Origin of the sequence: Synechococcus sp. UW140 (assembly GCF_900474295.1) — a bacterium.
Taxonomy (GTDB): Bacteria; Cyanobacteriota; Cyanobacteriia; order PCC-6307; family Cyanobiaceae; genus Synechococcus_C.
In genome coordinates, this window is the sequence record NZ_UCOB01000026.1 from 1 (window position 1) to 54690 (window position 54690).

Sequence of the window (54690 nt, forward strand, 5' to 3'; positions counted from 1 at the left end):
TGCGGGCTGGTGTGCCGCTTGAAACTCAAAGTGAGCTGATCACGCTCATGAGCCAAAACCCTCAGTTGATGTTTGAGCGGATTGTGGAGCTTGCGGCAGAGAAGGGCATGACCACCAGCGTTGAGGAAGTCAAAGGGTTCCTGGCGCAAATGGATGAAGAGGAAGAATTTGATGACATCGAACTCGATGCCATCGCTCTGGTCGCCATTGCTGGTGGTGGTGGCGGTGGTCGTCGCGGTTGCGGCTGCCAAGAGGAAGCACACGACGAACCTTGGGGGCGTTGCCCTGGCATGCGGCCGATGCGTAAGTGGTTGTTCGGGAGGAACGCCTGATGGACAAACTGGAACGGTTTAAGCAGCTTTCTGACGCCATGCCGATGGCGACAAAGCTGGAGCTCTATCAGCAGTTTGTTTCCAATCCAGAAGCAGGCATCAACAGCATCATTGCTCTAGCCGCCAAGGAAGGGCTGGAGCTCAATCAAGCTGAGGTCTCGGAACTGATTAAAACCATTGACGTCGATGAAGAGTTTGATGACGTTGAACTGGATGCCATCGCTCTGGTCGCCATTGCTGGTAGGAAAATGAGGAATAGTCGCTGCTGAACAATGACTAGGCCTGGCATGACAGGTGAATAGAAATAATGAGCGCCAGGTAGAGGTTGGTGAAACGCCAAGACAACGGCAGCCTGCTATGGCGCGTGGCGGTGGAAACAGAGGCGTTTTCCCAGGATGCCACTCGCCTACAAAGGTGTTGTGCATTTTGTGAAAATTACCTGTTGCCGAGATTTTTTGGGTTATCAGTGAATGGTCTTAGATGCTTGCCGGAGTTATGACTGAATTAGAAAAGTCTCAAAAGGACGCCAAAACAGCACGTGTCAACCTCGTGCTAATGGGGATTCTTCACTTCTTCTTCGCATTTTTCGCTTCCCTTGGGTACGCGATTTATCTTGATTACTGGAAGCCATTTTTGGTGGCTACGCTGACCGCGATCGCCTCTATTGTCGCTGCCGGCATTGTTGGTGGGATTCTTGGGGCTGTTATTGGTGCGGCTGGTGGCACGGATGAAGCCGCAGGAGTGATTGGAATTATGGTGGGTGTTCTGTTCGGCTTCATCGCCCCTTTGGTTTCTTTTCTGATGTTTAGAGCCAGAGTTTTAGCCCTACGTGATCGCGTAAGGAGTGTGTGACTAGAAGTGATTCGAGTCTTGGCTTTTGGATTAAGAGGCTCAAGGCTTCCGCCTTGTGAGAGCCTGCAACCAGCAGGGCTTGGGAAAGGCGGTTCTACCTACCAACATTCCCAGCATTCTCGATGCTCACAACATCCAGACAATTTATCAACTTGAAGCCTGGGCATCGAGACTGATGGATGAAATTGATATCAGCATCGGCTTAACATTGACAGAAGGGCAGATATGAGCACAAGGCTTAGATGACTAGAACGTGACTTCAATAAAGGCCACTATTGAAGGGATAACTTACACCTCTACATCTTCAATCATCAAGAAGGAGATAAACTAGTGCAGAGCTGGTGGTCTGCTCCTCTCAACTATTCGCCAAGCAACAAACGCAAGACCAAGTCATCAACCCCGCAAAGGATCGCTGTTCAAGCTGCCTCCTATCAGTTTCTCAATACTGGTGACTGTGATAGCCCTAGAGAGCATGACCACTCCTGCAATGGGATCTACCATTGGCCTGGTCATTTAGATCTTGAGACGTGGGAGACAGAGAAACCAGTCAAAGATTGAACTATCACCAACTAGATAGGCCTTCCCTTGAGGCTTGGCTTCACCTGTGTTCGCCTCTTTTGCGCAATTACGCCAAGAAAGCCATCAGCTCCGACAACGCGAAGCCTTCTACATTAATTGCATTGGGGGTTGAATGGATTGATGCTGAACTGGGCTCTCAGAAACCAGCGGCTCTCTTGCTAGCTGAGGCAAGCAGTGTCTCCACTGACAATCAAACCGACTCCAAAGAACTCTGCGTCCTTAGCCTTGTGGTGGCGAAGCCGTTACGACATCAGGGTATAGCGCGGGCCTTGTTAGCTCATGCTGTCCAGCGGGCCCAGAACGAAGGGTTCACCGTGGTGCGTTTCCCTATTCCGCTTCAATCCAAACATTCAACGGCTCTGCATAAGTTGACGCCACCGAGCCAAGGTTGGTCAACCACGCCCGGAGAAGTCATAGTCAATCTGTCGATAGGTGAGCCAGTAGAAACTCTTCTGCAGCGCCTAGAAAAAGTCGTTGCTCATCAAGCGCGCTCTGCAAGCTGGGAGATGAAACCATTTCCTGAGCAGCAAACCAGCTCTCTACGGCAGCGCATCAGCCTGGCGGAAGCAAGCCAGGGGGCTGGCCCATTGCAGACAGATCGTCAGAATGATCAATGGGCTCCAGCTGCTGATTACAGCCGATTATTAACAGATCAAAACGAAATCATTGGCTGGTTGATCACTCACTTTGTTTCGCCTAATTGCCTGCGATATGCCAGGTTTTGGGTGAATCCAGGCTGGGAAAAAACAAGCGCACCATTGGCCATGCTTGCCGATGTAATCAGATCAGCACACTTCAACCAACAGACTGCGGCGATACCCAAGGGTTGCTTCATCTCTCACCCCTCCAATCAGCTACTTCACCATTTAGTTGTGAAGCAATTTAAGCCAGTCTCTGACAGCTGGATGCAACTCGAACATCGAGTCTTAATGATCACATAATTCAGGCACTTTCTCGCAACAGCTGGGCATAAGGGCTCTCTTGATCAGCAATCATATCTTGATGTCGACCTCTTTGAACAACCTGACCTTTGTCCATCACTAGAATCAAATCAGAATCGCGGATTGTGCTAAGCCGATGAGCAACAACAATTTGAGTACAACCACGTCGACTCAGATTTTCAATCACAAGGCGCTCAGTTTCAGCATCAAGGGCCGAGGTTGCTTCATCCATGATCAAGATGCTTGGATCACGCACCAAAGCCCGTGCCAACTCAAGGCGCTGACGTTGTCCGCCCGAAAGATTATGGGCTCCTTCACTCAAGACTGACTCAATTCCTTCTGGCAATCCCTGAATGACATCTTCAATTTCAGCATCACGACAAGCCTTCTGAAGATCTAGGGGTGTAATCAAGGGATTCCAGAGCGTGAGATTCTCTCTCACAGAGCATCCATACAGCTGAATCTCTTGCTGAACCATGGCTAGGGAGTTTGTGGCGACAGCACGAGGTATGGCAACCAAAGGAAATCCGTCGAACAGAATTTCTCCAGACGTGGACTGATAGAGGCCAGCAATTAATTTTGCAAGCGTACTTTTACCACTTCCGCTCCCCCCAACCAAAGCAATGCGTTGGCCAGGATAGATTGTCAGCGACAGTTCATTGATTAACGGATCCTTAATAGCAACAAAGCCAAAGCTTACATTCTCAAGCCGAATGGAACCAGTGAGCCGGCGATTCGCATTAGCGAAGGGAACAGCACGGTCTGCACTATTGAGCAAAGGGTCGCGCGACTGTTCGAGTACGTCCTCCAAACGCAACACCTCGGCTTCAAAAGTAGGCAGTTGCTGGACAAATATGATGATGTTGTCGATCTGGGTCTTAAGCGAAAGTGCGATTGTTTGGGATGCAAGAAGCATGCCCAGAGTGAGTTGACCTTTAATAACAAGGAAGAAACCCAACACGAAGATCACCACTTCGTTAAGTGTGGTCATGGCATTGGGAATGACTCGAATCCGAGCATTTCTCAATTGCAAGTCCTGCAGAGTGTTGAGTAGACGACTTTGAAAACCTGAAAAGCGCCTAAACACATCCTGCTCAATCGCCGCAGCTTTGACAGTTTCAATATCGCGCATAGCGCTAACCACCACAGCATCGGCTTTGGCACCATCCTTCTGCAGGATCAGATTGGCATCTTTTTGAATGCGCAGATTAGCTTGAACAACAACCGCATTGACTCCTGTCGTCGCCATCACCAAAAAGCCCAGCCAAGGGCTATACAACATTGTCAAGACGAGATAAAAGAGCAACAACACCAGTCCGGTTGCCATTGGGATCAGGCGGCTACCGATGAACTCGCCAATACTGGAATTCGCTTCCATTCGGCTAGCAATATCAGAGGCGTAGCGCTGGCTATAGAAACGCTCTGGGAGCGCAAGCATCTGATGTTCAAAGCCAACAGCAAAACGACGGGTCAATCGTTTTTCAAGCTTACGACTACCGAGTAGCTGGAAGTATTGAAGGATTGCCTGCAAGCTAATGGTTAAAGCCATCGCCCAAAGCATCGGCTTAAGCCACTGATCCATACCATTACCAATCACTTCATCGAGATAAATCTGCGCATAGATCGGCATGACGAGCTGAGGCAAAACCAGTAACAAGCCGCTGATCAAAATAAACAATGATCCCCATGGTTCACTGAATAAGCGTCGCCAAACAATGGGCCAAACGGAGGGAGATTTACCGTCACGCACAAAGCTTTCATCAGGCGTGAGCGTGAGAACGATTCCTGTATAACTCGTTTCAAATTCTTCACGGCTAACGGTACGTGGGCCAAGCGCCGGATCGTTGAGGGCAACACGGTCGCCGATGAATCCCTCAAAGACCAGAAAGTGATTAAATTCCCAGAAAAGAATTGCTGGTGGAGTCATTGCCTCAAGGGCTCTGATACCTTTCTTAAAGCCCCTTGCTTTCAGCCCAAATTGAGCAGCAGCCAAAACAAGATTGGCTGCATCACTACCATCCCTGGAGACTCCGCAACTCTCACGCAGTTGAGTAAGCGGCACATATTTTCCATAGTATTGAAGGATAATTCCTAATGATGCCGCGCCGCATTCGGTATATTCCATTTGCAGCCGAGTTGGAGTTCGAACCCATCGTCCACGAGTCTTAGCTTGAAGTTCACGAAAACGTTGTTGAATAAGTTGAATGAGCATCGACATTGCAGTGACTTCAGTAAATCCCTGTGAGATCTCGCAAGATCGGAATCACATAACTGATGGGTCGTCGTTCTTCTACCAACACACGAACCTTGGTCGGCGTTCCTGCCGAAAGCTCTAGTGTTGGACCTGTTCCACCGCCCCAGTTGTACCCACTGGGTGTGTCTGAATCACGCTCCAATGTAGTGGTAACTTCAATCAGTGGCTCATGAGGCTTGGCTCGAACAGACTCCAGTAGGGACTTGACACCAAGACGTTTGATCACGGCTGAATCGCGAACAGGCAACTGCCGAATGTTAATGATTTCACCCTGGATTCCCCCATGCCGCTGTTGTTTGGTGGTAGTGGGGCTGATGCGGACCCTTTGCCCTGTTCGCAGGCGTTTGCCATCTTTAGCGGGAAAAAAGACAAGACTTTCCAGGCCAGCGCGACCATCTCCAGCCTGAAGAGTATATAAAGTAGTGCCCGACTGAACAACCTCTCCTTGATGCACTCCCCGGTCAACCACACAACCACTAATCGGAGCACGAATTAAACTCGTACGTTCTATTTCTTCTAGACGTGAATGAATTTGGCTTTGTTCCGCCTTGATCTGTTGCTCACGTTGACTATTCTCAGACTCTATTAAATATTTCAACGCAGTGAGCTGACGTTGCCTTTTGTTCAGATCGTCTGTAGAGATGGCTCCAACACTTGCCAAGTGCCTGACGCGATGAATATCTTTCTGCAACTGTTCCATACGCATAGCTCCAAGAAGATCTTGATTCTTGTCTTGCAATAACATTTGCTCTAATCGTGACTGAGCTGCTTTCATCTCTACCTCCTGAGTCACCGGATCAATACGACCCATAAGAGATCCACTGGCTAGGCAATCACCAACTTTTGCCTGAAGCTCTGTGACGCGACCCGCCATTTCGCTCTGCACAACGGTGAGGCTGTTTGGCTTGATCAACACGCCACGTCCGCTGACGCGAACAGGGATACGGCCGACAATCGACCAGGCCAAAATAGTAATGCTGAAAAAGCTCAGCGAAGCCAATAGGATCCATTGACTTGGCCGAAGCAGCTGTAGAGGTTGGTCGAGTTGTTCAGGACTGGAGAGTGCATCCAGTGCAGTCTTACGGAAAAGGCTCATTGGATTTGACGCTCCATCAATCGAGCAAACACTCCTTTGCTATTGATCAGGGCGTCGTAATTACCTTGTTCCTGAACCTGTCCTTGATCTAAAACGACGATACGGTCTGCATGACGTATCGTGCTCAGACGGTGCGCAATCACCAAGCGAGTGATGGATAGTTTCTCAAGGCTATTGCTAACGATTGCTTGAGTATGGTTGTCGAGTGCACTGGTGGCCTCGTCAAAAATCAGTAAGCGAGGCTTTCTTACGAGTGCACGGGCAATACCGACACGCTGGCGCTGACCACCTGAAAGAGTGCCACCGCCATCAGGAATGACAGTTTGCATCCCCATTGGCATTTCGCGAATCTCATCGGCCAAGCCCGCCAATTCGGCTGCATGCCATGCCTCTTCTTCCTGGATCACAGCACCACCCGCAATAACCTCGATCAGAGAACCACTAAACAGTGAGTTGGTTTGAAGCACAGTACCAATTTGGCGGCGAACACTACGCAATTCAAGGCCACTAAGAGGTTGGCCATCCAATCGAATCACGCCATCTTCTGGAGCAGCAAATCCAAGCAAGAGACGGACCAAGGTCGATTTACCTGAGCCTGAAGGACCGACAATTGCAACATATTCACCAGCCTTAGCCTCAAAGCTGACGCTATCGAGCACCAGAGGTCGGTCTTCAGAATAACGGTAACTAACGCGATCAATTTGAATATCACCACGCAGGATACCGGCCTCTTGATGGTCATCATCAGATTCAACATTTGCATCAAGCATTGGCCTGAAACGTTCATAGATGATTGGCAAGTCAAAGGCGCCTGACAGCAAGCCAGCCAAACCAGCGATGCCACCAATAAAAGTTCCAAATGCTGCCAAGAAACCAAGCTGTTGCCCTACATTTGGAGCATTCAAAATTGCAGAATTAGAAGCCTCTGAGATCAACTTAGTGATCATTATATAAACAAGTAATGTGCCAAGGTTGGGCATTACTGCTTGCAATAGCTTTACAGTTGCCTGCTTGGCATCGAGAGAATTTTCAAGGGCAATCACTTGCTTAAATCGTCCCGCCCACCATTGGGCTGCAGCTGCTTCAGCACCCGCTATTCGAAGTTTGCTCACAGAGCTGATTAACTCAAGATTACGACTTTGAGCCGCAGCCTTAGCCGTCTCTTGGCGGCGTTGAAGAGATCGAGATTGTACTGCCATGATGGCGGTAGGTAGCACAATCAGACCTGACAGAACCACAGCCAACACTGTTAGCTTGACGCTGATGCGTAGCATGAAGAGGAGATAAAGACTGGTGAGCAGAAACTTCACCAAGCCTCCCTCCATGAGCACTCTGATCTCTTTTCGAAGTTCCTCAAGCGCACCAAAGCGCAACTGCAACTCACCCACAGTACGTTGACGAAAAAAGTCAATTGGAAGACTTAAAACCCGTTGCATCCCTGCCAATTGGATGCGTGCTGCACCGCTTTGCTGAGTTAGTAACACATCCCTGCTTTGCACCCACTCCAAACCAACTCTGGTGATGCCTCCGACAAACAACAACATGCTGATCTGCAATAGAAGCGAGAGGTCTCGATCTGGGAGCGCTTGATTGGCAATCGCGGTGTTGAATGCCGGCGTCAACATTGCTAAAAATGTTGCCAACACCATGACGGCAACACCACTGCGAAAACCGCCACTCAAAAGGCCAAGGCAAGTGCCTAAGCCAGCACCGGATGCCGCCATACAGAAAACCCATCGAGCTGCCCCAACCTCACGGCCGATAGAGAGCAAAAAACCAAGTGCCAAGCCGAGAAGAAGGCCAATCACAATGAATTGAGTGATCTCTCTGGGCTTTCCAAATGCAAAGCGCAACAAACCAGGCGTAGTGAGATCTTGGCGCATTAAACCTGGGCTAATGGCCACCATGCGTGGGCTGAGCTTGCTCAGAATCGTCCGGCAATCAGCCACGGGGATTGGATGGGGCATGCTCTCAGGAGCCCAGAGCATATAACCATTTTTTTTAGATTGAAGCAGAGCAGGGGAATCGCGATCCTCTTCGAAAAAAGCAATGAGATCACCACAGTTTTGTTGTAATTGATGTTCGTTCATCACGACATCACGTCCAATCAATCCATTGCTCTCAAGTAAATGCTGCAAGTATCGACGTGAATTTAAGCTATCACTCCCTACTGAGATAGCAGCATGAGCAGTTCGCCCCCTGATGAGGGCAATGCAACGCATTAATGCATCATCCTGATGCGATACCCCAATCAAGCTGGAATTCAAAGTGTCATCAGATTCAAGGTGGCGAAATAATTCAGTTGCCGTCGATTGATCAAGCGCCAAATGGCTGGCCAACCTCTCATCATGTCTATGAATTAGTTCAAAACTGAGCGCCTCAAATAGACCACAAATATTTCCAGATTGATCGTGCACAAGATTGGGATTTAGCTGCTTCAGAAGTGTGCATAGCTGGTCCTCTAACCATGCATTTCCACGTGATGCATCTGGAATTTCCTCTCCAAGGAAAGTAACATCTTGTGCAGTTCTGAGTTGAAGCGGTAGTGCAGTGACCGTCTCACGAGGCAAACCTGGCAGCACAATACCCACAGGTACTCGCAAAATCGTAAAGCCACTGATCACGACCATCAGACCATGACCATCTGCCTTGAATGGATGGTCAGGCCATGAAATCAACTCACCAGCAAAAACCTTCATCACGGGCGCCCAGATGAACCTTGAAAATGTTCACATAGATTGCTAAATCTCTGGCCAGCACGATTAATGATACCAAGCTGATTGAGATCGAGCTGATCATCATCATTGCCTTGCTCAGCGGCTCCACTTCGTGTTGCCAATTGCCGGCTTAGCAGTTGATCCCGACTACGTTGAGACAGCATACAACTCAAACTACGATAAAATCTTGCGGCAAAATCAGGTCGTTGATGAAATGCCAACTTCAGCTGTTGCTTATTGATCTCAAGAAGTTCCATTCCGTTGGAACTGATGACACTCGCCGTTGCGCCTTGAGAATCTGCAATGAGCAATGTAAGTTCTCCAAGTAGCTCACCACGGCGAGAGCTTCCCACCTGCTTATTGCCACCATTCAAGCTCACAAAAATCTCTGCCTCACCGGACAAGATTAGATAAATTGAAGACACTTTTTCTCCTTGCATTAAAAGCCGATCACCAGGCTTGATCCTTCGCAGCGAACCAAGTGTTGCAAGCAAGTTGATATCTCGATCATTGAGCTTAGAAAAAAGAACAAAGACCTTTCGCAATGGTTCTATCTCGACACCAGCTTCACTATTCCGATGAATCCAAGCATTTTGCCGATTGATCTGGCTGGCAAGTTTCCTGGCAATGATCCAATGCAAGTCCGCCGAAAGCTTGGGATCATCTTCAGCCAAGCGTTCCAAAACAGAGGGCTTTAGTGCAAGTAATTTGCATGGGCTCAGCGCAAGCACAGTTGCCACTGCTGGACGATTTTCAAGCCAGCTCATTTCTCCTACAATCGCACCATGGCCTAAGATCGCCAATTGCTTTTGATTACCACTTGGATCGGTCGTTTGAACGGATAACTCACCATCCACTAGGACATACACAGAACTACTGAGATTTCCCTCGACGATCAAGGGCTGACTAGCATCAATTCTTGTCATTTGACCAGATGCTTCCAGCCAGGCGATCAAATCATCGCCGGCTTGCTCGAATAAATTAAACTCGCCAGCGCTGCGCATGCTGATGCTGATGCCGCGGACCCATGTATTTAATCCTAGTTGAGTTTAGCCATTGCGGCAACAAATACACCACAGCCCAAGACAACTTTTTCAGCTCAAAAGCATATGATCTCGGCTCGCTTTTGCAACAGATCAGAAATCAAAAAAGCAAGCTAGAGAACAAGCCTTGATGGATGCATATTAGCAAGACGAGAGGAATACAGAAAGAGGTTTCTAGGGGGCGTTAGCGTAAATCCTTGAATTGATAATTTTCACTATCAGCAAAACATATTCAGCCAGGAAGTCTTTAGGTGGCACGATGCACGAGAATGATTAGTATTGGCAAGAGCCTATTGAAGCAATAGGCAGAGGCACAAATCAGGGAGATGCTGCCACGGCACTGATTCAATGCTTAATTAAAACTCCTGGTTTTTCACTTTAACTTGGTCATTGCTGATGAAGGTTTCAAGGCGAACAGCATTGCGCGCAGCTGTGTACTTGGCGACACCATGGCTTTTGTTTGGGCCAAGCCAGTTACGTGCTCGTAATTCACGAGACGCACAGAATAGCGAGAAGCATGTTGTTGTTATTGGTGCAGGAATGGCTGGGATTAGCGCCGCCAAGCAGTTACTGGTCAATGGTTATAGGGTGACGGTGCTCGAGGCTCGAGATCGACCAGGAGGACGAATCTGGACGACTCAACGCTTAGGTGTACCAGTTGATTTAGGAGCAGCCTGGATTCATGGTGACTCTAGAAACAACCCTTTAATGAAGTTAGCTAGGGAGCACAGCTTAAGAACTCGAGCAACCGACTGGGATGAGACTTGGCTTTACAAAAAAGGGCAGGGCGTGATCGAAAATGATAGTGATTACGAGCTAATTGAAGAAAAAGCCCAGCAGATCATCAACCGCATCCATGACTTGCAGCGCACAGCATCAGACAACGAATCAATGGGGAATGCAATCAATTTACTGCTGGAATCCACCAGTGGTTCTTCTATTATTAAAGATGGAGTGAGATGGTGGCTATCAAGCGAGATCGAAGCTGTCATGGGAGTCAACTACAAGGACTTATCACTTAAATATTGGGATGAAGATGAAGAATTTGACGGTAGTGACTTACTGCTAGAGAAGGGGTACGGCAATTTGATCGAAAAAATGGCTACAGGACTAGATATTCGCTACCAACACATTGTGGATAAAATACAATATTCTGAAGGTGGTACAAAAGTCTCTGGAGGATGGGGGTCAATGGAAGCAGATAGTGTCCTTATTACAGTGCCACTTGGGGTGCTAAAAGAAAGCTTCATTCAATTCACGCCTAAACTTCCCCGAGGCAAGCTAGATAGTATTGAAAGACTAGGCATGGGGCTACTAAATAAAATCGTAATGCGCTTTAGAGAGCCATTTTGGCCATCAGATGCTCATCGCCTCGGATTACTGAGCAGCACAACATTAGAACGAGTGGAATTCTTTCCGATCCCCCCATTAGCAGACAGTACAGTTCTACTTGCACTGGTTTATGGAGACTTTGCTCGGAGGATAGAGGATTTACCGAAGCAACAAATTGTTCAACTTTTACTCTCGCAATTGAGGGATATGTTTGGTGAGACTGTTCCTTCAGATGTCTTAGACATTATGATTACCGGTTGGGGAAATGATGAATTTGCTATGGGCTCTTATTCACATATTCCACCAGGCGCTTCACTGCAAGATTGTGAGGATCTCTCTAAACCGGTTGGCGCAAGTTTGTTCTTTGCAGGAGAAGCAACTAACCGCCTATATCCTGGCACGGTGCATGGTGCATATTTGTCGGGATTACGAGCAGCCAGACAGATAGAATTGGCCCATTCATGATCAATAAAATCATCACAATGAACAAAGCTATGCTGTTCATATTCACTGCTTGTTCATCGTTTAAGGCACACCTAGGATTTACTAATTAATGAGATTTTCTCTGACCAGTATTCGTTTCGTTCTAACTGGAGGAGTGACACTCTGTATTGTTCTTGTTGGTGGATTAGTAGGCGGAATTTCAATATGGGGCGGAATGAGCTCAGCCATGAGCCTGACTCGAATGGCACAAGTGAAGCAAACCATGATGTTGTCAGAGGAGTTAACCTCATTCACTAATTCTCTTCGCCAGGAAGCCGCCACAATTTCGGAAGTAATTGGCCAATCTGCTTTTGGCTTAAACAACAAAGAGATAATTACTATTTTATCAGCCTATTCAGAGCACAAAAGCTCCCTAACAAGTATTACAATTGTTCGCAAGAATAGAACCAACGTATGGGTTGGTCGTTGGAAAGGAGAAGTCGTCCATGAAGTGAATACTGAGCTAGCTGAGGAAGCCTATGTCTATGCAATTGAAGGGAGACCAGGTGATGGGGGTGAAGGGTTTGAGGATATTTACATCGAACCATCAGAAGGTCGACCAGTAATTACATATACAAAGCATTTTGCAGACCAGAGCAATCAACCTGCCGGCACTTTATATCTCGACTTGGGATTAAAGACACTTTCCAAGTCATTATCTGATATACCGGGTCCTGATCAAGAGAAAATATTTATCTTTGATGCCAATGGATCGGCCATTGCTCATCCCTCCCTCATCAAGATGGAAGCTTACAAAACTTTTAGAAAAGTCCCTCATATAGGGAATCTAGGTGATCCCGTCGCCAAGGCCATCTATCAGAAAATAAGTACAGGGAATTTCGATATGACGGACATCAAGGTAGGCAAGGAAGCCTGGCTTGTTTCTATTGCTCGGAACCAAGATGTTGGTGATTCTGATTGGTTCGCAGTGTCTGTAATCCCCCGCCAAGTTGTTTTGGGGCCAGTGTTAGACAGAGCAAAATTAGTCACCTTTATTTCACTTGTGATTGTGGTGGCTGCAATTATTATTAGCCAGTTAGTTGGTCGTTCTATAGCTCGACCATTGGGCAAGCTTGCTTCCGCAGCCGCTGCGGTCCAGGAGTTGGATTTAAAGCTTGCAGTATCTGAGTTGAGTTATTTTGATGAGTTGAGAAAAACGGAGAAGGCATTTCGTGCAATGCTTCGAAGTTTAGATGTGTTTGCTAAATATGTGCCCAGCAGCTTAGTAAGGCGTTTAATGCAACTGCAGGCAAATGGATATTCAGTGATTGCTGAGGAAAGAAAAGTTACCATCCTTTTCACTGATGTTGTCGGATACACCTCAATCTCAGATGGCATGCCTCCTGCCGAGCTCGCTGCTCTTCTGAATGAGTACTTTGAGATACTTGTCGACAAAGTCATTGAACATGGCGGTACAGTGGATAAATTTATTGGTGATGCCTTGATGGTTTTTTGGAATGCTCCTGACCATCAACCTGATCATGCTGACCGCGCCATTCAAGCTGGACTAGCGATTCAGGAAGCCGTCAGAGGATTTAATGCACTGAGGTCTGCCAAGGGTTTGATGCCTTTAGAAACAAGAATCGGAATGCATACTGGGTTAGTCCTTGCAGGTGAAATTGGCTCGACTGAGCGTATGAACTACACGATCGTCGGTGATGCAGTTAATACTGCTGCTAGGCTTGAATCTTTAGGGAAAAGTGTTGGGCAAATGTTGTGCATTTCTAGCTCAACAAAGGATGAAGCTCACGGCATTTATCAATGGCAAGAGGTTGATCGAATCATCTTAAGGGGGAGGTCGGATCAAACATTAGTTTATACAATTAAAGACGCTTAAACCTTCCCCACATAGGACTTAGAGCCATCAATGATTCATCAAAAGCCCTTCTTAAATGGATGGATGGATGGATGGATGGATGGATGGATGGATGGATGGATGGATGGATGGATGATTTTTCCCTATTGTCGATTACCTTAGATTGCCCCGAGGGCTCTTCAACTCAACGCTGCTAGATCTTGCTTAATAAGATCGACAAGACGTCAACTTCATGGCACTTCGCTGAACTGCAGTTGCTAAATCCTGAAACACAAATCGGGCGTCACAACCTACTGACACAAGCCCCTAAGGTGATGTTCAGTCACATTGTGAGGGTAACTTGTGAGAAGGGGAAAGAGCGTCAAAGAGCCAAGGAGTTATCGACATTAATCCACACAACCTCCTCACTTTCAAAGACATCTAGCACGATACATGAGTCTGCTCATATCCGAGAAATCAGTTCGTGCATGCAGAGCATGCCAGTTATCACACAACAGCACATCACCAGACTCCAACCTCACATGTTCGACAAATGAAGACTCCTGAATTGCCTTTTCAAATGCCTGAGCAAGGCTAAGGTCAGAATCATTTTTGCAAACGATGTTATCGCTCCGCCAGCGAATAGTTCCATCCTTAAGAAAGATCGGCGATGGGGGCGAAAAAGCCGGAGTGGATTTGGACCTAAACACCGCCGGAACAGCCCAACTCCAGACGCTCTGTTTCATCCGCTCGACTGCTTGACTGCCAAGTGCCTCTAGCGCAACTTGATAGGCATCCTTCATACTGATCAGAAGGTTGTCACCACCATCGGCTGCAGGGGTATTGCAGGCGAGAATGAACAGAGGTTCAGGATATTGATGATATTGCGAATCGGTATGAAAGCCTGCGGGACCAGCAATTTCGGAATACGTTCCCGTGCTCTTACGGGGTTGTACTGGCCAGGAACCTGTCCCTCCATCACGAAGGGACAGGTCACCGAAGCCCTTAGCAAAATCCTCAACCGCGGCAGCAGTAACTGGTTTAGACAATACCTGTCTGAACACACGATACTTCGTCTGTTCAGAGAACAGCGACTTCAAATCGGCATCTGTTAGGGGCATGCGAGCAACACCCTATAGAAGGGATCGTATATCACTTCATAGACCAGCAAAGAGTCAACAAGTCTATAGCTTTCTGCATACAAACCACCAACAGTCCCTTTTGATGATGTTGTGATTGACTTCGATTGTAGTGAATACAGCGTTCGAAATAGAGTGACCAAGCCACAACGGAATCGGCCGCCAATTAGGGATTGCTACTGAGCATCACAATCCATCTCAGATCGAACAACAGAATTCAATAGCGAGGAACGCCAGGATCAATCTGCTGTGACCAGGCATCGATCCCACCTTCAACGTTGATTGCCCTAATGCCATGGCCAGCCAGAGCCTGGACCGCCTTGGCAGAGCGCCCACCCAGTTTGCAGTGCACGAAGAGCGGTTTGTCGGCGGAAAGAGCACGGATTCGTTCCACGGCTTCGCCGCTTTCGATCGTTGCCAGAGGAATCAATTCCGCACCGGGGATCACGGCCACCTCCGCCTCCGGCGGATTACGCACATCCACCAACACCAAAGCCTCGCCTGCATCAAGTCGTTGCTTGAGCTCCTGAACGCTCACGCTATCCATGCCTTCCATGTCCTCCGGGACCGATCCGACGCCACTGGCGCCGCAGAACGCTTCGTAGTCAATCAGCCGATCGATCACCGGCCTCTCAGGAATGGGCTGCAAACGGAATTCACGGAACCGCATCGCCAACCCATCCACCACGAGAAGCCTCCCGTCCAGAGGTTGACCGATGCCAGTGATCACCTTGATCGCTTCGGTGGCCTGCAGTAAACCGATCAACCCCGGCATCACCCCGAGAACACCCCCTTGCGCACATGAGGGCACAAGACCCGGCGGTGGGGGTTCGGGCACCAAATCGCGGTAATCCGGACTGGAAGCGGTGAGGTTGAACACACTCACCTGACCTTCAAATCCCTGCACAGAGCCATAGATGCATGGCTTGCCCAACAACACACAGGCGTCATTGATCAGATATCGACTCGGGAAGTTATCGGTGCCATCACAAATCAGGTCGTAGGGGCGAAACAGCTCCAGGGCATTGGTCGGCGTGATCCTCGTGTTGTAGGTGTCCACCCTGCAAAAAGGGTTGAGATCGTTGATCCGGGCACGCGCGGATACAACCTTGTCCTCGCCCACGCTGGACGTGCCATGGATCACCTGACGCTGAAGGTTGGAGTGATCCACCACATCGAAATCAACGATGCCAATACGCCCAACCCCTGCAGCCGCCAGGTAGAGCAGCAACGGTGATCCGAGGCCACCGCTGCCGACACACAGCACCGATGCAGCCTTCAGGTGCCTCTGGCCTTCAATCCCAAGCTCAGGCAGGCTGAGATGACGGGCATAACGGGCCCGCTCTTCCTGACTGATGTCAGCGGTTTGATCCGCGGAATCGCCTGACACAGATGAACAAAGTGAACGACACCCTTAGTCAGTGTGTGCCACAGCGCCAGCCTCGGGCTCGAGCCACCAGGCGCGAAAGGAGTGATCTTTGGCCATGATCACCATCAACGAAGGTTCATAAAGCCAGCGGCGATCCGTGAGCGAAGGGATGGCCTCGCCGCCAGGGTGGGAGTGAGCGCTGCCAAGCACCTGACATCCGCAATGGCGCCCCCAGCGCTGGGCATGAAGCTGCTCCCGCGGATCGATTGCGAAACGGTTGTGAAGGCTGGGTGAAGTCTGTGTTGAGCGGTCTTCTGTGGCTCCATGCTGCTGATTTGCCAGCTCGGGCAATCCCTCCAAACCTGAACGCCAGACGTTGCAGCAGGGCCACACCGCTCTGACGTTCCAAGCCTGGTGACTGCGGTCTCCTAGCAGCAGGGCACATCCCTCGCGAGGGAAAGCCGAGACGAGCGTGCGGCGGAGAATGATCAGGACATCGGAATCGAATGCCAGAAGCCATGGCGTTTCGAGAGAATGACCGATACGCTCAACGAACATTTTGCAGCTGCCCCGGGCTCATGAGTGAGGACACCACTGCGGTCAAGGACCCCACGTCAACCGAAACCATGCCTGACAGCGACTCCAACCCCACCACTGAAACGATCAACTTCACCGAGCGCTACAGCGAAGTGCTGGGCAAGGTGAATGAAACCCTCGACCAAGTGGATTGGAGTCAAGTCGGCCGAATTGGCAAGGTGGTCGGCATCTTGGCAGCTGTGATTGTTGCGCAAATTCTGATCAAAGGAATCTTAGACACGATCAACTTGCTGCCAGTGGTGCCAGGTCTTCTCGAGCTCTTGGGTGTCGTCGTCGTCGGCCAATGGAGCTGGAACAACCTCACAACCAGCGACAAGCGTTCCGCTTTGGTGAATCGTGTTCAAACGCTTCGCCAGGAATACCTCGGCTGATTCAATCGAATCGCTGTTTCAACAGGCGGATGGATTGGCGGCACTGCTGCCGATAACCACCGCCAAAAAGATTGGCGTGATTGAGCAGGTGATACAGGTTGTAGACCTCGATCCGGTCTGAGGCCCCGAACGCCAGGGGCCATTCCTCCTCATAAGCCGTATAAAAGCCCTGGCTGAACCCTCCGAAGAGATGGGTCATCGCCAGATCCACCTCACGATCGGCCCACCAGCTGGCCGGATCAATCAAGGCACCTCGGCCATCAGCCAAGACGCCGGCATTTCCACCCCAGAGGTCGCCATGGACAAGCGATGGGGCTGGGCTGTGCTCTTCCAGCACCTGCGTGAGCACCTCCAGCCATGCCTTGGAAGGAAGCTCCAGGCCCCAGGCTTGGGCGAGCCGGAGCTGGGGGCACAATCGCAGCTGCACGTATGCCTCCCCCCAGCTGTCGCGCCAGCCTCCTGGTTGCGGACCCAAGCCGATATATCCATCGCTAGACCAGCCATAACGGCCAGGACCCCGCTGCATCGAATGCCGATGCAGCTTGGCCAGCCCCCGACCAAGGGCTGCCTGATCGCCACCCGTCTGGTCCAGCCAAGGCACCACCAACAGCGCCTGACTGGATTCGGCACGAAGCAGGGCCAGGGGCTTCGGCACCATCAAATCGCGAGGATCTGCAGCGGCATTCAAGGCCTGAAGGCCCAGCCTTTCGGCCTCCAACATGGCCTCTGTGCCCTGCTTGGCAAAGAGCACCCTGCCGTCCGAGAACTGAAGCTGCCAGGCGGACTGGCTGCAACCACCACCGAGTGAACGGCAATCCTCGAGGCGTGCTCCGCCCATGAGAGAGGAGTTCTGACGGAGAATCTGTTCCAGTTCTGCCCGCATCCACGGCACCAGGCCCTGCACTGCCAGCATGGCCTGATGGAGCCTGAACAGGACGTCATCGTGATTGGCGGTGGCATCGCCGGACTGACTGCAGCCGCACTACTCGCCCACGACAACATCAACGTGACCCTGCTGGAGGCCCATCACCAGCTCGGGGGATGCGCTGGCACATTCCGGCGAGGGCCGTATACGTTTGATGTTGGCGCCACCCAGGTCGCAGGCTTGGAACCGGGCGGAAGCCATGCCCGCATCTTTCGGCACCTCGGACTTGTCCCACCGGCTGCCGAGCAACTCGATCCCGGCTGTGTTGTGGATCTGGCCGATGGCAGTAAGCCGGTCCACCTCTGGCATGACCCAACCCGTTGGCATCAAGAACGTGCCCATCAATTCCCAGGTTCCGAGAGGTTCTGGGCTCTCTGCTCCTGGCTGCATCAACGGAACTGGGCCTTTGCCGGGCATGACCCCGTGCTGCCAGTGCGCAACGGCTGGGATTTTCAACGCACCCTCAAGGCGATCGGACTCGGCACCTTGGCCAGCAGCCCATTCAGTCTGATGAGCGTCGCAGACCTGCTCCGTCTCTGCGGCTGCGCAGACCAGCCGCGGCTGCGACGTTTTCTAGATTTACAGCTGCGGCTTTACTCCCAGGAGCCCAGCGAGCGAACGGCCGCTCTCTATGGCGCCACCGTGCTGCAAATGGTGCAGGCACCGCTGGGGCTCTGGCATCTCCATGGCTCGATGCAGGTGCTGAGCGAACTGCTCGCGAGCGCCATTCGCCGCGATGGAGGAGAGGTCAGCCTGAAGCGTCGTGTGACCCGACTGGAACGAACCGAGACCCATCAATGGATTGTGCACGGACAAGATCGCAATGGCACCAGTCACCAGTGGCGCTGCCAAGAGCTGATCTGCAGCCTGCCTCCCCAGTGCCTGCCCGCGCTCTTCCCCCAAGGTGACGGCCAGAGATCGCCACTGCCCGCGCACTACAGAAACCGACTGCAGAGACTGGAAGCCCCAAGCGGAGCACTGGTGCTTTACGGAGCCCTGGATCGCAGTCTGCTGCCGCAAGATTGCCCTCTCCATCTCCAGCGCGATGGAGAGGATCCTGGTTCCTTGTTCGTCTCTGTCAGCCGCGACGGAGATGGGCGAGCCCCCAGCGGACAAGCCACCCTGATCGCCAGCGTGTTCACCGATCCACGCCAGTGGGCTGAGCTCACGGAACCAGAGCACCAGAAACGCAAGCGCAAGACGTTAGACACCATGCGCAGCAGCCTGGAGAGCTGGCTCGGCATTCCCACACAGGGATGGAATCACCTCGAGCTCTCGACGCCAAGAGCCTTTGCCCACTGGACCGGACGGCCTCAGGGCATCGTGGGAGGCCTGGGCCAGCACCCCCACCATTTCGGCCCGTTCGGGCTGGCCAGCCGCACACCAGTTCCAGGTCTATGGCTTTGCGGGGACTCCATCTATCCCGGGGAAGGGACCGCCGGCGTCAGCCTCTCAGCCCTGATGGCATGCCAGCAACTGATGGCCCGCCGCGGCAGCTCACTCACGGTTGAATAACCAGAATCGACAAGCCCACAGCGACAACCAGCCTCTCCAACAGCTAGAGGAAATCGGGTCGTTGGCTCTGCGTCTGCCTGAGCACACTCTCAAGCTGATCCCAGTTCCCTTCCAGGATCGTCTCTTCCAGCTGCTCCAAGCTCCAGCGATAAGCGGCCAGTCCCCGTAGGACTGCCGCCGTGTTGCTGGCCGCCATCGCCGTACCTAACTGCGGATTACCACCACCGACCCGGGTGGTGTCGGCAAAACCGCTGGAGGCCAGCTGGCGAGCTAACGCCAACACCGCTGGATCCCGCTCAGATCCGACGGCCTGCAAGAGAGCGGCACTCACCAGCACAGGCACATGGGAGATCAGCGCCACAGCCTGGTCGTGGCGGTCTGCCTCCGTGACCAAACAATGACTACCCACCGCCGTGGCCAAAGCCTCCACCATTGCCAGTGCTTGGGGATCGGTAGCAGCCTCAGGGGTGACCACCCATGGACGCCCTCGAAACAAATCCCGCAGACCTGCTTCCACGCCAGCCTCCGCGGTACCAGCCATGGGATGACTAGCGACGAAACGCGGGTGCAGCGAGCGCCAAGTCGCCAGCACCGCTCCCTTCACAGACCCCACATCCGTCACCACCGCCTCCCGGGGCAAAGCCGAGATCAAAGCGGCATCAGGATCGAGAAGCCGGTTCAACGGCATCGCCAGAATCACCAATTCAGAGCCCGCAAGCGCTTGAGGATCCGTACTGACCTCGTGCACAAGGCCACGTTCGAGAGCCCGATCAGCGGTGCATTGACGATGGGTAATCCCCCTCACTCGACAACCAAGAGCCTGAAGATCTAGGCCAAGCGAGCCACCGATCAACCCAAGCCCCACCACTCCCACCGTCGTGGGCAATCCAGTCAGGGCGACCTTCTCGCGCTGCATTACCACCCGATCGACTCGCCCCATGTTGATCGACGGTCAAGCGCACACCAACACCCTTGAGGGGTCCAATTAGGCTCAGCAGATGCTGGAAGCGCGTGCCCATCAGCAGCTCAAGCACCTGCTCCAGCAGGAGCGCTCCTCCTGGCCCCATCACCTCACCCTCAGCCGCCTGATGGCACGGGGACTGCGACGCAGGGATTCGGCCTTGTTTCAACTTGCTCCAAGCAGCCAGGAGCACTGGTGGCTCGGTGTTCTCGTACCTCTATGCCTGCAGAGCCGCCGTGCGGTGTTGGTCCTCGAAGAGCCCCAGAAACGACGGCTCCTGCAGGTAGAACGGCCACGCCTGCTGGAGGCTGGCCTCAAACTCGCCTGTTGGACAGCCGAGACGCCACCGCCAGGAGATCAAGTCTGGGTTCTTTCCACAGCTGGTTTGGTGCGCGCCCACCAGCAAGGACTGCTGATGCCTGACCACCAACTGGTCGTGCCAGAAGGACAACACTTCAGCCAGCGTCTACGCAACGCACTCGCAACGGAGATCGGCCCCAGTGACTGGGAACGGCTACGCCAGGCCCACCCTTGCGCGGATGCCGCTCTGCTTGAGCTGCACGAACGCCTCAGTCGCCGCGTGTTCGCGCAGGCCACCCGCAACGATGCTCAGGTGCGCCTCGATGGCAGCGCACTGTTGGCCCTGCGGGATCTTGTAGGCCTGCTGGGCCCCTTACCCGACCCCTGGACGGACCTCATCCGCGCCAGAGAAGACCAGTGGGTGAGTTGGGCCTCTTTGGACCATCGCCTGCTGCAGTGGCGCTGGCATCTGGACGTGCTCGAACCGTTGCAAGAGCTCCGTGAGCTAATTGAGCACCAACCAGCGCTGTTGATCAGTGGAAATGGCCAGGCAGACCCACTCGAGCAAGAATTAACGACCGCCGGACTCAATCTTGATGTGGTCGTGCATCTGCGCGAACCCTCACTGTTGGACCCATTGCCTCTGTTTGCCCCACGTCGCCAACCGCTGCCCAATACCGAAGTGTTCTCAGAGCACTTGCTGGATCAGGCGCGTCGATTAATCCTCGGTCGATCCGGACTGACCGTGGTGCTGCTCAACGACGACGGGATGCGCCAGCGGCTGACCAGCGAACTGGCGGGTGAATTTGGCAGTCGGGTGATCCACGAGGCCACAAGCCCCGAAAGCAACGGCGTGATCTGCTGCCGCTGGGACTGGTGGTTGCAGCACCAGGATCAACTGCCGCTTCCTGAGCAGCTGATTGTGGCCCTACTCCCCCTGGCCAGCTTGGAGTCACCACTCACCGCTGCGCGCGTGGAAGCCCTGAAACGCCAGGGACGCGACTGGTTCCGCGAACTTCTACTGCCAGAAGCCCTCCTGCAAATCGCACCAGCCGTGGCTCCTCTTCGCCGCAACGGTGGCCGCCTGGCCATCCTTGATGGACGGGTGAGGGGCCGGAGCTGGGGGGAACAGGTGCTGACAACCCTTCAACCCTGGACCCCTCTGCAGCGCCTGCTCCCCCAATGAGCCCATCCGAGAACAAACCACAATCACACCCCTAGGCTGCTGCCTATCCAGAGCACTGCTCCGCATGGGAGAAGCCCGCCGTCGCGCCAGCCAGGGGATGCCACCCCGAAAGCCGAAACCCGCCAACGGGTCATCGGAACGGGTCGTCTCCTGGCTCCCCCTCACCAAGCAACAAACCAGTCAGTTCATGGCCATCACAACCCGTGGGGCCTGGATCGGCATCGGCTCTTTGGTGGTGCTCTGGGTCGTCGTGCGTTTCATCGGTCCAGCCGCAGGTTGGTGGAGCCTGGCTGATACACGTTGATTGAAGCCGCAACGACGACGGCGCCCCCTGCAGAGACATCAGGCCTGTCTGCAGGCCCACACATCCGCCGCGAATCTAAAGGAAACATTTAAAATGCTTGAGGTCACGTGGCCTCAAGCGCATGTTTCATCGTCTGGCCCAGCAGTACCGCTCTGTCGTGCATGACCTGGTGATGAGCCTTCAGGCTCTTGCCAGCAGTCTGAAGACATGCGGCATGACCGCCTCCTGCTACGTCTGCGATGACGGAAGCGAAGACCATGGCGCCTCATTCGTGGCCGATCTGGGTGATCAACACATGGTCAGGTTCCTGGTATCCGATTACGGCATCAGCTGGGTTGAATCCCGCAATGGGCGCGAACTCGTGAAACTCGAAGGCGCCGAAGCCATTCAAGAACTGGAGCGTCTATCGCAGTTCCTACAGGGACTCAGCAAGGGCAGCAATGAACTTGCTGCCAAAGCCGAGACCAACAAACAAGCAGCTCTGCCCCCTGACTGACCCCCACATCGATCAGCTTGCTGCGACATCAGCGCAGCATCCCTTAGGCCGCAGCTGACGCAGCCTTTGGATCGTCGGCCTTTTTATCAGCGCTAGCTGCAGCTGCATTGCCCTTGGCCGCCGCAGTGCGCGCAGCCGCCGCAAGAGGACGCATCGAGTTGGAGGTCACCTCTGAGCCATCGGTGAGCTTCTGACGCACCAACACCTCAATCGTCTCCTTGGCTTCGGGGTTCTGCTCGAGCCAGCCGATGGTGTTGTCGCGACCCTGACCGATGTTGTCGCCTTCGTAGCTGTACCAGGCCCCTTTGCGGATCACCACACCGGTTTCCTCAGCGAGATCCAACAAGCAGCCAAGGGTGCTGATGCCACGGCCGAACAGGATGTCAAATTCTGCGATCCGGAACGGGGGGGCCACCTTGTTTTTGGCCACCTTGACCTTGGCCCTGATTCCGTATTCCTCAGTTCCGCGCTTCAGGGTCTGAATGCGACGAATATCAAGCCGCACTGACGCATAGAACTTGAGAGCGTTACCACCCGTCGTGGTCTCCGGATTGCCATAGGTGACCCCAATCTTCAGGCGCAACTGATTGAGGAAAATCACCGTGCAACCAGACTTGCCAATGTTGCCAGTGATTTTGCGCATCGCCTGGCTCATTAAACGAGCCTGACTCCCCACCGCCAAATCACCCATTTCCCCTTCGATCTCAGCGCGGGGCGTCAGAGCAGCCACAGAGTCGACCACGACGATATCCACCGCGGCCGAACGCACCAGCTGATCTACGATCTCCAACGCCATCTCACCGGTGTCGGGCTGGGAGACGAGAAGATTCTCGATATCGACGCCTAGCGACGCGGCATACACCGGATCGAGGGCGTGCTCGGCATCCACAAAGGCAGCCACACCACCCCGACGCTGCACTTCAGCGATCGCATGCAACGTCAGCGTGGTCTTACCAGAACTCTCCGGGCCGTAAACCTCAACCACACGCCCTTTGGGATAACCGCCACCCAAAGCGAGATCGAGGGTGAGGGCACCGGTCGAGATGGTTTCAACCCGCATGCGGGAGGCATCCCCAAGGCGCATGATCGATCCCTTGCCAAAATTGCGCTCGATCTGACCAAGCACAAGGTTCAGGGCTTTATCGCGCTCACCGGGGCGAGCATCGGATCCGGAGGACTGGGCGGCTTTCACGTCAACTGGCATGGCAGAAAAAACTAAGGGGTGGAAGGGCGTTACAGGCCGCAGACCAGGACGGCGCAAAAAGCGCTGCGACTGAACCACTAGGCACTGAACAGACCATCCAGTGCCCAAGACGCAGTCGATCGTCCCATGTAGTACAGATGTACGTTAACGAATCAAGTCCAGTCCGCCAAGGGGGCAGCGAACTGCGTCAGTTCCAACAGCTGCACGCCTTGGGGCAGGGCGTGACGATCAGACGGACGCAAATAGCCCCACTCGGCAAGGAAACAGGGAAGAGACCTCAGCCCCGGAGTCGCCAGCACGGTCTCGAGCGTGGCCAGGCGATCCTCGACAAAACCACACAGCGATTGCTCAGCGATCAATCGCAGCAATACATCAGGCTTTGAACCGGCTTCATGGCCGAACAGCAGCGCAGGCTGGAGATCAAATGCATCCAACAACTCGGAGGTAAAGGCCCGCCCCTTGGTGGTGAGAACAGCCCAGTCGACGCCCTCAGCAGCGAGGGATCGCAAGCGTTGGGGTACGCCGGCAAAGGGCCGATGACGATTGAGCCAGGTGGAACGATCCTCCGCCATAGCCGAGTGCCTGACTTGCTCGAGAGCCTCCTGCAATTGCTGAGGCGACCAGTCCCTGGCCTCGAGAGCCTGACGACAGTGCTCCGAATAGGCAGCAACAAATGCATCCACACCGAGGCGCTGCAGCAGACCGTCGTTCTCCTGCAGCAGCGACGCCATCAGCACCATCTCCCAACCATGGTGAATCCAGGGGCGAAGCTGTCGGAAGCCATCAGGGATCCGATTCGGGACCTGGTGCCGCATGCCGCCAGCAGCGCTCAAGCTCAGGCAGGCCAGACAAGCACTCCACCAGTACTCCTCCATACCGTCGACGATTACACCGTCGAAGTCGAAGACCAACAAAGGACGGTTGGACACCGAAAAGAACTGAAAACTGGGCCGCTAGGATTCGAACCTAGGAATGGCGAGACCAAAACCCGCTGCCTTACCACTTGGCGACGGCCCAACGCGCGCAATCTGCGTTCCCGAAGGTCTGCTGACTGGTGCCTGAATAGTTACCCACATTGGAGTGGCCTTCGTCAATCCATTGTTCCGGAGGTCAACAGTGGCTCAGGGCGGGAAGACTCGGAGCCGCCTCTGTTCCGCCTGACCGAAGACGTCGCTACGCAAGCGATAACGCTCCACTAAATCCGCCTGCATCCGGCGGACCTCCTCCGTACGGGGGAGAAGCTCCACGGGTCGACCCAACGGCACCACCACCTGCTCGACAGCGAGACGGCATTCCTCTAGAGCAGCAAAGGCATCCGCACGATCATCACTGGAAGCAGGCAGAGCCTCTTCCGTTCGGCGTGCCAGCAGACGCTCCAGTGCACGCTCCACCTGCGGCAGGGTATCGGCCTTAATCACAAGGATGGGCACCCGAGCCTCGCGGGCCTGACGACGCAAGCCGGGTTGCCGCCCTAACCCCTGGCGAATACTGAGCACCACATCGGCCTCGACGAGGTCCTCCACCAGCCGAACAGGCCAGTCGTGACGTCGCGTGGCCTCCTCGATCAGACGAGGATTCAACCCGCAACAGAGCACCTGCAGTCCATCCCAGCCATCACTCGGCCCACCCTGAGGCCCCTCGGCCTGAGCCTCGCCTACCGCACGGATGGGATCGGGCAGCGGCACCACAGCCAGCGGTGGCTTCACCCCTGACCACCGCGAGGGCGATCGCTGCGGATCGCGGGGGCGACGCGGCCCGTCGCCGACAGGCGCTGCCTCAACAAGCCGAACAGTGCCATCAGGCTCCAGCTCGCGCAGCTGAGCCCTGGGTTGATGCCCCCTCAGCAGAAGATCCACCGTGGCGCCCACATCAGGATGCACCGCCCAGCGATGACGCTGATGCATTTCCACCGCCAGCGGAAACGTTGGCTCAGCGGCACGTTCCAACACCGTTTTCTGGCTGCGCCGCCGCCGTGCCTCATCATCACCAAGAGTGACCGACTCAATACCACCGACCAGATCACAAAGGGTGGGGTTCTTGATCAGGTTGGCCAATGCGTTGCCATGCGCCGTAGCCACCAGCATCACGCCACGCTCAGCAATCGTGCGTGCCGCCTGGGCCTCGAGTTCCGTGCCGATCTCATCGATCACAATCACCTCGGGCATGTGGTTCTCCACCGCCTCGATCATCACCTGATGCTGAAGCTCGGGGCGGGCCACCTGCATGCGCCGAGCCCGGCCAATCGCCGGATGGGGGATGTCACCGTCGCCGGCGATCTCATTGCTGGTGTCGATCACCACCACCCGCTTACCGAATTCATCAGCAAGAACCCTGGCGATCTCACGCAGAGCTGTGGTCTTGCCCACCCCCGGGCGACCCATCAGCAGAAGCGACTCACCGCTATCGAGCAGATCGCGCACCATCGCGACAGTGCCGAACACAGCACGGCCGACGCGGCAAGTGAGGCCCACCACATCACCGCAACGGCTTCGGATCGCACTGATGCGATGGAGGGTTCGTTCAATGCCAGCACGATTATCGGCACCGAACTGTCCCAGCCGTTCAACGGTGGCCTGAAGCGCATCTCGACTGAGACAAGCATCGCCCAGGGGCATCGAACGGCCTGGGTAGCGGGCTTCCGGTACACGACCAAGATCCAAGACCACTTCCAGCAGCTCATCCCTGCACTCGGCCGACGCCAATGCTTGCTGCACATCTGCTGGCAACAGCATCAGCAAACGATCGAGGTCGTCAGTGATGTGCTCGGTGGTCATCTGCCAACCCTTCGACCCAGAGGCGTTGACCGCCTTCTAGCAGGGAGAACGGCCATAACGGGTCTGCAACCAGGGATTGACCAGTGTTTTGGCCTTACTGAGGGCCTGAGCCCAGCCCTCTGGCCAATCGACCAGATGCTGGCCCCGCTCCAACGCCGCCTGAAGCCAAGGCTGAACCAAGGCCCTGGCTTGGCCTCCGAACGCAACGCCAGCGGGACGAAAGGTCTGAGCTGACGAAGAATCCAGCAACAGGTCCAGCGTGCTGGCATTGGTTCCACCAGCCAGCTGAAGAGGGCCGGGAGGCGCAAGCGGACGTATGTGCTGCCAAAGCTGAATAGCGGCACGGGCAGTGCCCCTCCCCACATCACCGCTCATCGGCCTGCCATCAAGCTGCCAAAGCGGACGCAGACCATGGCGACGCACCACTCCAAAACGCTGCCAGAGCTCCCTCGCAAGATCAGGCGCCGTCAGCCCGTGTCCCTCCAGTCCGCAACTCACTGCCAGACGCTGTAGAGGGACCTGGGCATTGACCAGCGCCTGGACGGCATCGGAGAAGGTCTTGCCTCGACCAGGTGCTGTATGCACCTCGACGGCATCGGGATGAAGCGCCCTTAAGAGCGGCACAAGATCCTCAAGACGCTGACGATGCTCAGAGGCTTGGATCAAGCCAAGTGGACAGGCCGGAAGGCAGCGACCACAGCCATAGCAGCGAGACGCTTCGACCCCTCCACAACCAGCCTCCAAACATTGTGGCGCAGCAGGGATGGCATCAGCGGGGCAGACGCGAGCACAGGGTCTAGGGCAGTCGCTCGGACAGAGCTTGGGGTCGAATTGAGCCTTGCGGAAATGGGCGTCACTGCCGTCACTGATGCTCACCATCAACCAGACCGGTGGAGCGCCATGGTCGCGAGCCCAGGCCAGACCGGAACGGGCGGCGCGTACAACAGCTGCATCGGCCGCCACATCCACACAATGCACCCCTGCACAGGCATAAAGAGCGCAGAGGTCGGCGATACCAGGCAAATCCTGATTACTGGCACCGCAAATGAGCTTCACCCAATGCCCTGACATCAAGGCCGTTTCAGCGCGAGAGCGCGGCTGGGGGTGCACTGGAAAGGCTCAGGCCTCCAGATAGCTGGCCATGGACTGCCAACGCAGGCTGCGGGCCCCACCCATTTCGACAACGACCTTCAACCTGGGCTCACGACGGCAGAGCTCACAGAGCGATAGCAACTCTGATCGGCAGAGCACCTGCCCCTCGAGAAGCCACAAAGCCAAAGGTTTTGCCCCGAGAAGCCGTTCGCCAAGAATCGGCATCACCTCCTGCACCTCGCCAACGGCAGCACCTCGTCCGACGCTCTGATGGCCGAGGTGGGGAGGACGAATACCGTGCTTCTCAAACAGGAAGACTTCAACATCACCTAGACCGCGTGCGGAGGTCATATAGGTGTTGTATCCAGCCCCTCGAAGACGGCGAAGCAACCGTGTTTCCGCCCCGCCTTCCAAAGGAACGTGAATGGCCATGCATCCTGCAGCCTCCAGCTCACGGCGGAAACCCCGTCCTGAGAGGAGCAGCGGCATGGAACGAACACGGCTGAAACGGAGTCTGGCAGTCGAAGGGCCCATTGGAGAGGGGGGTGGGCTGTGGTGTAGTGTTTTTGTTTGCTCCGTGACTCTGTGCCCGTCCGCTAGCCGGGCCTCCAGATCGCGAAGCAGATTCAGCGATTGCGCTGGATCTCTAGGCCAGAGCAGCGGAGGGTTTCACCCAAAGCTGCCGGGAAACTGACCGACCTCGTCGGACAAGTCCCAGCCCGCTGATTCGCTCGCTAGCTCCATTCCGGATTCTTCGCCTCAACTTGAGGTGTCACGGCATCCGGCCATGACTGCGTTATCACGATCAGCACCCAAACCCCCGTTCATTTCATGAATGGAGGGCGTCCACGCTGGCGTTCTTACCTCCCCATGTCCATCGGCATCCTTGGGAAGAAGCTGGGTATGTCCCAGTTCTTCGACGAGCAAGGTAAATCCGTCCCGGTCACCCTGATCGAGGCTGGTCCTTGCCGCATCACCCAACTCAAATCATCTGAAACCGACGGCTATTCCGCCGTACAGATCGGCTTCGGCGACACTCGCGAGAAGTTGATCAACAGGCCAGAAAAAGGCCATCTCGCCAAATCTGGCGAGGGGCTTCTACGCCACCTCAGCGAATACCGCGTCGACGACTTGAGCGGTTTCGAACTGGGCCACAAAGTCACCGTTGGTGATTTCGAAGCCGGTCAGAAGGTCGACGTGAGCGGCGACACCATGGGTCGCGGCTTCTCTGGCTACCAGAAGCGTCACGGCTTCAGCCGCGGTCCGATGACCCACGGTTCTAAGAACCACCGCGAACCGGGCTCAACCGGCGCAGGTACCACGCCTGGCCGTATTTATCCCGGCAAGCGCATGGCTGGTCGCTACGGCGGCAAGAAAATCACCACCCGCGGTCTCACCATCCTCAAGGTGGACAGCGACCGCAACCTTCTGGTGGTGAAGGGATCGGTTCCCGGAAAGCCGGGCTCCCTACTCAACATCCGCCCCGCGAACCGGGTGGGTGCCAAGCCTTCCAAAGGAGGTAAGTGATGGCTAACTGTGTAGTCCGCGACTGGCAGGGCAAAGAAGCTGGCAGTGCCAGCCTTGACCTGAAGGTGGCGAAGGAAGCCACGGCAAACGACCTGATGCATCGCGCTGTCCTGCGCCAGCAGGCCCACAGCCGTCAAGGCACCGCCAGCACCCTGACCCGAGCAGAGGTTCGCGGTGGTGGCCGCAAGCCCTACAAACAAAAAGGAACGGGTCGGGCCCGTCAGGGTTCGATTCGCACACCACTGCGTCCTGGTGGCGGCATCGTCTTCGGACCGAAGCCCCGCTCCTACAACCTGGCGATGAACCGCAAGGAGCGTCGTCTCGCCCTTCGCACAGCCCTCATGGCCCGTGTGGAAGATCTGGTGGTGGTGAAGGACTTCGGCACCAACCTCGAAGCTCCCAAGACCCGAGAAATCACCGATGCTCTGGGGCGCCTCGGCATCGCTGCCGACACCAAGATCCTGATCATCCTCACCAACCCCTCTGAGGTCGTGCGCCGTTCGGTACGCAATCTCGAGAAGGTGAAGCTGATCTCCGCTGATCAACTCAACGTCTTCGATCTGCTGAACGCCAACAGCCTCGTGGTCGGGGAGACCGCACTCGCAACGATTCAGGAGGTCTATAGCGATGACTGAGCGCTTCACTGGACGACTGGCCGATGTGATCCGCAGACCGTTGATCACTGAGAAAGCCACCCGTGCACTGGAACTGAACCAGTACACCTTTGAGGTCGATCACCGAGCTGCCAAACCCGACATCAAGGCCGCCATTGAGCAGCTGTTCGATGTCAAGGTCACAGGCATCAGCACCATGAACCCGCCCCGACGCTCCCGTCGCGTTGGTCGCTTCGCCGGCAAGCGTGCCCAGGTGAAGAAGGCAGTGGTGCGTCTTGCCGAAGGCAGCTCCATCCAACTCTTCCCTGAGTCCTGAGGGGTCTGAAACGTCATGGCAATCCGTACATTCCGCCCCTACACCCCCGGAACCCGCACCCGGGTGGTCACCGACTTCAGTGAAGTCACCGGCCGCAAGCCGGAACGCTCCCTGGTGGTGGCCAAACACCGCCGCAAGGGTCGTAACAACCGCGGTGTGATCACCTGCCGTCATCGCGGCGGTGGCCACAAGCGCCTCTATCGACTGGTGGATTTCCGCCGCAACAAACACGGCGTCACCGCCAAGGTTGCAGCAATCCACTACGACCCCCACCGCAACGCCCGTCTCGCCCTTCTGTTCTATGCAGACGGCGAAAAGCGCTACATCCTTGCTCCTGCTGGTATCACCGTCGGCCAGACCGTGGTCTCCGGCCCAGAGTCTCCGATTGAGACCGGCAATGCTCTGCCTCTGTCTTCGATCCCATTGGGCTCGAGCGTTCATTGCGTTGAGCTCTATGCCGGCCGTGGTGGCCAGATGGTGCGTACCGCTGGTGCGAGTGCCCAAGTGATGGCGAAGGAGGGTGACTATGTCGCTCTCAAGCTTCCCTCCACTGAGGTGCGTCTCATCCGCCGCGAGTGCTACGCCACCCTCGGTGAAGTCGGCAACTCCGAGATCCGCAACACCAGCCTGGGTAAAGCCGGCCGTCGCCGCTGGCTTGGACGTCGTCCTCAGGTCCGAGGCAGTGTGATGAACCCTTGTGATCACCCCCACGGTGGTGGTGAGGGTCGCGCACCGATCGGCCGATCAGGTCCCGTCACCCCATGGGGTAAACCCGCCCTCGGTCTGAAGACCCGCAAGCGGAACAAGCCCAGCAACAAGTTCGTCCTCCGCAAGCGTCGCAAGACCTCCAAGCGGAGCCGTGGCGGACGCGATTCCTGATGCAACTCACCGTTCTGCCGTTCGCTTAATCCGCCATGGGACGTTCACTCAAAAAAGGCCCGTTTATTGCAGACAGCCTGCTTCGCAAGGTTGAAAAGCAAAACGCCGCTGATGACAAATCCGTCATCAAGACCTGGTCAAGGGCCTCCACCATCCTGCCGATGATGATCGGCCACACCATTGCCGTTCACAACGGCAAAAGCCACGTGCCGGTCTTTGTGACCGAGCAAATGGTGGGTCACAAACTGGGCGAATTCGCCCCCACCCGCACCTTCAAGGGCCACATCAAAGACAAGAAAGGAGGCCGCTGAGACCATGACCACGTCATCCCCGACAGCCCCCATCGCCCAGGCCCACGGTCGCTTCATCCGCGGCTCAGTGTCCAAAGTGCGGCGGGTTCTCGATCAGATCAGAGGTCGCACCTATCGCGACGCCTTGATCATGCTCGAGTTCATGCCCTACCGCTCCACCGGCCCGATCACCAAAGTGCTCCGGTCTGCTGTCGCCAATGCCGAGCACAACCTGGGGATGGATCCGTCCTCCCTGGTGATCACGAACGCCACAGCGGACATGGGTCCTTCCATGAAGCGGTATCGGCCCCGCGCCCAAGGTCGCGCCTTCGCGATCAAAAAACAGACCTGCCACATCAGCATCGCTGTGGCAGCCCAGACCGACTCCTGACCCCCGAGCACACCGACTGATGGGACACAAAATCCATCCAACCGGCTTACGCCTGGGGATCACCCAGGAGCACCGGTCCCGCTGGTATGCCTCCAGCAAGAACTATCCGTCTCTTCTTCAAGAAGATGACCGGATCCGCAAATTCATCCACAAGAAATACGGCTCCGCCGGCATCAGCGATGTGCTGATCGCCCGCAAAGCTGATCAACTTGAGGTTGAACTCAAAACCGCACGTCCCGGCGTGCTGGTTGGTCGCCAGGGCAGCGGCATTGAGGAGCTGCGCAGCGGCATCCAGAAAACCGTCGGAGATTCGAGCCGTCAGGTCAGGATCAATGTCGTTGAAGTCGAGCGGGTTGACGCCGATGCATTTCTGCTTGCTGAGTACATCGCTCAGCAATTGGAAAAGCGAGTGGCGTTCCGCCGCACGATCCGCATGGCCGTCCAACGGGCCCAGCGCGCTGGCGTGCTCGGCCTGAAGATCCAGGTGAGCGGCCGTCTCAACGGTGCTGAAATCGCCCGCACCGAGTGGACCCGTGAAGGTCGTGTTCCATTGCATACCCTTCGCGCAGACATCGATTACGCCACCAAGGTGGCCAGCACCACCTACGGGGTGCTGGGCATCAAGGTCTGGGTGTTCAAAGGCGAAGTGCTGGGTGATGAAGCCCCGCAACAACTGCCAGTGGGGGCAACCCCACGGCGCCGGGCCGGTCGCAGGCCCCAACAGTTCGAAGACCGCTCCAACGAGGGTTGAACAGGAGGCCTGAACCATGCTGAGTCCAAAACGCGTCAAATTCCGTAAGCAGCAGCGCGGCCGCATGCGCGGCGTCGCTACCCGTGGCAACACCATTGCCTTCGGTCAATTCGCACTGCAAGCCCAGGAGTGCGGCTGGATCACCTCGCGTCAGATCGAGGCCAGCCGTCGTGCCATGACCCGCTATGTCAAGCGGGGCGGCAAAATCTGGATCCGGATCTTCCCGGACAAACCGGTCACCATGCGTCCTGCTGAAACCCGTATGGGTTCCGGTAAGGGCAACCCAGAATTCTGGGTGGCGGTGATCAAGCCGGGACGGGTTCTGTTCGAGATGGGCGGTGAGGAAATCACTCCCGAAATCGCACGGGAGGCCATGCGCCTTGCGCAGTACAAGCTTCCTGTGAAGACCAAGTTCATCACCCTGGAAGACCAGGAGACAGCCGCACAAGGCAGCGATGCCAAGGCTGCGTCCACCGCAACTGTGGAGGCCTGACCATGGCACGCCCCAATGCTTCCGAAATGCGTCAGCTCTCTGACGCAGAGATCAACGAACAGATCGACGGTCTCCGCCGCGAGCTGTTCGACCTGCGCTTCCAGCAGGCCACACGGCAACTCGCCAACACGCACCGCTTCAAGGAAAGCCGCATCAAGCTGGCCCAACTGCTGACGGTGCAATCGGAGCGTCAAAGCTCCACTGCTTCCTGATCCCCTAAGGAGAACCAACCATGGCACTCAAGGAAAGGGTCGGCACCGTCGTCAGCGACAAGATGGACAAAACGGTGGTTGTCGCGGTGGAGAACCGCTTCCCCCACCCCATCTATCAAAAGACGGTGAGCCGTACCACCCGTTACAAGGCTCACGATGAAGACAACAACTGCCGGGTCGGCGACCGCGTTCGCATCACCGAAACCCGGCCGATGAGCCGCCACAAGCGCTGGGCAATCGCCGAAGTGCTCAGCCACAGCCCTAAAGCTGACGAGGCCGCCAAATGATTCAGCAAGAATCTTTCCTCACCGTCGCTGACAACAGCGGCGCCAAGCGGATCCAGTGCATCCGTGTGCTGGGCAGCAATCGTCGCTACGCCCACGTGGGCGATGTGATCGTGGCCGCCGTCAAGGACGCCATGCCCAACATGGGCGTGAAAAAGTCCGATGTCGTGAAGGCCGTTGTGGTGCGCACGCGAGCAACTCTGCGTCGCGACACCGGCAACTCAATCCGCTTCGACGACAACGCAGCGGTGATCATCAACGACGACAAGAACCCCAAGGGCACCCGCGTCTTCGGTCCTGTGGCCCGTGAACTGCGCGACCGCAACTTCACCAAAATCGTCTCCCTCGCTCCGGAGGTGATCTGAGATGGCAACTGCAACTCCGAAATCCAACACCACTCAGCGCATCAAGATGCGTCTGCGCAAAGGTGACACCGTTCAGGTGATCACTGGTAAGGACAAGGGCAAGACCGGTGAAGTGCTTCGCACCCTGCCCAATGAGAACCGTGTGATCGTGCAGGGCATCAACCTGCGCACTAGACACGTCAAGCCCACCCAGGAAGGTGAATCTGGTCGGATCGTCACCGAGGAAGCATCACTGCATGCCTCCAACGTGATGCTCTATTCGACCTCAAAGAAGGTCGCCAGCCGCGTTGAGCTCGTCACTGAACAGGACGGCACCAAGAAACGTCGCCTCAAGAAAACCGGCGAAGTGATCGATTGATCCTCGACCCTCTCTTCTGACCAAGTCCAGAAGTCCATTCCCCAGCCATGTCACTCAAACAGCGCTACAGGGAGACCATTCAGCCCAAATTGCTGAAAGACCTCAGTCTCTCCAATGTCCACGAAGTCCCCAAGGTGGTGAAAGTCACCGTCAACCGGGGCCTCGGTGAAGCAGCCCAGAACGCCAAGTCCCTAGAGGCCTCGGTGAATGAACTGGCACAGATCACCGGCCAGAAGGTGTTGGTTACCCGCGCCAAGAAGGCCATCGCCGGCTTCAAAATTCGCCAGGGCATGCCGATCGGCTGCGCAGTCACCCTTCGCGGCGACCGCATGTATGCCTTCCTGGAGCGTCTGATCAACCTCGCACTGCCGCGCATCCGCGACTTCCGCGGCGTCAGCCCTAAGAGCTTCGACGGTCGAGGGAATTACACCCTGGGGGTGAGGGAACAGATCATCTTTCCTGAAATCTCGTTCGACCAGATCGACGCCATTAGGGGCATGGACATCACCATCGTGACCACTGCCCGCACGGATGAAGAGGGCCGGGCCCTCCTCAGCGAGATGGGAATGCCATTCCGCAGCAACTGAGCCCCCCTCGGAAACCCACTATGGCCAACCACGACCCTATTTCCGACATGCTCACCCGCATTCGCAATGCGAGTGAGAAACGTCATCAGTCCACAAAAGTTCCCGCCTCGCGTATGTCGCGCAGCATCGCAAAGGTGCTGCAGCAGGAGGGTTTCATCGCTGAAATCAGCGAAGAAGGTGAAGGGATTCACACCAGCCTGGTCCTGGAACTGAAGTACAGCGGCAAGCACCGCCAGCCCACCATCCGCTCAATGCAGCGGGTCAGCAAACCGGGCTTGCGCATCTACAAGAACACCCGTGGCCTACCCAAAGTCCTCGGCGGATTGGGGGTGGCAATCATCTCCACCTCCAAGGGTGTGATGAGCGACCGCGATGCCCGAAAAGAGGGCGTCGGTGGTGAAGTGCTCTGCTACGTGTACTGACCAGGAGCCAAAACTATGTCTCGTATTGGTAAATCTCCAATCCCCATCCCCGAGAAGGTCAACATCACCCTCGACGGCCTTGCCGTGACGGTGAAGGGCCCCAAGGGTGAACTCAAACGAACCCTGCCTGATGGCGTCACCATCAGCCAGGTCGATAACACCATCGTTGTGGCCCCTAGCAATGACAAGCGGCGCTCTCGTGAGCGCCATGGTCTTTGCCGCACCCTGGTGGCAAACATGGTTGAGGGCGTCAGCCACGGCTTCAGCAAAAAGCTTGAGATCGTGGGCGTGGGTAACCGCGCTCAGGTCAAAGGCAAAACCCTGATCGTCAGCGCCGGCTACAGCCACCCCGTGGAAGTGGTTCCCCCAGAAGGCATCACCTTCGCAGTGGAGAACAACACCAACGTCACCGTCTCCGGCACCGACAAAGAACTGGTCGGCAACGAAGCCGCCAAGATCCGCGCCATCCGTCCGCCTGAGCCCTACAAAGGCAAAGGCATCAAATATGCGGGCGAGCGCATCCTGCGCAAGGCAGGCAAGTCGGGCAAAAAGTAATCCCCTGCCAGGCAACCCTCCGTTTCCCCCACCATGTCGACCCTTTCCCGCAAACAGCAGACCCAGAAGCGCCACCGGCGCCTGCGTCGCCATCTCAACGGTTCCGCCACGCGTCCGCGCCTGGCCGTGTTCCGTTCCAACAACCACATCTACGCCCAAGTCATCGACGACGATGCCCAGAGCACCCTCTGCTCAGCATCAACCGTTGACAAGGAACTGCGCACCAACCTCAAGGCTGACGGCAGCAGCTGTGATGCCTCCGTCGCGGTGGGCTCACTGCTAGCCAAGCGCGCCATCGCCAAGGGCATCCAACAGGTGGTCTTCGATCGCGGCGGCAACCTGTACCACGGCCGGGTGCAAGCCCTCGCCGATGCCGCCCGGGAAGCGGGCCTTCAATTCTGATCCTGCTCTCAACATGACCGAACCAAACACTCAGACCCCCGCCAACGACGTCCCGGCAGCGTCCAATGTTCCTGCAGCAGCTGAAGGCCAGCAGCAGGAACAGCGTCGTGGTGGACGCGACCGCGGCGACCGTCGTGGTGGACGCCGCGGTGATCGCCGCGGCCAGGAGCGTGATTCCGAATGGCAGGAACGCGTCGTGCAAATCCGCCGTGTCTCCAAAACCGTCAAGGGAGGCAAAAAGATGAGCTTCCGGGCCATCGTCGTGGTCGGTAACGAGCGCGGCCAGGTCGGCGTCGGCGTCGGCAAAGCGGGCGATGTCATCGGTGCCGTGCGTAAAGGGGTTGCCGACGGCAAAAAGCACCTTGTGAAGGTGCCGCTGACGCGTCACAACTCCATCCCCACACTGTCCAATGGACGTGACGGTGCCGCCAGCGTTCTGATTCGTCCTGCCGCACCGGGTACCGGTGTGATCGCGGGTGGTTCCATCCGCACCGTGTTGGAACTAGCTGGCATCAAGAACGTGCTGGCGAAACGCCTCGGCAGCAAGACGCCTCTAAACAACGCCCGGGCTGCGATGGTGGCCCTGGCCGAGCTCCGCACCCACAAGGACACCGCCAAGGAACGGGGGATCTCCCTCGAGCAGATCTACTCCTGATTCCCCATGACCCTTCGTCTCGATTCCCTCAAACCCAACAAAGGCGCCCGTCGCCGCAAACTGCGTAAGGGCCGCGGCATCGCCGCAGGCCAAGGCGCCAGCTGTGGCTTCGGTATGCGTGGCCAAAAATCCCGCTCAGGCCGTCCGACCCGCCCCGGTTTCGAGGGTGGTCAAATGCCGCTGTACCGCCGGGTGCCCAAGCTCAAGCACTTCCCGCTGGTGAACCCCAAGTTCTTCACCGTCTTGAATGTGTCAGCTCTCAATGAGCTCAAGGCCGGCAGCACCGTCAATCTCGACTCACTCGTCAAGGACGGGGTGGTGACGAGCCCTAAGCACCCACTCAAAGTGCTTGGCAACGGTGAACTGAAGGTGAAACTCACCGTTCAGGCAGCAGCATTCACCGCCTCTGCCCGCAGCAAGATCGAAGCCGCAGGTGGCAGCTGCGAAGTGCTCGACTAGTCACCCCGATTGTCGCAGGCACTTCTAAGGTCTGAGCCGTCTGCATGACTTCGGTCATCGGACGGCTTTTTGGCATCACGCCCCACTTACCCCATCTCATTCATGCTCGTCAGTCGGGGACGAAACCCCAGCGCCGGAGAAGTGATCACCCAGGCGGTGAGCAATCCCGAACTGCGTGGTCGAATTCTGACCACCATCGGACTGCTTCTGCTGGTCCGCGTTGGCATCTACATCCCGATGCCGGGGATCGACCGTGTGGCCTTCCAGCAGTTCCTGGAAGGTGGGGGACAGCTGATCGGATTCCTCGACATCTTCACCGGTGGTGGTGTGTCGAGCCTGGGCATCTTTGCCCTCGGGATCCTTCCCTTTATCAACGCTTCCATCATCCTGCAGCTGCTCACTGCAGCCCTGCCGCAGCTCGAGGATCTACAGAAGAACGAAGGCGAAGCCGGACGGCGCAAGATCGCTCAGATCACGCGCTATGTGGCCCTTGGCTGGGGTCTCGTGCAGAGCGTTGTGTTTTCGCTCATCCTGCGTCAATACGCAACTGAGGGCTTGAGCGATCTGGTCTTCGTTGTGCAGACATCGCTGGCACTGGTGACCGGATCGATGGTGGTGATGTGGCTCAGTGAAGTGATCACCGAGCGGGGGATCGGCCAGGGTGCCTCCCTGGTGATCTTCCTGAACATCGTGGCCACGCTGCCGCAAACAGTGGGTGGCGCTGTGACCCAGGCACAGACAGGTGATCGGGGCACCGTGCTCGATCTGATCAAGATCACGCTTGTGTTTCTGGCCACGATTGTCGGGATCGTGTTCGTCCAGGAAGCCTCCAGACGCCTGCCGATCGTGAGTGCGAAACGCCAGGTGGGTGGAACGGGCACCCTGCCCAATCGCCAGAGCTACCTCCCGATGAAGCTGAATGCAGGGGGGGTGATGCCCATCATCTTCGCTTCGGCCATGCTGTTTCTTCCCGTCACGCTGGCCCAGTTCGCCAAGCAGGAGTGGTTATCGAGGGCTGTCGGTGCGATTCAGCCCGGTAACTGGCCCTACTACTTGCTCTACTTCGCTCTAATCCTGGCCTTTGCCTACTTCTACGCGTCACTCACCCTCAATCCAACCGACATTGCCAGCAACCTCAAGCGAGGGGGCGTGGCCATTCCTGGAGTGCGCCCGGGAACGGCCACAGCCAACTACATCTCCGGAGTGCAAGCGCGCCTCACCTTGCTGGGCGGCCTGTTCCTAGGGGCCGTCGTGATCATCCCGTCGCTGATCGAAACCACCAGCCAGGTGAAGCTGGGAGGGCTCGGCTCAACGTCTCTCCTAATTCTGGTGGGCGTCGCAATCGACACCGCCAAGCAGGTTCAGACCTACGTGGTCTCTCAGCGCTATGAGGGCCTCGTCCGCCAGTAGGTCAACAGCAAAGCGCAGTCAACCTTCCATTGGCTCGCAATCGTGCCAATCACACCCCATTGCCATCGAAGCCATGAAAAAACGTCTCCTCTTTCTCGGCCCACCAGGTGCCGGGAAAGGTACCCAGGCGGCCCGATTGTGTAGTCAGCATGGGATGAAGCACCTCTCGACCGGCGACCTGCTGCGGGCCGAGGTGGCAGCAGGAAGCGATCTCGGCAAAGAAGCCGAAGCCGTGATGAACCGCGGAGAACTGGTGAGTGATGCCCTGGTCCTGGCGATCGTGAAGGGGCAGCTCGGGGCACTGGGAGACGGGGGCTGGCTTCTGGATGGCTTCCCTCGCAATGTTGCTCAAGCTGAAGCCCTGGAACCGCTTCTGCAGGAGATCAGCCAGCCATTAGAAGCCGTTGTGCTGCTCGAACTCGACGACGCTGTCCTGATGGCACGCATGCTTGCCCGCGGTCGAGATGACGACAACGAAGAGGTCATCCGCCATCGTCTCGAGGTCTATCGCGAACAAACAGCACCTCTGATTCACCATTACCGCCAACAGAACCTGTTGATCTCAGTGGAAGCGCAAGGCAGCATCGAATCGATCACCGAGCGGATCGAAGAAGCCTTGAGAAAGGGGTGACAACCGCCCTGTGGTAAGTTAGCTGTTTGGAATTTTGGAGAGCCACACCCCATGAAGGTGCGCGCCTCGGTCAAGAAAATGTGCGAAAAGTGCCGCGTGATTCGTCGTCACGGCCGGGTCATGGTGATCTGCACCAACCCAAAGCACAAGCAGCGCCAGGGTTGAGCCCTAGCTGCCGGTCAGCTGACCGCTGACCACCGCCTCAATTGCCACCGTTAGGTGGTACCTGTCCCCCCTCGATTGTTTGCTCAGTGGCAAGGATTGCTGGTGTCGACATTCCCCGCGATAAGCGGGTTGAAGTCGCCCTCACCTACATCTACGGAATCGGTCCCACCCGGGCCCGCACCATCCTGTCCAAGACCGGTGTCAACCCAGACACCAGAGTCAAGGATCTGGAAGATGGTGATGTGCAAAAGCTGCGCGGAGCCACTGAAGCCTTCACCATCGAAGGTGACCTACGTCGTCAGGAGGGCATGGCCCTCAAGCGTCTGCAGGACATTGGTTGCCTGCGTGGTCGTCGGCACCGCATGAGCCTTCCAGTTCGCGGCCAACGCACCCGCACGAACGCCCGCACCCGTCGCGGCGCCCGCAAAACCGTGGCCGGCAAGAAGAAGTAAGGCGTGCCACATCGCCCTAGAGGCGAGCCAGCGTCAGCTTCGATCGTCCCCTTTTCACTGCCTTAAGGCCCCCGTTCATGGCCAAGACCGCTAAAAAATCTGGCCCCAAAAAGGCCAAACGCAACGTTCCCAACGGCGTTGCCCACATTCAGAGCACGTTCAACAACACGATCGTCTCAATCACCGATACCACTGGAGAAGTGATCTCCTGGTCGTCCGCCGGTGCCAGCGGCTTCAAAGGTGCTCGCAAAGGCACCCCCTTTGCTGCTCAAACAGCTGCAGAAGCAGCCGCCCGCCGTGCGCTTGAGCAAGGCATGCGCCAGATTGAAGTGCTTGTCCGTGGTCCGGGCTCCGGCCGTGAAACCGCAATCCGTGCTCTCCAAGTCGCAGGCCTGGAAATCACCCTGATTCGCGACGTCACGCCACTGCCCCACAACGGCTGCCGCCGCTCCAAGCGCCGTCGCGTCTAATTCGCAACGGCCCACTGGATTCTCCCCCTTAACCCCGCTTCAGATCGTGCTGCAATACCAGATCGACCGTATCGAGCATCAGATCGCTGATGATCGCGCCCAAACCGGCGTGTTCCTCATCGGTCCGCTGGAGCGCGGTCAAGCCACCACGTTGGGGAACTCCCTACGTCGTGTGCTCATGGGTGGCCTTGAAGGCAGTGCCGTGACCGCCGTGCGAATCGCCGGCGTCAATCACGAGTACGCCACTGTGCCTGGAGTGCGTGAAGACGTTCTCGACATCCTGCTCAACTGCAAGCAGGTGAGCGTCAATAGCCGCTCAGCTGAACTCGAAATCGGACGCCTGGTCGTTGCTGGTCCCTCTGAGGTCAAGGCTCGCGATCTGCAGTTCTCCTCTCAAGTGCAGGTGGTTGATCCCGACCGCACCATCGCCACGGTGAGCGACGGCCATAGCCTCGAGCTTGAGGTCCATGTCGAGCGCGGCATTGGTTATCGCCCGGTCGATCGACACAGTGAAGACACCAGCGCCATTGATCTTCTTCAGATCGATGCTGTGTTCATGCCCGTGCATCGAGTGAATTTCACCATCGATGAAACGGCTGTTGCCGAGGGTGGCTCTGCTCGTGAACGCTTGCGCATGGAGGTGGTGACCGACGGCTCGATCACACCCGATGACGCCATCGCTGAGGCAGCCAATCAGCTGATTGAGCTCTTCCAGCCTCTTGCCACTGTCACGATGGTGGAAGAGCCCGGCCTGGAACCCGAGCCTTCGGCGGAAGCCCAGATTCCCCTTGAAGAGCTCAACCTGTCCGTTCGTGCCTACAACTGCCTGAAGCGTGCACAGGTCAATTCCGTCTCCGATCTGATGGGCTTCAGCTATGAGGACTTGCTGGAGATCAAGAACTTCGGTTCCAAGTCAGCCGATGAGGTAATCGAAGCCCTCGAGCGCATCGGCATCTCGATTCCCCAGAGCCGCACGAGCGCCTGATTTTTCGTTCTTTACACCCCGCGTCTGCCAGAACCATGCGTCACCAATGTCGAGTTCCTCAGCTAGGCCGTCCGGCTGACCAACGCAAGGCCATGCTTCGCGGCCTGACGACCCAGTTGATCCGCGAAGGTCGTGTGACCACCACCAAAGCTCGTGCCAAGGCGCTGCGTGACGAAGCCGAGCGGATGATCACCCTGGCCAAGGACGGCAGCTTGGCCGCCCGGCGCCGGGCTATCGGCTACATCTACGACAAGCAGCTGGTTCACACCCTGTTTGACAAGGCTCAAGACCGCTACGGCGATCGCAAAGGTGGATACACCCGCATCACACGCACGGTGCCCCGTCGTGGCGACAACGCCGAAATGGCCATTATTGAATTGGTCTGAATCGGGCCTGAGTCCTGATCAGTATGGAGCCCTCGTCTGCAGCTGAGGCGCCGTCACTTCGACGGATTGCCCTCAGCCTGCAGTACGAGGGTTCCGCATTTTGTGGCTGGCAGCGACAACGGCAGGGCAACAGCGTGCAGGCCGTTTTGGAAGATGCCATCTGCCAATTAGACCCCCATCGTCCCGTGCAGACGTTTGCCGCCGGGCGCACCGACGCTGGCGTTCACGCAGCCGGGCAAGTGGTGCATTTTGATTGTTGCGGTCCAATTCCAGCCTGGCGTTGGGCGCCAGCCCTGAATGGTCGTCTACCAGGAAGCATCCGGGTACGCGAGGCAGTGGAACGGCCTCTCTCCTGGCATGCCTGTTATTCAGCCACGTATAGGCGCTACCGCTACACCGTGTACAACGGCCGACGGCCGAATCTGTTCCTGGCCCCGTGGAGCTGGCATCGCTATCAGAGGAAGCTGAACGATGGCTTAATGACCGAGGCGCTTGAGGGCCTGCTGGGACTCCATGATTTCAGCGCCTTTATGCGCGCCGGCAGCCGACGAGCCCATGCGCGCACCACCATTCAGGAGGTGAGCCTGGAGCGCCAAGGAGACCTCGTGAACGTCGAGATCCAGGCCAGTGGATTTCTCTACGGCATGGTGCGTCTGCTCATGGGGCAACTCGTGGCTTTAGGCGAGCAGCGGCTCACCTTGGAGACCTTCGAAAGGCGCTGGCGAGAGCGGCGGCGCAATGAAGTGAAGGATGCCGCCCCTGCGCAAGGTCTCTGCCTTCTTCGCGCTGGTTATGGGGAGTCCATCTTTACGAAAGGCGGGTGGTACGATTGCCAGCCGCGGTATTTTCTGGCATCGCAGGATCCCCCACCGGATCCGCCAGCGTTGCCGAAAACAGACTGACACCATGCCGGATGCAGTCATGCGCCGGCCAGATCGGCCCGTTCCGCTCCCTCCAGAGTCTTATTTCCCACCAGGGTGAGACCCACGACGAGGTAAGCTCATCCATTGAGCTTTGATCAGGACGCACTCTGCGGCCGATCCTTTTTGCCCAGCTCCGCCAGCTCAGGTGGGGCATACCCGAACCGGCATGCCGGCGCGATGAACAAGACATCCGTTCCCTCAATCGATTCAATCGAACGCCAGTGGTATCTGGTGGACGCTGAGAATCAGACCCTTGGCCGTTTGGCCACCGAGGTCGCTTCTGTGTTGCGTGGCAAGAACAAGGCCAGCTTCACCCCCCACCTCGACACCGGCGATTTCGTCATCGTGGTGAACGCTGACAAAATTCGCGTCAGCGGCAACAAGCCCCAGCAAAAGCTGTACCGCCGCCATTCCGGTCGCCCGGGCGGAATGAAGGTTGAAACCTTCGAGCATCTGCAGGAGCGTCTGCCCGAGCGGATCGTGGAAAAAGCCATCAAAGGCATGCTTCCTCATAACGCCCTAGGACGCCAGCTGTTCCGCAAGCTCAAGGTCTACAAGGGCAGCGAGCATCCTCATGCCGCCCAGCAGCCCCAGCCCCTCCAGCTCGATCCCGCCGCTTCCGCCAAATGAGCACCAACAATTCCGTCGTCTACTGGGGCACTGGTCGCCGTAAGACCTCTGTCGCGCGTGTTCGCCTCGTGCCCGGCAATGGCACGATCACCATCAACGGGCGCCCTGGTGACAATTACCTGAACTACAACCCCGCCTACATCGCAGCTGTCAAAGCTCCTCTTCAGACTCTGGGCCTGATTACCGAGTACGACGTCCTGGTCAATGTGCGTGGTGGCGGTCTCACCGGCCAGGCGGATGCCATCAAGCAGGGCGCAGCCCGTGCGCTTTGTGAGCTGTCTGCCGACAACCGCAAGCCCTTGAAAACCGAAGGCCACCTCAGCCGCGACCCGCGCGCCAAGGAACGCCGCAAGTACGGCCTCAAGAAAGCCCGCAAAGCTCCTCAGTTCTCCAAGCGCTGATCTTCTGTCATGCCTAAGCCCGACATTCACCCCACCTGGTATCCCGATGCCAAGGTCATTTGCAACGGAGAGGTGGTGATGACCACTGGCTCCACCCAGCCCGAGATCCATGTCGACGTCTGGAGCGGGAACCACCCCTTCTTCACCGGCACCCAGAAGATCCTCGACACCGAGGGACGTGTGGACCGTTTCATGCGCAAGTACGGCATGGGCGGTGCAGGTGAAGCCGCAGGCGAGAAGAAAGCCGCCAAGAGTGACGCCGCAAAGACCGAAGCCTGAAATTGCTCCAAGCAACGGTCTGACTCGCTTGTCTGACCCTCTTGCCCCCAGTCGCGGAGACCACTCTGCGACTGGGGTTGTTTTTTGATCACTGCGTGCCGAAGGGGATGGAGATCGCAACCCTGATCAGCCGGCTGGAAGCAGCCACGACGAGTTTTCACACTCTGGAACGGCAACTGGCGGATCCAGACGTGGCCTCCGATCCCAAGAGACTCCAGGCGATTGCCCGCGAACGCTCCAGATTGGAACCCCTCGTGCAGGACTACCAGAGCCTGCAGCAGGTGGACGAAGAACTCCAACAGGCGGAAGCGTTGCTGAGAGAAAGCCGAGGGGATGAGGCCATGGAGGAGCTGGTCCGACAGGAGATCCAGGAACTGACGCTGACGCAAGACGCCCTCGTTCGGAAGGTGACACTGGCACTGCTCCCTAGTGATCCCCGCGACGAACGCAGCGTCATGCTCGAGATCAGAGCCGGAGCAGGAGGTGATGAAGCCTGCCTTTGGGCCGGTCATCTGGCGCGCATGTATGAACGCTATGGCAGCCGCCAGGGATGGAACGTGCAGCCTGTCAGCGCCAGTGCGGCGGATCTCGGTGGTTACCGCGAACTGATTCTCTCCGTGAAGGGCGACGCGGTGTTCAGCCAATTGAAATTTGAAGCGGGAGTACACCGCGTGCAGAGGGTACCGGCCACCGAATCCCAGGGCCGTGTTCACACCTCAACGGCCACCGTGGCAGTGATGCCAGAAGCGGATCCTGTCGAGGTGCAGATCGATCCAACTGATCTAGAGATCAGCACCGCCCGATCCGGCGGCGCAGGTGGCCAGAACGTCAACAAGGTGGAAACAGCCGTAGACCTTCTGCACAAACCCAGCGGCATCCGCGTGTTCTGTACCCAGGAGCGCTCTCAACTGCAAAACCGCGAGCGTGCCTTGGAGATTCTGCGCGCCAAGCTTTATGAAAGGCAGCTGGCGGAAGCCAACGCCAAGGAGAGTTCAGCCCGTCGCGCCCAGGTCGGCACTGGTGACCGCAGTGAGAAGATCCGCACTTACAACGCCAAGGACAATCGGGTGACCGATCACCGACTCGGCCGCAACTTCAGCCTTGACCCCGTACTCGAGGGTCAAATGGACGATGTGATTGGAGCCTGTATCGCCGAGGAACAGCGGGCAAAACTCGAATCGCTCAGCGACGATGTCGACTGAGTCAGCCGTCGACGGAGTCAGCCAGGGTTATGCCCCAATCACATATTTGGCCCAGTCGGCCCGTTGGCCTGAATCAATCTGGCGTCTGGCTTCAAAGCTGAGGTGCCCCATGGGTCGATGCGGCTCACGCCGCAGCGGCATGTTGGCCTCCTGTGGAGTGCGGTTGCCCTTGCGAACATTGCAGCGAAGGCAGGCAGTGGTCACGTTTTCCCAGAGGTCGCCACCGCCGCGGCTGCGAGGCAGCACATGGTCAATCGAGAGCTGACCACCTCGACAACCGCAGTACTGACAACAGTGATTGTCGCGGTGGAAGAGGTTCCGGCGGGTGAGAGCGAGCTGGCGGAAGGGCACATGCACGTACTGGCGCAGACGGATCACCGTTGGCACATGGAAATCTCCGCGGAGGCAATGGTTGGGGTCATGCTCGAGCCCCTCTGCCTTTCCCTTCAACATCATCACGGTGGCACGGCGCCAGGTGGTGATATTGAGCGGCTCATAGGACGCATTGAGAACGAGAACCTGGACCATGCCAGCCCGCTGATTCCAAGGCATGCTACGGGCAATCCACGGATTGTTCCGTGCCCAGCGCGACCTTGGCTCCATGCGTGATCTGATCAGCAGCGGTCAGGAGGCATCAGGCCTGGATGACCAGAGGCAGCTGGACCCGCGACAGCGAGCCTGGCTGGAGGTCTCCCCGACTGCAATCGAGAGCAACGCGCGGGCGCTGCGGCGACTGCTTGATCCAAAGTGCGCGCTGATGGCCGTGGTGAAGGCGGACGGCTACGGCCATGGGGCCTCCACCGTGGCCAGAGCTGCGGTGGAGGGAGGTGCGGAACAGTTCGGAGTGGCCACACTTCAGGAGGGCATCGAGCTGCGTCGAGCAGGGCTTGATCAACCCATCCTGGTGTTGGGCAATCTTCATCAGGCTGACGAGCTAAGGGCCTGCCTCCACTGGCAATTGATGCCCACCCTGAGCAGCATGCGAGAGGCCTTGCTCTGCCAGAACCTCGCCGATGGCAGTGGTCGTCGCTTCCCCGTGCAGCTCAAGCTCGACACGGGCATGAGCAGGCTTGGCTGTGCCTGGGAGGATGCACCCCGTCTAACCGAGGCGATCACCCAGCTAGACCAACTGACATTGAACGGCATCTATAGCCACCTGGCCATGGCCGATGGTGGCAGCGATGGAGAGGGAGATCGGGTCACCCGCCTACAGCAGCAACGTTTCGAGCAGGTGCTTCGGGCCCTGCCTGCCTCAGGCGCCTTGCTTCATCTCGCCAATTCGGCTGGCACCCTGCGCGATCCGAGCCTGCATCACGATCTAGTACGTGTCGGGCTGGCTCTGTACGGCCACAGTCCCAGCGACCATTTGGAGTCAGTCGTGTCTCTTGAGCCAGCGATGGGAGTGAAAGCGCGCGTCACCTTGATCCGGGATGTTCAAGCAGGAGTTGGGGTGAGCTACGGGCATCGCTTCGTCACGGCACGACCGAGCCGATTGGCCGTGGTGGGCATCGGCTATGCCGATGGGGTGAGTCGCTGCCTGTCTGGGAAGATCACCGCCCTCTCCAACGGCAAGCCCTTGCCTCAAGTTGGGGCCATCACCATGGATCAACTGATCCTTGATGCCACCGATCAACCCAATCTGGAGGCCGGTGATGTGGTGACCCTGCTCGGTCGCGATGGTGATCAGTGCATCAGCCCCAGACTCTGGAGCAGCCTCAGCGATTCCATCCCCTGGGAAGTGCTGTGCAGCTTCAAGCATCGCCTACCTAGGGTGACGGTCTGAGCGCAGGCCCTGTTTGGCCCAAGCAGCTGCCGAGAATGGGCAACTGCTTGGTAAGGTGTGCAGGCCGCTGGAGAGGTGGCTGAGTGGTTGAAAGCGGCTCCCTGCTAAGGAGTTACAGGAGGCAACTTCTGTCGAGGGTTCGAATCCCTCCCTCTCCGTTGCACTGAGGGTTGTGGAGGTCATCCGACCTCCAAATCCGTTGATGCCTTTCTCTCAGAGCTGGCTCAGCGTCACTGCCCAAACGTGCGGTGCCCCTGTCCATCTGTTCCCTCTCGGGGATTCTCCCAATCCCGCAGATCGTTGTTCCAGTCTCCATCCCGCAAGCGTTTCAAGACTCTCTGCCGCGAGCAGGGGTTGCAGTCTCAACAGGTTCTCGACCAGCTCGTTGATCTTTACGTGGCCAGCCAAGGTGCCGTGCTGCATGGGCCCGGACACTCGATGCCGCCATCCCCGGTTCCTCTGCCAGAGGAAACCACAAGCGAGCTGATCGAACGCATTGAGCGGCTCGAATGCGACGACCGGGAATTCGTGCATGCCTTTGAGGTGCTCATTCACCGGGTGGAAGCTCTTGAGAGCCGGATTGGGCCACCGAGCGACGAACCCAAACACAAGCCCAAGCCTTGAAATGAAGAAGGGGTGGTTGCGACCACCCCTTGCCCTTGAGACCTCTTTTTGCGATCCGAGGGTGGCGGCCTCCTTGGGGATCACTTAGTTCTAAGCAGCGTGCAGATGCTTCCGCATGAGTGAGAGCACCTGTTTGGATGGATTGGACGCCAAACGAGAGCAACGATTGCTCAGCACCGAAATGCAGCCAGCTGTTGGGCCAGCTCCGGGAGCAGATCTTCATCACGGGCGCAATCAGCACCTTCGGTGAACACCACCAACAGTGTGGGCTCGCCTTCGGGAGGGATCCACCACGCCGCATCATGGCGGGCCTGACTCATCCAACCGGCCTTACTCCACAAGCAGCTGCCTTCTGGTAACCCTGCCCCCAGGAAGCCATCCACCTGATTCTCAGGGTCACGAGACCGCTCCTGCAAGTCGAGAGAGCGCAGCAGCAGATCGCGCAGCCGCTTGCAAGCCGGAGGGGACAACACCCCATCGGTCATCACCGCCTCGAGCATTCTGGCGGTGGCTGATGTGCTGAGGGCATTGCGATTGTCGAGGCTGGGGCCGTAAGAATCACGGTCCCGGCCGTAGGGTCCGTCCCCCCAAGTTTTCTGACAACAATTGACGTGCTCCAGTTCCGGCCAGCCGAACTTCAGCAACCAATCATTCACCAACCGGCGCTGACGTTGCCAGAGACGCCAGGCCTCCCCATGCAGGGATGGACCACTGGTCGTGCCAGTGAGCAGATCCACAAGCAGCCCTGTGGCGTCATTGCTTGAGTCAGCAATCATGTCGCGCATGGCTCGGCGCAACTCCGGCTCTTCTGGTATCAGATCCTGCTGAAGCCAGGCCTCAACGGCCATGGCGTAAACCAGCTTGACCACACTGGCGGGATAGATCAGTCGTTGATCTCCCCACGCCGCCCCGTAGCCACTCCCTGTGGTCGGATCCGATCGGTCGTAACGCACCCAGGTCAGAGCAAGCTGCTCAAGAAGGCCGTCACAACCATGGGACGCCAAGCGCTTGAGCTGAGCCGCCAGGTACTCCTGCATAACCTGGTCGGGACGGTAGAACGCCATGGCACTGGCATCTGACAATGCCGACCCTAGGCACCCCTCTGGCTCCTGAACTTCTCCATCCCGGAAGTCTCTGGGTCCTCGACTCCGGCGTGAACGGCTATGCCCGTTTTGCAGGGTCAAACCTGACGACGCAAGCTGCAGCAGGCCGATGCTTCCAGGTCCTCAACTGGCCGGATCACGGCCGCGTGCGAGTGCGTCTACTGGAAGACGGCTATCCCTGCTGGCTGGCAGTGGTCGACCTGATGGGGCAGGCCACAGCCACCCGTTTTTGGCGCCCGATTCTTTTCGACAGTCGCACCATCGCGGCCCGTCTTCCCGCAGTTCTGGACTGGGTCGCCATGGCTGCCGGGAGACACAACAGCTACCTCTGGGGGGGGACCCTCGGCCCAGACCTGGACTGTTCGGGTCTTGTGCAGAGCGCTTTCGCGAGCCAGGGAATCTGGTTGCCACGCGACGCCTATCAGCAAGAGCGCTTCTGCACCCCCATTGCCGTACAACCTGGACAAAGCCACCTCCTTCGTCCGGGGGATTTGCTCTTCTTTGGCACAGCCAAGCGCTGCACCCATGTGGCCATCCATCAGGGGGGAGGGCGCTACTGGCACAGCTCCGGCCGGGACCACGGCAGGAACGGCATCGGCAGAGACAGCATCGACCCCCGTGATCAACACCCAGTGGCCTGTCACTACCGCAACGAACTAAGAGGTGCGGGCCGAGTGGAACGCTGCCATGACGGCAGCACGCTGCCTTAGCGAACACACAGCAAGATGGTTGGCAGGACAAGCCGACGCACCATGGATCCGCTCTCCCTGCTTGCAAGCAGCCTTCTCGCCCAGTCGAGCTTTAGCCCACCAGGCGGATCTGCCCAGAGCATCGATTTAGCAGGAAAGTACATCCCTGGTGGCGTCCCAGCCCAGGGGCTTCCACCGGCTGGCTATCCACCGACTGGCTATCCAGCTCAGAGCCTTCCCAGCAGTGGATACGCTGCCAGCGGCCACTTTCTGCAGCACAGTCAGCCGATCCAGCAGCTGACTCTTGTGAGAACCATCTTTCAGGGAGATTGTCCTGGGGAAAGCGTGAATCCAGTCAAGGGAATCAGCTTCCTGGCATCCACTCCCCCGGCAAGTAAGCAGCGGATCGTGATCCGCAACAGCCGCACCGGCGGATACACCGATCGTGAATACGACGGTGGTCGCAGCAAGTCAGAGCGCTTCTGGATCAGCCTCGGCTCCAAACAGCATGGCAGCTTCCTCTCAGTGCAACCCGGAGCGAACCAGTTCCGCTGGAGAGTGACTCGGGCAGCCAACGCAGCCCTCCCCAAAGAGGGCTCCGCCATGCTCTACGTGACGACTGAAGACCGCGTGAGATATCGCGATTTCCGTTCGATCAATGAAGACGCCTATTGCCCAGGGGAGAAATACTCCAGTTCACGCACACCACTGAGCCAATGCAACCACGGGTACTACAAAGTTGAACGGGAAGGGGTCTGTCCTAACGGCACAAAGAGGATGCTGGGCACGCAAACCATCTACCGGCGCAACAGCACTTGGTGAGAAGCTCCAATGCATCCTTGAGCTCTGCCCCGTGGGCCTAGGTTGCTGTGACTGATCCAACAATGGGATGGCCCCCACCCCTGCGACCACACTCAATCTCTCCGTGGTGGTGCCTCTCTATAACGAGGAGGAGAGTCTGCCGGAACTGGTGGAACAGCTTCTGAAGGCTCTGCACCCAACCGGCGAAAGCTTTGAACTGGTGCTGGTGAACGATGGCTCCAGCGATCGAACTGCTGAGGTACTTGAACGCCTCAGCGCTGAGGTGCCCGAGCTCGTGGGCGTGCTTCTGCGCAAGAACTATGGACAAACAGCCGCCATGGCCGCTGGTTTTGACGTCGCCCGTGGCGAGATCATCGTCAGCCTCGATGGCGATCTGCAGAACGACCCCGCCGACATTCCCAAGTTGCTGGCCACATTGCGAGAGGGCTACGACCTCGTCAGCGGCTGGCGCCATCAACGCCAAGATGCAGCCCTGCAGCGGAAGCTTCCATCCAAGATCGCCAACCGGCTCATTGGTCGGGTGACGGGTGTACGACTCCACGACTACGGCTGCTCGCTCAAGGCCTACCGACGTGAAGTGCTCTCCGACATGCGCCTGTATGGCGAGCTTCATCGATTCCTTCCTGCACTGGCCTTCATCGAAGGCGCCAGGATTACGGAGGTGAAAGTCAATCACCGTGCCCGTCAGTACGGAAGCAGCAAATACGGCATCGACCGCACATTCCGCGTGCTGATGGACCTCCTCACCGTTTGGTTCATGAAGCGATTCCTGACCCGGCCGATGTACGTGTTCGGCTTCGCAGGTCTCGTGGCAATTGCCACAAGCCTGATCGCCAGCACCTATCTGCTCGTGATCAAGCTGATGGGAGATGACATTGGCCATCGTCCACTGATGACCCTGGCAGTCGTGCTCGGCTTGGCGGGGATTCAACTGTTCTGCTTCGGACTGTTAGCCGAGCTGTTGATCCGCACCTATCACGAAAGTCAGGATCGGCCGATTTACCGCATCCGCGAAACATTGCGAGGCGATTGAGTCGCCTCAGGCAGACTCCGCTACTCATCAGAGGGAATCTGCTTGATCGCCAGGTTGGTGAACACCACAGGCAAGTAAATCTCCATTGACCAGAGGGCCAGAAGCACTGCAAAGAGATTGCAGACCCAGCCGATTGCAAACAGAACTGGCAGCAAGGATGCGTAGCTGCCAGCACTCACCAGAGAAGCGATAAAAACATCTTGCGCGGCATCACCAACCGCCATCAGGGAAGCAAGAAACATCCAATTGGACGCATGAGCACAGGTCAATGCAACATCTTTTCTTCTGATCGCAAAAAACCAACGACTCGTGCTCTGCTGATAGCTGGCCAGCGCAAACAACAATGCAAAGACAGCCAAATTAGTGATCTGTCGTGTCGCGACAACCTCACGGGCCTCCATCCACAAATAACCGAAGCCAATCAACCAAATCCCACAACGAAGAACCACAAAGAGAAAACGCTCTCTGTGGTTCGGGCACCACTTAACAGGTCGACTTGGCATCAGGTTCAGTCCAGGAGCGCAACGTCTGAGCGAACAACCTCAATGGAGCTTGATGGGCCCATGCGCAGCACTCATCAGCGAGGAAGGGACCTAGAGAGTCTTTGAAGCGTTAGGAGGAAGAGAGATCGCTGGAGAGGGCGCCACACGGGTGGCACCACGCTGATGAGCCATTGCAACAGCAGCAGCCTCCATCACACGACTGTCAGCATCCCTGAGGCCTCGCCGCAGCAAGGGAAGAATCGACTGATCGCCCCAGCGACCCGCAAGGACCACAGCCTCAAGGCGCTCATCCGGGCCACCGTTCATCGCCTTGTGCAGTTGCTGCTTAAGGCCGAGGGCCTGGCCTGTGGTCATGGGTAGCTGCCATGCCAACTCAGCTGATGAAGCCTCTGCCTCTGCCTCTGCCACTGCCGCCTGAACAAGCTCCACCTGAGCACGGTTGAGGGCCGCGACGCTCGACACATCCGTACTACGCAGAAACGGTTTGCTTGGACGCCTTCCGAGGGAGTAGAGGACGAAAGCAAGAATGAAGGCAACGCCACCGACGAAGAACTGAGACATCAGACCAAACGGGAAGGGGCAACCCCGACCAACGTGAAACGGGGATTGAACTTTTATGTCGCCGGGAAAGCCTCAGGGAGGCCCATTGACTCTAGGACTCTAAAATCGTATCGATGCTTTGGGCCTGATCATGACTGGAGACTTTGCAGCAGCGTGGCTGCCTGTGGTGTTCGTGCCAATCATCGGAATTGTTTTCCCAGCTGTTTTCATCGTCCTCGTCGGTCGGGTTATTACCGCAGCCGAATAAGGACAACTCGTCAGAAGTTCCTTAACCAGCCACCAATCTCCAATGACCGTCACTCCCGCTGCCGACCCTTGCGTCGGCGACCTTTCAACACCTGTCAACAGCGGCTACTTCATGAAGTGGCTCATCAATAACCTGCCGCTGTATCGCCAAGGGATTACTCCCAACTTCCGCGGAATCGAAACCGGCGCAGCCTTTGGCTATTTGCTGTATGGCCCCTACACAATTTGTGGCCCCCTGCGCAATACCGACTACGCACAAACAGCCGGCCTCCTTGCTGCCATTGGTGCTGTTCACCTACTTACCCTGCTGTTTCTTCTCTACAACCAGCCAGGCAAGCATCCCAACATTCCTCCTTCAGATGTCACGGTAGAGAATCCTCCTGCCGACCTTTTCACCAGAAATGGCTGGGCTGAATTCACCAGTGGCTTCTGGCTTGGCGGATGTGGCGGCGCAGTCTTCGCTTGGCTGCTGTGCGACACCCTGCATGTCCAAGATTTGGTGAAAATTGCAGCTGGCGTTTGGAGCGTCGGCTGAATCAGCCAACAAGAGGGGCAGAGCGTCCCTACCATTTGAGCAATCAAACAAACAAAAGCCTGGGGCATTCTCTTTTGCCCCAGGCTTTTTCTTTGCAATCCTCCAATCATTCCAATCAACAAAGTTCGCCAATATAAGCAGACTAATCAATAAAAAAAGTCAAGACATCTCCAACTAAATCCAGGCAAGGCAGCTCGGAAACCCACTCCATCGACACAGCTCCTCTGCCAGGATCTGGTCTTGTTTCTACCGTTTGCCGGTCACTTGAGATCCGTATCCCAACCATTTCTCAAGAGACCTGTCCTGACAGTGGTGTGCACGCTGCTTGTGTTGCTCACCGGTCTGGTGTCTCTCGTCGGTCTTGGCCTGGAAGATCTACCCGAACTCGCACCCACCCAGGTGAGCGTGAGAGCGAGGTTCCCATCTGCCTCTCCAGAAGTTGTTGAACAGAGCGTTACCACCGTTCTGGAACAGCAGCTCAACGGCCTCGATGGACTCGACAGCATCCAGTCCACAAGCAGCCAAGGTCAGTCAAGGATCAGCTTGCGCTTCAAAGAGGGCGATCCACAGCTCAACGCGATCAAAGTCCAGAACGAAGTCAATCTGGCGATACGACGTTTGCCTCAGGCAGTGACACGCCAAGGGCTGAGCGTGAACAGGTCCTCCAATGATCTACTGATGATCATTGGATTTAGCCATCCAGGCGATCAGTACGTCTCCACATTTCTACCCGGTTGGGTTGAGAAATCCCTGCGTGAGTCGCTGCGCACGCTTCCTGGCATTGGAGAAGTGCGCGTGTTCGGGAGTAGCGAGCTGGCCTATCGCCTCTGGCTTGATCCCCAGAAACTCGAGCAGGCCCATCTCACCGTGACCGACGTGAGTCGAGCTTTAGCGGAGCAAAACGTTCTGGCGGCCATTGGATCAATCGGCAGTGCACCGGCTCCAGCTGGTCAGCTGCTGTCTCTTCCCGTGGATGCCGATGGGCGACTGCGCAGCCAGTGGGAACTCGAAGCGATGGTGATTCAGAGATTGCCGAATGGGGGGCTGATGCGTCTCCGCGATGTCGGACGGGTCGCGCTTGGACAACGCAGTTATGGACGAGCGGCGATAAACCTCCAGGGGGAGAGGTCTATCGCCGTTGGCATCTGGCAACGTGATGGTGCCAATGCCTTGCAGCTCAGTCGCGCCATACAGACGACCCTCGAACGCCTGGAAAAGGGTTTTCCACCAGGGATCACGATGCAGATGATCGTGGATCGAGCCGACACGATTCAGGCCAATCTTGACCGCACGCTTGGGACCCTTCGCGATGCGGTGATCCTGGTGTTGATCGTGCTGGTGTTGTTTCTCGGTCGATGGCGTCTGGCCATGGTCCCAGGGATCACCGTACCGATCTCCTTGATGGGCAGCATTCTTCTGGTTCGACTGAGCGGGTCCAACATCAACAGCCTGATCTTGTTTGGGTTGGTGCTAGCCACAGGGATCGTGGTCGATGACGCGATCGTGGTGAGTGAAGAGATCGCCGATCGCATTGAAAAGGGAGATCCACCGCTCGAGGCAGCGGAACAAGCGATGGAGGAGTTATCCGGGGCGGTTGTAGCCACGTCGCTTGTGCTGGCCGCAGTGTTTGTCCCGATTTG

Annotated in this window: 67 protein-coding genes and 2 tRNA genes (1 of these 69 only partly in view); 50 read left to right on the forward strand and 19 right to left on the reverse strand. The window is 56.9% G+C overall.

The window, feature by feature from the left end:
- The 4 genes from DXY10_RS10685 to DXY10_RS10705 form a co-directional block, all read left to right on the forward strand.
- A partial coding sequence (locus DXY10_RS10685; protein ID WP_206749699.1) for a hypothetical protein occupies positions 1-332 on the forward strand: 332 nt, incomplete at its 5' end.
- Positions 308-601, forward strand: coding sequence for a hypothetical protein (locus DXY10_RS10690; RefSeq protein ID WP_170955803.1), 294 nt, complete (start codon positions 308-310; stop codon positions 599-601). The genes DXY10_RS10685 and DXY10_RS10690, both read left to right, overlap by 25 nt.
- 211 nt (positions 602-812) lie before the next feature.
- Positions 813-1184 carry a DUF2628 domain-containing protein gene (locus tag DXY10_RS10700; RefSeq protein WP_115019216.1) on the forward strand — a complete coding sequence of 124 codons (372 nt, stop codon included), beginning with the start codon at positions 813-815 and terminating at the stop codon, positions 1182-1184.
- Positions 1185-1801: 617 nt separating this feature from the next.
- Positions 1802-2704, forward strand: a complete 903-nt coding sequence (locus tag DXY10_RS10705; RefSeq protein WP_170955805.1) for a GNAT family N-acetyltransferase — start codon at positions 1802-1804, stop codon at positions 2702-2704.
- Position 2705: 1 nt separating this feature from the next.
- On the opposite strand, the gene DXY10_RS10710 is transcribed toward DXY10_RS10705, so the two are convergent.
- The 4 genes from DXY10_RS10710 to DXY10_RS10725 all read right to left on the reverse strand — a co-directional run bounded on the left by DXY10_RS10710 (position 2706) and on the right by DXY10_RS10725 (position 9775).
- On the reverse strand, positions 2706-4829 hold the full coding sequence (locus DXY10_RS10710) for an NHLP family bacteriocin export ABC transporter peptidase/permease/ATPase subunit (RefSeq protein WP_244282273.1): 2124 nt from the start codon (positions 4827-4829) through the stop codon (positions 2706-2708).
- Between the two features lie 103 nt (positions 4830-4932).
- Entirely contained in the window at positions 4933-6054 is a 1122-nt protein-coding gene (locus DXY10_RS10715; RefSeq protein WP_115019218.1) for an HlyD family efflux transporter periplasmic adaptor subunit, read from the reverse strand.
- Positions 6051-8753, reverse strand: a complete 2703-nt coding sequence (locus DXY10_RS10720) for an ATP-binding cassette domain-containing protein (protein ID WP_244282274.1) — start codon at positions 8751-8753, stop codon at positions 6051-6053. Before DXY10_RS10720 ends, DXY10_RS10715 begins: the two co-directional genes overlap by 4 nt.
- Complete coding sequence (locus DXY10_RS10725; RefSeq protein WP_115019219.1) at positions 8753-9775, reverse strand: cyclic nucleotide-binding domain-containing protein; 1023 nt, start codon at positions 9773-9775, stop codon at positions 8753-8755. The genes DXY10_RS10720 and DXY10_RS10725 overlap by 1 nt, the downstream gene beginning before the upstream one ends.
- Before the next feature lie 477 nt (positions 9776-10252).
- Between DXY10_RS10725 and DXY10_RS10730 the strand changes: the two genes are divergently transcribed.
- Both DXY10_RS10730 and DXY10_RS10735 read left to right on the forward strand, forming a co-directional pair.
- The gene (locus DXY10_RS10730; protein ID WP_170955806.1) at positions 10253-11611 is read left to right on the forward strand and encodes an FAD-dependent oxidoreductase; all 1359 of its coding nucleotides are present in this window, start codon (positions 10253-10255) and stop codon (positions 11609-11611) included.
- Positions 11612-11816: 205 nt separating this feature from the next.
- Positions 11817-13466, forward strand: a complete 1650-nt coding sequence (locus tag DXY10_RS10735; RefSeq protein ID WP_170955807.1) for an adenylate/guanylate cyclase domain-containing protein — start codon at positions 11817-11819, stop codon at positions 13464-13466.
- A 389-nt stretch (positions 13467-13855) separates the two neighbouring features.
- On the opposite strand, the gene DXY10_RS10740 is transcribed toward DXY10_RS10735, so the two are convergent.
- The 3 genes from DXY10_RS10740 to DXY10_RS10750 all read right to left on the reverse strand — a co-directional run bounded on the left by DXY10_RS10740 (position 13856) and on the right by DXY10_RS10750 (position 16490).
- Positions 13856-14545 carry a TauD/TfdA family dioxygenase gene (locus DXY10_RS10740; protein ID WP_115019224.1) on the reverse strand — a complete coding sequence of 230 codons (690 nt, stop codon included), beginning with the start codon at positions 14543-14545 and terminating at the stop codon, positions 13856-13858.
- 235 nt (positions 14546-14780) lie between these two features.
- Positions 14781-15953: a molybdopterin-synthase adenylyltransferase MoeB gene (gene moeB / locus DXY10_RS10745; protein WP_115019226.1), complete on the reverse strand. Its 1173-nt coding sequence runs from the start codon at positions 15951-15953 to the stop codon at positions 14781-14783.
- A 24-nt stretch (positions 15954-15977) separates the two neighbouring features.
- A complete protein-coding gene (locus tag DXY10_RS10750) occupies positions 15978-16490 on the reverse strand; it encodes a M67 family metallopeptidase (protein WP_115019228.1) in 513 nt (170 codons plus the stop codon).
- 20 nt (positions 16491-16510) lie between these two features.
- Here DXY10_RS10750 and DXY10_RS10755 point away from each other — a divergent pair, with 20 nt between their 5' ends.
- The gene (locus DXY10_RS10755) at positions 16511-16900 is read left to right on the forward strand and encodes a CAAD domain-containing protein (protein WP_115019230.1); all 390 of its coding nucleotides are present in this window, start codon (positions 16511-16513) and stop codon (positions 16898-16900) included.
- A gap of 1 nt (position 16901) precedes the next feature.
- On the opposite strand, the gene DXY10_RS10760 is transcribed toward DXY10_RS10755, so the two are convergent.
- Positions 16902-17813, reverse strand: a complete 912-nt coding sequence (locus DXY10_RS10760) for a fructosamine kinase family protein (protein WP_244282275.1) — start codon at positions 17811-17813, stop codon at positions 16902-16904.
- 6 nt (positions 17814-17819) lie between these two features.
- On the opposite strand from DXY10_RS10760, the gene crtD reads away from it, so the two are divergent.
- A complete protein-coding gene (gene crtD / locus DXY10_RS10765; protein ID WP_115019232.1) occupies positions 17820-19340 on the forward strand; it encodes a C-3',4' desaturase CrtD in 1521 nt (506 codons plus the stop codon).
- A 43-nt stretch (positions 19341-19383) separates the two neighbouring features.
- Here the strand turns inward: crtD and DXY10_RS10770 are convergent, their stop codons facing one another.
- On the reverse strand, positions 19384-20256 hold the full coding sequence (locus DXY10_RS10770; RefSeq protein ID WP_115019234.1) for a prephenate/arogenate dehydrogenase: 873 nt from the start codon (positions 20254-20256) through the stop codon (positions 19384-19386).
- A gap of 82 nt (positions 20257-20338) precedes the next feature.
- Here DXY10_RS10770 and DXY10_RS10775 point away from each other — a divergent pair, with 82 nt between their 5' ends.
- The 3 genes from DXY10_RS10775 to DXY10_RS10785 all read left to right on the forward strand — a co-directional run bounded on the left by DXY10_RS10775 (position 20339) and on the right by DXY10_RS10785 (position 22587).
- Positions 20339-21787 carry a helicase gene (locus DXY10_RS10775; RefSeq protein WP_115019236.1) on the forward strand — a complete coding sequence of 483 codons (1449 nt, stop codon included), beginning with the start codon at positions 20339-20341 and terminating at the stop codon, positions 21785-21787.
- A 64-nt stretch (positions 21788-21851) separates the two neighbouring features.
- On the forward strand, positions 21852-22091 hold the full coding sequence (locus DXY10_RS10780) for a DUF2839 domain-containing protein (protein ID WP_115019238.1): 240 nt from the start codon (positions 21852-21854) through the stop codon (positions 22089-22091).
- Between the two features lie 121 nt (positions 22092-22212).
- Positions 22213-22587, forward strand: a complete 375-nt coding sequence (locus tag DXY10_RS10785) for a DUF1815 family protein (RefSeq protein WP_115019240.1) — start codon at positions 22213-22215, stop codon at positions 22585-22587.
- Between the two features lie 43 nt (positions 22588-22630).
- Here the strand turns inward: DXY10_RS10785 and recA are convergent, their stop codons facing one another.
- The 6 genes from recA to DXY10_RS10815 form a co-directional block, all read right to left on the reverse strand.
- Positions 22631-23791 carry a recombinase RecA gene (gene recA / locus DXY10_RS10790; protein ID WP_115019242.1) on the reverse strand — a complete coding sequence of 387 codons (1161 nt, stop codon included), beginning with the start codon at positions 23789-23791 and terminating at the stop codon, positions 22631-22633.
- 152 nt (positions 23792-23943) lie between these two features.
- Positions 23944-24720, reverse strand: coding sequence for an HAD family hydrolase (locus DXY10_RS10795; protein WP_115019244.1), 777 nt, complete (start codon positions 24718-24720; stop codon positions 23944-23946).
- A 16-nt stretch (positions 24721-24736) separates the two neighbouring features.
- A tRNA-Gln gene (locus DXY10_RS10800) sits at positions 24737-24808 on the reverse strand.
- Positions 24809-24912: 104 nt separating this feature from the next.
- A complete protein-coding gene (locus DXY10_RS10805) occupies positions 24913-26565 on the reverse strand; it encodes an AAA family ATPase (protein WP_115019247.1) in 1653 nt (550 codons plus the stop codon).
- A gap of 36 nt (positions 26566-26601) precedes the next feature.
- Positions 26602-27621, reverse strand: coding sequence for an LdpA C-terminal domain-containing domain (locus tag DXY10_RS10810; RefSeq protein ID WP_115019358.1), 1020 nt, complete (start codon positions 27619-27621; stop codon positions 26602-26604).
- Positions 27622-27684: 63 nt separating this feature from the next.
- Positions 27685-28146, reverse strand: coding sequence for an NAD(P)H-quinone oxidoreductase subunit N (locus DXY10_RS10815; protein ID WP_115019249.1), 462 nt, complete (start codon positions 28144-28146; stop codon positions 27685-27687).
- 381 nt (positions 28147-28527) lie between these two features.
- On the opposite strand from DXY10_RS10815, the gene rplC reads away from it, so the two are divergent.
- The 30 genes from rplC to prfA all read left to right on the forward strand — a co-directional run bounded on the left by rplC (position 28528) and on the right by prfA (position 45151).
- Positions 28528-29184 carry a 50S ribosomal protein L3 gene (rplC, locus tag DXY10_RS10820; RefSeq protein WP_115019360.1) on the forward strand — a complete coding sequence of 219 codons (657 nt, stop codon included), beginning with the start codon at positions 28528-28530 and terminating at the stop codon, positions 29182-29184.
- Positions 29184-29819, forward strand: a complete 636-nt coding sequence (rplD, locus tag DXY10_RS10825; protein WP_115019251.1) for a 50S ribosomal protein L4 — start codon at positions 29184-29186, stop codon at positions 29817-29819. Before rplC ends, rplD begins: the two co-directional genes overlap by 1 nt.
- Entirely contained in the window at positions 29812-30114 is a 303-nt protein-coding gene (locus tag DXY10_RS10830; protein ID WP_115019253.1) for a 50S ribosomal protein L23, read from the forward strand. The genes rplD and DXY10_RS10830 overlap by 8 nt, the downstream gene beginning before the upstream one ends.
- A 15-nt stretch (positions 30115-30129) precedes the next feature.
- A complete protein-coding gene (gene rplB, locus DXY10_RS10835; RefSeq protein ID WP_115019256.1) occupies positions 30130-30993 on the forward strand; it encodes a 50S ribosomal protein L2 in 864 nt (287 codons plus the stop codon).
- Between the two features lie 35 nt (positions 30994-31028).
- Positions 31029-31304, forward strand: coding sequence for a 30S ribosomal protein S19 (gene rpsS, locus DXY10_RS10840; RefSeq protein ID WP_115019258.1), 276 nt, complete (start codon positions 31029-31031; stop codon positions 31302-31304).
- 4 nt (positions 31305-31308) lie between these two features.
- The gene (rplV, locus tag DXY10_RS10845; protein WP_115019260.1) at positions 31309-31674 is read left to right on the forward strand and encodes a 50S ribosomal protein L22; all 366 of its coding nucleotides are present in this window, start codon (positions 31309-31311) and stop codon (positions 31672-31674) included.
- Between the two features lie 19 nt (positions 31675-31693).
- Positions 31694-32425 (forward strand): 30S ribosomal protein S3, encoded by a 732-nt coding sequence (gene rpsC / locus DXY10_RS10850; RefSeq protein WP_115019262.1) that lies wholly within the window; start codon positions 31694-31696, stop codon positions 32423-32425.
- A gap of 16 nt (positions 32426-32441) precedes the next feature.
- Complete coding sequence (rplP, locus tag DXY10_RS10855; RefSeq protein WP_115019263.1) at positions 32442-32918, forward strand: 50S ribosomal protein L16; 477 nt, start codon at positions 32442-32444, stop codon at positions 32916-32918.
- A gap of 2 nt (positions 32919-32920) precedes the next feature.
- Positions 32921-33130: a 50S ribosomal protein L29 gene (rpmC, locus tag DXY10_RS10860; protein ID WP_115019265.1), complete on the forward strand. Its 210-nt coding sequence runs from the start codon at positions 32921-32923 to the stop codon at positions 33128-33130.
- A 20-nt stretch (positions 33131-33150) separates the two neighbouring features.
- Complete coding sequence (gene rpsQ / locus DXY10_RS10865; RefSeq protein WP_115019267.1) at positions 33151-33417, forward strand: 30S ribosomal protein S17; 267 nt, start codon at positions 33151-33153, stop codon at positions 33415-33417.
- A complete protein-coding gene (gene rplN, locus DXY10_RS10870; protein WP_115019269.1) occupies positions 33414-33779 on the forward strand; it encodes a 50S ribosomal protein L14 in 366 nt (121 codons plus the stop codon). Before rpsQ ends, rplN begins: the two co-directional genes overlap by 4 nt.
- Position 33780: 1 nt before the next feature.
- Positions 33781-34137, forward strand: coding sequence for a 50S ribosomal protein L24 (gene rplX, locus DXY10_RS10875; protein WP_115019271.1), 357 nt, complete (start codon positions 33781-33783; stop codon positions 34135-34137).
- A 47-nt stretch (positions 34138-34184) separates the two neighbouring features.
- On the forward strand, positions 34185-34724 hold the full coding sequence (gene rplE, locus DXY10_RS10880; protein ID WP_115019273.1) for a 50S ribosomal protein L5: 540 nt from the start codon (positions 34185-34187) through the stop codon (positions 34722-34724).
- Positions 34725-34744: 20 nt separating this feature from the next.
- The gene (rpsH, locus tag DXY10_RS10885; RefSeq protein WP_115019275.1) at positions 34745-35146 is read left to right on the forward strand and encodes a 30S ribosomal protein S8; all 402 of its coding nucleotides are present in this window, start codon (positions 34745-34747) and stop codon (positions 35144-35146) included.
- Between the two features lie 15 nt (positions 35147-35161).
- Positions 35162-35701 (forward strand): 50S ribosomal protein L6, encoded by a 540-nt coding sequence (rplF, locus tag DXY10_RS10890; protein WP_115019277.1) that lies wholly within the window; start codon positions 35162-35164, stop codon positions 35699-35701.
- 33 nt (positions 35702-35734) lie between these two features.
- On the forward strand, positions 35735-36103 hold the full coding sequence (gene rplR / locus DXY10_RS10895) for a 50S ribosomal protein L18 (protein WP_115019279.1): 369 nt from the start codon (positions 35735-35737) through the stop codon (positions 36101-36103).
- A gap of 13 nt (positions 36104-36116) precedes the next feature.
- Positions 36117-36758: a 30S ribosomal protein S5 gene (rpsE, locus tag DXY10_RS10900; protein ID WP_115019281.1), complete on the forward strand. Its 642-nt coding sequence runs from the start codon at positions 36117-36119 to the stop codon at positions 36756-36758.
- A gap of 6 nt (positions 36759-36764) precedes the next feature.
- Positions 36765-37217 carry a 50S ribosomal protein L15 gene (rplO, locus tag DXY10_RS10905; protein ID WP_115019283.1) on the forward strand — a complete coding sequence of 151 codons (453 nt, stop codon included), beginning with the start codon at positions 36765-36767 and terminating at the stop codon, positions 37215-37217.
- A gap of 102 nt (positions 37218-37319) precedes the next feature.
- Positions 37320-38627: a preprotein translocase subunit SecY gene (secY, locus tag DXY10_RS10910; protein WP_115019285.1), complete on the forward strand. Its 1308-nt coding sequence runs from the start codon at positions 37320-37322 to the stop codon at positions 38625-38627.
- Between the two features lie 73 nt (positions 38628-38700).
- Positions 38701-39258, forward strand: a complete 558-nt coding sequence (locus tag DXY10_RS10915; RefSeq protein ID WP_115019287.1) for an adenylate kinase — start codon at positions 38701-38703, stop codon at positions 39256-39258.
- Positions 39259-39309: 51 nt separating this feature from the next.
- Entirely contained in the window at positions 39310-39423 is a 114-nt protein-coding gene (gene rpmJ / locus DXY10_RS10920; protein WP_007100636.1) for a 50S ribosomal protein L36, read from the forward strand.
- Positions 39424-39509: 86 nt separating this feature from the next.
- Positions 39510-39875 carry a 30S ribosomal protein S13 gene (rpsM, locus tag DXY10_RS10925; RefSeq protein ID WP_115019289.1) on the forward strand — a complete coding sequence of 122 codons (366 nt, stop codon included), beginning with the start codon at positions 39510-39512 and terminating at the stop codon, positions 39873-39875.
- A 77-nt stretch (positions 39876-39952) separates the two neighbouring features.
- On the forward strand, positions 39953-40345 hold the full coding sequence (rpsK, locus tag DXY10_RS10930; protein WP_115019291.1) for a 30S ribosomal protein S11: 393 nt from the start codon (positions 39953-39955) through the stop codon (positions 40343-40345).
- Between the two features lie 46 nt (positions 40346-40391).
- Positions 40392-41330, forward strand: coding sequence for a DNA-directed RNA polymerase subunit alpha (locus DXY10_RS10935; protein WP_115019293.1), 939 nt, complete (start codon positions 40392-40394; stop codon positions 41328-41330).
- Positions 41331-41365: 35 nt separating this feature from the next.
- Complete coding sequence (gene rplQ, locus DXY10_RS10940; RefSeq protein WP_115019295.1) at positions 41366-41716, forward strand: 50S ribosomal protein L17; 351 nt, start codon at positions 41366-41368, stop codon at positions 41714-41716.
- A 23-nt stretch (positions 41717-41739) separates the two neighbouring features.
- Positions 41740-42618, forward strand: a complete 879-nt coding sequence (truA, locus tag DXY10_RS10945) for a tRNA pseudouridine(38-40) synthase TruA (protein WP_115019297.1) — start codon at positions 41740-41742, stop codon at positions 42616-42618.
- A 198-nt stretch (positions 42619-42816) separates the two neighbouring features.
- Entirely contained in the window at positions 42817-43269 is a 453-nt protein-coding gene (gene rplM, locus DXY10_RS10950) for a 50S ribosomal protein L13 (RefSeq protein WP_115019361.1), read from the forward strand.
- Positions 43266-43670, forward strand: coding sequence for a 30S ribosomal protein S9 (gene rpsI / locus DXY10_RS10955; protein WP_115019299.1), 405 nt, complete (start codon positions 43266-43268; stop codon positions 43668-43670). The genes rplM and rpsI overlap by 4 nt, the downstream gene beginning before the upstream one ends.
- A gap of 9 nt (positions 43671-43679) precedes the next feature.
- The gene (gene rpmE, locus DXY10_RS10960) at positions 43680-43949 is read left to right on the forward strand and encodes a 50S ribosomal protein L31 (RefSeq protein WP_115019301.1); all 270 of its coding nucleotides are present in this window, start codon (positions 43680-43682) and stop codon (positions 43947-43949) included.
- 107 nt (positions 43950-44056) lie between these two features.
- Entirely contained in the window at positions 44057-45151 is a 1095-nt protein-coding gene (gene prfA / locus DXY10_RS10965; RefSeq protein ID WP_115019303.1) for a peptide chain release factor 1, read from the forward strand.
- Between the two features lie 27 nt (positions 45152-45178).
- On the opposite strand, the gene DXY10_RS10970 is transcribed toward prfA, so the two are convergent.
- Complete coding sequence (locus DXY10_RS10970) at positions 45179-45679, reverse strand: HNH endonuclease (protein ID WP_115019363.1); 501 nt, start codon at positions 45677-45679, stop codon at positions 45179-45181.
- A gap of 73 nt (positions 45680-45752) precedes the next feature.
- Between DXY10_RS10970 and alr the strand changes: the two genes are divergently transcribed.
- The 3 genes from alr to DXY10_RS10985 all read left to right on the forward strand — a co-directional run bounded on the left by alr (position 45753) and on the right by DXY10_RS10985 (position 47558).
- Entirely contained in the window at positions 45753-46934 is a 1182-nt protein-coding gene (alr, locus tag DXY10_RS10975) for an alanine racemase (protein ID WP_115019365.1), read from the forward strand.
- 69 nt (positions 46935-47003) lie between these two features.
- Positions 47004-47092, forward strand: a tRNA-Ser gene (locus DXY10_RS10980).
- A gap of 142 nt (positions 47093-47234) precedes the next feature.
- A complete protein-coding gene (locus DXY10_RS10985) occupies positions 47235-47558 on the forward strand; it encodes a hypothetical protein (RefSeq protein ID WP_136989182.1) in 324 nt (107 codons plus the stop codon).
- Between the two features lie 170 nt (positions 47559-47728).
- Here DXY10_RS10985 and DXY10_RS10990 read toward each other — a convergent pair whose 3' ends face one another.
- On the reverse strand, positions 47729-48622 hold the full coding sequence (locus tag DXY10_RS10990) for a serine hydrolase (RefSeq protein ID WP_115019367.1): 894 nt from the start codon (positions 48620-48622) through the stop codon (positions 47729-47731).
- 17 nt (positions 48623-48639) lie between these two features.
- On the opposite strand from DXY10_RS10990, the gene DXY10_RS10995 reads away from it, so the two are divergent.
- The 3 genes from DXY10_RS10995 to DXY10_RS11005 all read left to right on the forward strand — a co-directional run bounded on the left by DXY10_RS10995 (position 48640) and on the right by DXY10_RS11005 (position 51205).
- Positions 48640-49371, forward strand: a complete 732-nt coding sequence (locus DXY10_RS10995) for a C40 family peptidase (RefSeq protein ID WP_115019307.1) — start codon at positions 48640-48642, stop codon at positions 49369-49371.
- A gap of 42 nt (positions 49372-49413) precedes the next feature.
- Positions 49414-50172, forward strand: coding sequence for a hypothetical protein (locus DXY10_RS11000; RefSeq protein WP_244282276.1), 759 nt, complete (start codon positions 49414-49416; stop codon positions 50170-50172).
- A gap of 67 nt (positions 50173-50239) precedes the next feature.
- On the forward strand, positions 50240-51205 hold the full coding sequence (locus DXY10_RS11005; protein ID WP_115019309.1) for a glycosyltransferase family 2 protein: 966 nt from the start codon (positions 50240-50242) through the stop codon (positions 51203-51205).
- Between the two features lie 20 nt (positions 51206-51225).
- On the opposite strand, the gene DXY10_RS14305 is transcribed toward DXY10_RS11005, so the two are convergent.
- Both DXY10_RS14305 and DXY10_RS11015 read right to left on the reverse strand, forming a co-directional pair.
- On the reverse strand, positions 51226-51447 hold the full coding sequence (locus DXY10_RS14305) for a hypothetical protein (RefSeq protein WP_136989184.1): 222 nt from the start codon (positions 51445-51447) through the stop codon (positions 51226-51228).
- A 351-nt stretch (positions 51448-51798) separates the two neighbouring features.
- Positions 51799-52269, reverse strand: coding sequence for a HEAT repeat domain-containing protein (locus tag DXY10_RS11015; protein WP_115019313.1), 471 nt, complete (start codon positions 52267-52269; stop codon positions 51799-51801).
- A 130-nt stretch (positions 52270-52399) separates the two neighbouring features.
- Here DXY10_RS11015 and DXY10_RS11020 point away from each other — a divergent pair, with 130 nt between their 5' ends.
- The 3 genes from DXY10_RS11020 to DXY10_RS11030 all read left to right on the forward strand — a co-directional run.
- Positions 52400-52516 (forward strand): photosystem I reaction center subunit VIII, encoded by a 117-nt coding sequence (locus tag DXY10_RS11020; protein ID WP_115019370.1) that lies wholly within the window; start codon positions 52400-52402, stop codon positions 52514-52516.
- Between the two features lie 42 nt (positions 52517-52558).
- Positions 52559-53050, forward strand: coding sequence for a photosystem I reaction center protein subunit XI (locus DXY10_RS11025; protein ID WP_115019315.1), 492 nt, complete (start codon positions 52559-52561; stop codon positions 53048-53050).
- A gap of 264 nt (positions 53051-53314) precedes the next feature.
- On the forward strand, positions 53315-54690 hold the beginning of the coding sequence (locus tag DXY10_RS11030; protein WP_115019372.1) for an efflux RND transporter permease subunit. Its footprint extends 1774 nt past the window's final position; 1376 of the gene's 3150 nt are visible here — the first part of the coding sequence; it begins with the start codon at positions 53315-53317; its stop codon lies off the right edge, out of view.

Bases quoted from the DNA above. Each gene is read 5' to 3' on its own strand.
- DXY10_RS11025 (WP_115019315.1), top strand. From the start codon at position 52,559: ATGACCGTCACTCCCGCTGCCGACCCTTGCGTCGGCGACCTTTCAACA.
- rplP (WP_115019263.1), top strand. From the start codon at position 32,442: ATGCTGAGTCCAAAACGCGTCAAATTCCGTAAGCAGCAGCGCGGCCGC.
- DXY10_RS11015 (WP_115019313.1), bottom strand. From the start codon at position 52,269: ATGTCTCAGTTCTTCGTCGGTGGCGTTGCCTTCATTCTTGCTTTCGTC.
- truA (WP_115019297.1), top strand. From the start codon at position 41,740: ATGGAGCCCTCGTCTGCAGCTGAGGCGCCGTCACTTCGACGGATTGCC.
- rpsS (WP_115019258.1), top strand. From the start codon at position 31,029: ATGGGACGTTCACTCAAAAAAGGCCCGTTTATTGCAGACAGCCTGCTT.
- alr (WP_115019365.1), top strand. From the start codon at position 45,753: ATGCGTGATCTGATCAGCAGCGGTCAGGAGGCATCAGGCCTGGATGAC.
- DXY10_RS10720 (WP_244282274.1), bottom strand. From the start codon at position 8,753: ATGAAGGTTTTTGCTGGTGAGTTGATTTCATGGCCTGACCATCCATTC.
- DXY10_RS10760 (WP_244282275.1), bottom strand. From the start codon at position 17,813: ATGCTGGCAGTGCAGGGCCTGGTGCCGTGGATGCGGGCAGAACTGGAA.
- DXY10_RS11000 (WP_244282276.1), top strand. From the start codon at position 49,414: ATGGATCCGCTCTCCCTGCTTGCAAGCAGCCTTCTCGCCCAGTCGAGC.
- DXY10_RS10740 (WP_115019224.1), bottom strand. From the start codon at position 14,545: ATGCCCCTAACAGATGCCGATTTGAAGTCGCTGTTCTCTGAACAGACG.
- DXY10_RS10990 (WP_115019367.1), bottom strand. From the start codon at position 48,622: ATGGCGTTCTACCGTCCCGACCAGGTTATGCAGGAGTACCTGGCGGCT.
- DXY10_RS11020 (WP_115019370.1), top strand. From the start codon at position 52,400: ATGACTGGAGACTTTGCAGCAGCGTGGCTGCCTGTGGTGTTCGTGCCA.
- rpmE (WP_115019301.1), top strand. From the start codon at position 43,680: ATGCCTAAGCCCGACATTCACCCCACCTGGTATCCCGATGCCAAGGTC.
- rpsH (WP_115019275.1), top strand. From the start codon at position 34,745: ATGGCCAACCACGACCCTATTTCCGACATGCTCACCCGCATTCGCAAT.
- rpsI (WP_115019299.1), top strand. From the start codon at position 43,266: ATGAGCACCAACAATTCCGTCGTCTACTGGGGCACTGGTCGCCGTAAG.
- secY (WP_115019285.1), top strand. From the start codon at position 37,320: ATGCTCGTCAGTCGGGGACGAAACCCCAGCGCCGGAGAAGTGATCACC.
- DXY10_RS10710 (WP_244282273.1), bottom strand. From the start codon at position 4,829: ATGGAATATACCGAATGCGGCGCGGCATCATTAGGAATTATCCTTCAA.
- rplF (WP_115019277.1), top strand. From the start codon at position 35,162: ATGTCTCGTATTGGTAAATCTCCAATCCCCATCCCCGAGAAGGTCAAC.
- DXY10_RS11005 (WP_115019309.1), top strand. From the start codon at position 50,240: ATGGCCCCCACCCCTGCGACCACACTCAATCTCTCCGTGGTGGTGCCT.
- rplN (WP_115019269.1), top strand. From the start codon at position 33,414: ATGATTCAGCAAGAATCTTTCCTCACCGTCGCTGACAACAGCGGCGCC.
- rpmC (WP_115019265.1), top strand. From the start codon at position 32,921: ATGGCACGCCCCAATGCTTCCGAAATGCGTCAGCTCTCTGACGCAGAG.
- rplX (WP_115019271.1), top strand. From the start codon at position 33,781: ATGGCAACTGCAACTCCGAAATCCAACACCACTCAGCGCATCAAGATG.
- DXY10_RS10770 (WP_115019234.1), bottom strand. From the start codon at position 20,256: ATGCAGCGCGAGAAGGTCGCCCTGACTGGATTGCCCACGACGGTGGGA.
- DXY10_RS10780 (WP_115019238.1), top strand. From the start codon at position 21,852: ATGGGAGAAGCCCGCCGTCGCGCCAGCCAGGGGATGCCACCCCGAAAG.
- rplO (WP_115019283.1), top strand. From the start codon at position 36,765: ATGACCCTTCGTCTCGATTCCCTCAAACCCAACAAAGGCGCCCGTCGC.
- rplQ (WP_115019295.1), top strand. From the start codon at position 41,366: ATGCGTCACCAATGTCGAGTTCCTCAGCTAGGCCGTCCGGCTGACCAA.
- DXY10_RS10755 (WP_115019230.1), top strand. From the start codon at position 16,511: ATGAGTGAGGACACCACTGCGGTCAAGGACCCCACGTCAACCGAAACC.
- rpsE (WP_115019281.1), top strand. From the start codon at position 36,117: ATGACCGAACCAAACACTCAGACCCCCGCCAACGACGTCCCGGCAGCG.
- DXY10_RS10830 (WP_115019253.1), top strand. From the start codon at position 29,812: ATGACTGAGCGCTTCACTGGACGACTGGCCGATGTGATCCGCAGACCG.
- DXY10_RS10775 (WP_115019236.1), top strand. From the start codon at position 20,339: ATGCTGGAAGCGCGTGCCCATCAGCAGCTCAAGCACCTGCTCCAGCAG.
- rpsC (WP_115019262.1), top strand. From the start codon at position 31,694: ATGGGACACAAAATCCATCCAACCGGCTTACGCCTGGGGATCACCCAG.
- DXY10_RS10715 (WP_115019218.1), bottom strand. From the start codon at position 6,054: ATGAGCCTTTTCCGTAAGACTGCACTGGATGCACTCTCCAGTCCTGAA.
- DXY10_RS10725 (WP_115019219.1), bottom strand. From the start codon at position 9,775: ATGCGCAGCGCTGGCGAGTTTAATTTATTCGAGCAAGCCGGCGATGAT.
- DXY10_RS10735 (WP_170955807.1), top strand. From the start codon at position 11,817: ATGAGCCTGACTCGAATGGCACAAGTGAAGCAAACCATGATGTTGTCA.
- rplV (WP_115019260.1), top strand. From the start codon at position 31,309: ATGACCACGTCATCCCCGACAGCCCCCATCGCCCAGGCCCACGGTCGC.
- DXY10_RS10995 (WP_115019307.1), top strand. From the start codon at position 48,640: ATGCCGACCCTAGGCACCCCTCTGGCTCCTGAACTTCTCCATCCCGGA.
- rplB (WP_115019256.1), top strand. From the start codon at position 30,130: ATGGCAATCCGTACATTCCGCCCCTACACCCCCGGAACCCGCACCCGG.
- DXY10_RS10805 (WP_115019247.1), bottom strand. From the start codon at position 26,565: ATGACCACCGAGCACATCACTGACGACCTCGATCGTTTGCTGATGCTG.
- DXY10_RS10915 (WP_115019287.1), top strand. From the start codon at position 38,701: ATGAAAAAACGTCTCCTCTTTCTCGGCCCACCAGGTGCCGGGAAAGGT.
- rplR (WP_115019279.1), top strand. From the start codon at position 35,735: ATGTCGACCCTTTCCCGCAAACAGCAGACCCAGAAGCGCCACCGGCGC.
- crtD (WP_115019232.1), top strand. From the start codon at position 17,820: ATGGAGCCTGAACAGGACGTCATCGTGATTGGCGGTGGCATCGCCGGA.
- DXY10_RS10785 (WP_115019240.1), top strand. From the start codon at position 22,213: ATGTTTCATCGTCTGGCCCAGCAGTACCGCTCTGTCGTGCATGACCTG.
- rpsK (WP_115019291.1), top strand. From the start codon at position 39,953: ATGGCCAAGACCGCTAAAAAATCTGGCCCCAAAAAGGCCAAACGCAAC.
- DXY10_RS10815 (WP_115019249.1), bottom strand. From the start codon at position 28,146: ATGCCGCTGCTCCTCTCAGGACGGGGTTTCCGCCGTGAGCTGGAGGCT.
- rplC (WP_115019360.1), top strand. From the start codon at position 28,528: ATGTCCATCGGCATCCTTGGGAAGAAGCTGGGTATGTCCCAGTTCTTC.
- recA (WP_115019242.1), bottom strand. From the start codon at position 23,791: ATGCCAGTTGACGTGAAAGCCGCCCAGTCCTCCGGATCCGATGCTCGC.
- rpsQ (WP_115019267.1), top strand. From the start codon at position 33,151: ATGGCACTCAAGGAAAGGGTCGGCACCGTCGTCAGCGACAAGATGGAC.
- rplM (WP_115019361.1), top strand. From the start codon at position 42,817: ATGAACAAGACATCCGTTCCCTCAATCGATTCAATCGAACGCCAGTGG.
- DXY10_RS14305 (WP_136989184.1), bottom strand. From the start codon at position 51,447: ATGTTTCTTGCTTCCCTGATGGCGGTTGGTGATGCCGCGCAAGATGTT.
- prfA (WP_115019303.1), top strand. From the start codon at position 44,057: ATGGAGATCGCAACCCTGATCAGCCGGCTGGAAGCAGCCACGACGAGT.
- DXY10_RS10970 (WP_115019363.1), bottom strand. From the start codon at position 45,679: ATGGTCCAGGTTCTCGTTCTCAATGCGTCCTATGAGCCGCTCAATATC.
- DXY10_RS10700 (WP_115019216.1), top strand. From the start codon at position 813: ATGCTTGCCGGAGTTATGACTGAATTAGAAAAGTCTCAAAAGGACGCC.
- rplD (WP_115019251.1), top strand. From the start codon at position 29,184: ATGGCTAACTGTGTAGTCCGCGACTGGCAGGGCAAAGAAGCTGGCAGT.
- rplE (WP_115019273.1), top strand. From the start codon at position 34,185: ATGTCACTCAAACAGCGCTACAGGGAGACCATTCAGCCCAAATTGCTG.
- DXY10_RS10750 (WP_115019228.1), bottom strand. From the start codon at position 16,490: ATGTTCGTTGAGCGTATCGGTCATTCTCTCGAAACGCCATGGCTTCTG.
- rpmJ (WP_007100636.1), top strand. From the start codon at position 39,310: ATGAAGGTGCGCGCCTCGGTCAAGAAAATGTGCGAAAAGTGCCGCGTG.